The sequence below is a fragment of the Ruegeria sp. AP7 genome (assembly GCF_056539905.1).
In genome coordinates this window covers 1-56746 of the sequence record NZ_JBQFVT010000003.1, presented here as the reverse complement: position 1 = coordinate 56746, position 56746 = coordinate 1, and the positions used below count along the sequence as shown (strand labels likewise).

58 protein-coding genes and 2 tRNA genes (1 of these 60 cut by a window edge) are annotated in these 56746 nt (G+C 52.2%); 39 read left to right on the top strand and 21 right to left on the bottom strand.

Features of this window, described 5'->3' with window-relative positions:
* The 8 genes from ACR0KN_RS07435 to ACR0KN_RS07400 form a co-directional block, all read left to right on the top strand.
* On the top strand, positions 1-13 hold the 3' portion of the coding sequence (locus ACR0KN_RS07435) for a hypothetical protein (RefSeq protein WP_480652521.1). The gene continues 503 nt to the left of window position 1, outside the view; only the last 13 of its 516 coding nucleotides appear in the window; its start codon lies beyond the left edge, outside the window; it ends in the stop codon at positions 11-13.
* A 391-nt stretch (positions 14-404) separates the two neighbouring features.
* Positions 405-499, top strand: a tRNA-OTHER gene (locus ACR0KN_RS07430).
* Between the two features lie 17 nt (positions 500-516).
* Positions 517-939, top strand: coding sequence for a hypothetical protein (locus ACR0KN_RS07425; protein ID WP_480652519.1), 423 nt, complete (start codon positions 517-519; stop codon positions 937-939).
* Positions 932-1429 carry a hypothetical protein gene (locus tag ACR0KN_RS07420; RefSeq protein WP_480652517.1) on the top strand — a complete coding sequence of 166 codons (498 nt, stop codon included), beginning with the start codon at positions 932-934 and terminating at the stop codon, positions 1427-1429. Before ACR0KN_RS07425 ends, ACR0KN_RS07420 begins: the two co-directional genes overlap by 8 nt.
* A gap of 4 nt (positions 1430-1433) precedes the next feature.
* Positions 1434-2723 carry an AAA family ATPase gene (locus ACR0KN_RS07415; RefSeq protein ID WP_480652515.1) on the top strand — a complete coding sequence of 430 codons (1290 nt, stop codon included), beginning with the start codon at positions 1434-1436 and terminating at the stop codon, positions 2721-2723.
* Positions 2724-2776: 53 nt separating this feature from the next.
* Complete coding sequence (locus ACR0KN_RS07410; RefSeq protein WP_480652513.1) at positions 2777-3070, top strand: hypothetical protein; 294 nt, start codon at positions 2777-2779, stop codon at positions 3068-3070.
* Between the two features lie 187 nt (positions 3071-3257).
* Positions 3258-3440 carry a hypothetical protein gene (locus tag ACR0KN_RS07405; protein ID WP_480652511.1) on the top strand — a complete coding sequence of 61 codons (183 nt, stop codon included), beginning with the start codon at positions 3258-3260 and terminating at the stop codon, positions 3438-3440.
* Between the two features lie 420 nt (positions 3441-3860).
* Positions 3861-5171, top strand: coding sequence for an MFS transporter (locus ACR0KN_RS07400; RefSeq protein WP_480652510.1), 1311 nt, complete (start codon positions 3861-3863; stop codon positions 5169-5171).
* Positions 5172-5376: 205 nt separating this feature from the next.
* Here the strand turns inward: ACR0KN_RS07400 and ACR0KN_RS07395 are convergent, their stop codons facing one another.
* The 3 genes from ACR0KN_RS07395 to ACR0KN_RS07385 all read right to left on the bottom strand — a co-directional run bounded on the left by ACR0KN_RS07395 (position 5377) and on the right by ACR0KN_RS07385 (position 8840).
* A complete protein-coding gene (locus ACR0KN_RS07395) occupies positions 5377-5928 on the bottom strand; it encodes a 2OG-Fe(II) oxygenase (RefSeq protein WP_480652508.1) in 552 nt (183 codons plus the stop codon).
* 924 nt (positions 5929-6852) lie between these two features.
* Complete coding sequence (locus tag ACR0KN_RS07390) at positions 6853-7716, bottom strand: LysR family transcriptional regulator (RefSeq protein ID WP_480652506.1); 864 nt, start codon at positions 7714-7716, stop codon at positions 6853-6855.
* Between the two features lie 278 nt (positions 7717-7994).
* Positions 7995-8840 (bottom strand): alpha/beta fold hydrolase, encoded by an 846-nt coding sequence (locus ACR0KN_RS07385; protein ID WP_480652504.1) that lies wholly within the window; start codon positions 8838-8840, stop codon positions 7995-7997.
* Positions 8841-8973: 133 nt separating this feature from the next.
* Here ACR0KN_RS07385 and ACR0KN_RS07380 point away from each other — a divergent pair, with 133 nt between their 5' ends.
* Positions 8974-10008 (top strand): alpha/beta fold hydrolase, encoded by a 1035-nt coding sequence (locus ACR0KN_RS07380; RefSeq protein WP_480652502.1) that lies wholly within the window; start codon positions 8974-8976, stop codon positions 10006-10008.
* A 228-nt stretch (positions 10009-10236) separates the two neighbouring features.
* Here the strand turns inward: ACR0KN_RS07380 and ACR0KN_RS07375 are convergent, their stop codons facing one another.
* Complete coding sequence (locus ACR0KN_RS07375; RefSeq protein WP_480652500.1) at positions 10237-11961, bottom strand: adenylate/guanylate cyclase domain-containing protein; 1725 nt, start codon at positions 11959-11961, stop codon at positions 10237-10239.
* A gap of 230 nt (positions 11962-12191) precedes the next feature.
* Between ACR0KN_RS07375 and ACR0KN_RS07370 the strand changes: the two genes are divergently transcribed.
* From ACR0KN_RS07370 to ACR0KN_RS07355, 4 genes are all read left to right on the top strand, one after another.
* On the top strand, positions 12192-13247 hold the full coding sequence (locus tag ACR0KN_RS07370; protein WP_480652498.1) for a sulfotransferase domain-containing protein: 1056 nt from the start codon (positions 12192-12194) through the stop codon (positions 13245-13247).
* A 103-nt stretch (positions 13248-13350) separates the two neighbouring features.
* Positions 13351-14400 (top strand): patatin-like phospholipase family protein, encoded by a 1050-nt coding sequence (locus tag ACR0KN_RS07365; RefSeq protein ID WP_480652496.1) that lies wholly within the window; start codon positions 13351-13353, stop codon positions 14398-14400.
* Between the two features lie 542 nt (positions 14401-14942).
* Positions 14943-16418 (top strand): tetratricopeptide repeat protein, encoded by a 1476-nt coding sequence (locus tag ACR0KN_RS07360; protein WP_480652494.1) that lies wholly within the window; start codon positions 14943-14945, stop codon positions 16416-16418.
* 376 nt (positions 16419-16794) lie between these two features.
* On the top strand, positions 16795-17199 hold the full coding sequence (locus ACR0KN_RS07355; RefSeq protein ID WP_480652492.1) for a PaaI family thioesterase: 405 nt from the start codon (positions 16795-16797) through the stop codon (positions 17197-17199).
* Positions 17200-17247: 48 nt separating this feature from the next.
* Here the strand turns inward: ACR0KN_RS07355 and ACR0KN_RS07350 are convergent, their stop codons facing one another.
* The gene (locus ACR0KN_RS07350) at positions 17248-18642 is read right to left on the bottom strand and encodes a pyridoxal phosphate-dependent decarboxylase family protein (RefSeq protein ID WP_480652490.1); all 1395 of its coding nucleotides are present in this window, start codon (positions 18640-18642) and stop codon (positions 17248-17250) included.
* Between the two features lie 386 nt (positions 18643-19028).
* Positions 19029-19727 (bottom strand): hypothetical protein, encoded by a 699-nt coding sequence (locus tag ACR0KN_RS07345; RefSeq protein ID WP_480652488.1) that lies wholly within the window; start codon positions 19725-19727, stop codon positions 19029-19031.
* A gap of 233 nt (positions 19728-19960) precedes the next feature.
* Here ACR0KN_RS07345 and ACR0KN_RS07340 point away from each other — a divergent pair, with 233 nt between their 5' ends.
* Both ACR0KN_RS07340 and ACR0KN_RS07335 read left to right on the top strand, forming a co-directional pair.
* Positions 19961-20842 carry a cation diffusion facilitator family transporter gene (locus tag ACR0KN_RS07340; protein WP_480652486.1) on the top strand — a complete coding sequence of 294 codons (882 nt, stop codon included), beginning with the start codon at positions 19961-19963 and terminating at the stop codon, positions 20840-20842.
* Between the two features lie 158 nt (positions 20843-21000).
* On the top strand, positions 21001-21843 hold the full coding sequence (locus tag ACR0KN_RS07335; protein WP_480652484.1) for a hypothetical protein: 843 nt from the start codon (positions 21001-21003) through the stop codon (positions 21841-21843).
* Positions 21844-21918: 75 nt separating this feature from the next.
* Here the strand turns inward: ACR0KN_RS07335 and ACR0KN_RS07330 are convergent, their stop codons facing one another.
* The 3 genes from ACR0KN_RS07330 to ACR0KN_RS07320 form a co-directional block, all read right to left on the bottom strand.
* Entirely contained in the window at positions 21919-22566 is a 648-nt protein-coding gene (locus ACR0KN_RS07330; RefSeq protein WP_480652482.1) for a response regulator, read from the bottom strand.
* A complete protein-coding gene (locus tag ACR0KN_RS07325) occupies positions 22563-23966 on the bottom strand; it encodes a sensor histidine kinase (RefSeq protein WP_480652480.1) in 1404 nt (467 codons plus the stop codon). The genes ACR0KN_RS07330 and ACR0KN_RS07325 overlap by 4 nt, the downstream gene beginning before the upstream one ends.
* A 103-nt stretch (positions 23967-24069) precedes the next feature.
* Positions 24070-24468, bottom strand: a complete 399-nt coding sequence (locus ACR0KN_RS07320; RefSeq protein WP_480652478.1) for a MerR family transcriptional regulator — start codon at positions 24466-24468, stop codon at positions 24070-24072.
* A gap of 99 nt (positions 24469-24567) precedes the next feature.
* Here ACR0KN_RS07320 and ACR0KN_RS07315 point away from each other — a divergent pair, with 99 nt between their 5' ends.
* A complete protein-coding gene (locus tag ACR0KN_RS07315) occupies positions 24568-24891 on the top strand; it encodes a hypothetical protein (protein WP_170724270.1) in 324 nt (107 codons plus the stop codon).
* 4 nt (positions 24892-24895) lie between these two features.
* Positions 24896-25114 (top strand): GDCCVxC domain-containing (seleno)protein, encoded by a 219-nt coding sequence (locus ACR0KN_RS07310; protein WP_260023730.1) that lies wholly within the window; start codon positions 24896-24898, stop codon positions 25112-25114.
* 464 nt (positions 25115-25578) lie between these two features.
* On the opposite strand, the gene ACR0KN_RS07305 is transcribed toward ACR0KN_RS07310, so the two are convergent.
* From ACR0KN_RS07305 to ACR0KN_RS07295, 3 genes are all read right to left on the bottom strand, one after another.
* A complete protein-coding gene (locus ACR0KN_RS07305; RefSeq protein ID WP_480652476.1) occupies positions 25579-26061 on the bottom strand; it encodes a hypothetical protein in 483 nt (160 codons plus the stop codon).
* Between the two features lie 37 nt (positions 26062-26098).
* Positions 26099-26869 carry a hypothetical protein gene (locus ACR0KN_RS07300; RefSeq protein WP_480652474.1) on the bottom strand — a complete coding sequence of 257 codons (771 nt, stop codon included), beginning with the start codon at positions 26867-26869 and terminating at the stop codon, positions 26099-26101.
* Positions 26870-26943: 74 nt separating this feature from the next.
* Positions 26944-27459, bottom strand: a complete 516-nt coding sequence (locus tag ACR0KN_RS07295; RefSeq protein ID WP_480652472.1) for a DUF805 domain-containing protein — start codon at positions 27457-27459, stop codon at positions 26944-26946.
* Positions 27460-28030: 571 nt separating this feature from the next.
* Between ACR0KN_RS07295 and ACR0KN_RS07290 the strand changes: the two genes are divergently transcribed.
* The 6 genes from ACR0KN_RS07290 to ACR0KN_RS07265 all read left to right on the top strand — a co-directional run bounded on the left by ACR0KN_RS07290 (position 28031) and on the right by ACR0KN_RS07265 (position 33386).
* Positions 28031-28330 (top strand): hypothetical protein, encoded by a 300-nt coding sequence (locus tag ACR0KN_RS07290; protein WP_108862067.1) that lies wholly within the window; start codon positions 28031-28033, stop codon positions 28328-28330.
* Between the two features lie 363 nt (positions 28331-28693).
* Positions 28694-28993, top strand: coding sequence for a hypothetical protein (locus tag ACR0KN_RS07285; RefSeq protein ID WP_170547635.1), 300 nt, complete (start codon positions 28694-28696; stop codon positions 28991-28993).
* Between the two features lie 55 nt (positions 28994-29048).
* Entirely contained in the window at positions 29049-29663 is a 615-nt protein-coding gene (locus ACR0KN_RS07280; protein WP_480652469.1) for a hypothetical protein, read from the top strand.
* A gap of 400 nt (positions 29664-30063) precedes the next feature.
* On the top strand, positions 30064-30237 hold the full coding sequence (locus ACR0KN_RS07275) for a hypothetical protein (protein ID WP_157054209.1): 174 nt from the start codon (positions 30064-30066) through the stop codon (positions 30235-30237).
* Between the two features lie 784 nt (positions 30238-31021).
* Entirely contained in the window at positions 31022-32455 is a 1434-nt protein-coding gene (locus tag ACR0KN_RS07270) for a hypothetical protein (protein WP_170547639.1), read from the top strand.
* Positions 32445-33386 (top strand): metallophosphoesterase family protein, encoded by a 942-nt coding sequence (locus ACR0KN_RS07265; protein ID WP_480652467.1) that lies wholly within the window; start codon positions 32445-32447, stop codon positions 33384-33386. Before ACR0KN_RS07270 ends, ACR0KN_RS07265 begins: the two co-directional genes overlap by 11 nt.
* Here the strand turns inward: ACR0KN_RS07265 and ACR0KN_RS07260 are convergent, their stop codons facing one another.
* Positions 33387-34145 (bottom strand): DUF4956 domain-containing protein, encoded by a 759-nt coding sequence (locus tag ACR0KN_RS07260; RefSeq protein WP_480652465.1) that lies wholly within the window; start codon positions 34143-34145, stop codon positions 33387-33389.
* 182 nt (positions 34146-34327) lie between these two features.
* On the opposite strand from ACR0KN_RS07260, the gene ACR0KN_RS07255 reads away from it, so the two are divergent.
* Both ACR0KN_RS07255 and ACR0KN_RS07250 read left to right on the top strand, forming a co-directional pair.
* Entirely contained in the window at positions 34328-35260 is a 933-nt protein-coding gene (locus ACR0KN_RS07255; RefSeq protein WP_480652463.1) for an SdiA-regulated domain-containing protein, read from the top strand.
* 174 nt (positions 35261-35434) lie between these two features.
* Positions 35435-36055: a cysteine hydrolase family protein gene (locus ACR0KN_RS07250; protein WP_480652461.1), complete on the top strand. Its 621-nt coding sequence runs from the start codon at positions 35435-35437 to the stop codon at positions 36053-36055.
* A gap of 338 nt (positions 36056-36393) precedes the next feature.
* Here ACR0KN_RS07250 and ACR0KN_RS07245 read toward each other — a convergent pair whose 3' ends face one another.
* The 3 genes from ACR0KN_RS07245 to ACR0KN_RS07235 are packed head-to-tail and all read right to left on the bottom strand — an operon-like array spanning position 36394 to position 41210.
* Positions 36394-37518, bottom strand: a complete 1125-nt coding sequence (locus ACR0KN_RS07245) for an ABC transporter permease (protein ID WP_480652459.1) — start codon at positions 37516-37518, stop codon at positions 36394-36396.
* The gene (gene rbbA, locus ACR0KN_RS07240; protein WP_480652458.1) at positions 37519-40218 is read right to left on the bottom strand and encodes a ribosome-associated ATPase/putative transporter RbbA; all 2700 of its coding nucleotides are present in this window, start codon (positions 40216-40218) and stop codon (positions 37519-37521) included.
* A complete protein-coding gene (locus tag ACR0KN_RS07235) occupies positions 40215-41210 on the bottom strand; it encodes an HlyD family secretion protein (RefSeq protein ID WP_480652456.1) in 996 nt (331 codons plus the stop codon). Before ACR0KN_RS07235 ends, rbbA begins: the two co-directional genes overlap by 4 nt.
* A gap of 270 nt (positions 41211-41480) precedes the next feature.
* On the opposite strand from ACR0KN_RS07235, the gene ACR0KN_RS07230 reads away from it, so the two are divergent.
* The gene (locus ACR0KN_RS07230) at positions 41481-43184 is read left to right on the top strand and encodes an alkaline phosphatase family protein (protein ID WP_480652454.1); all 1704 of its coding nucleotides are present in this window, start codon (positions 41481-41483) and stop codon (positions 43182-43184) included.
* Between the two features lie 154 nt (positions 43185-43338).
* On the opposite strand, the gene ACR0KN_RS07225 is transcribed toward ACR0KN_RS07230, so the two are convergent.
* Positions 43339-43755, bottom strand: a complete 417-nt coding sequence (locus tag ACR0KN_RS07225; RefSeq protein ID WP_170547476.1) for a c-type cytochrome — start codon at positions 43753-43755, stop codon at positions 43339-43341.
* Between the two features lie 419 nt (positions 43756-44174).
* Complete coding sequence (locus ACR0KN_RS07220; protein WP_480652961.1) at positions 44175-44513, bottom strand: c-type cytochrome; 339 nt, start codon at positions 44511-44513, stop codon at positions 44175-44177.
* 317 nt (positions 44514-44830) lie between these two features.
* On the opposite strand from ACR0KN_RS07220, the gene ACR0KN_RS07215 reads away from it, so the two are divergent.
* The 3 genes from ACR0KN_RS07215 (at position 44831) to ACR0KN_RS07205 (ending at position 47024) form a co-directional block, all read left to right on the top strand.
* The gene (locus tag ACR0KN_RS07215; protein WP_480652452.1) at positions 44831-45193 is read left to right on the top strand and encodes a DUF6512 family protein; all 363 of its coding nucleotides are present in this window, start codon (positions 44831-44833) and stop codon (positions 45191-45193) included.
* Positions 45194-45483: 290 nt separating this feature from the next.
* Entirely contained in the window at positions 45484-46524 is a 1041-nt protein-coding gene (locus ACR0KN_RS07210; protein WP_480652450.1) for a PLP-dependent cysteine synthase family protein, read from the top strand.
* 20 nt (positions 46525-46544) lie between these two features.
* Positions 46545-47024, top strand: a complete 480-nt coding sequence (locus ACR0KN_RS07205) for a hypothetical protein (RefSeq protein ID WP_170547470.1) — start codon at positions 46545-46547, stop codon at positions 47022-47024.
* 392 nt (positions 47025-47416) lie between these two features.
* Here ACR0KN_RS07205 and ACR0KN_RS07200 read toward each other — a convergent pair whose 3' ends face one another.
* On the bottom strand, positions 47417-47614 hold the full coding sequence (locus ACR0KN_RS07200) for a DUF3955 domain-containing protein (protein ID WP_480652448.1): 198 nt from the start codon (positions 47612-47614) through the stop codon (positions 47417-47419).
* A gap of 123 nt (positions 47615-47737) precedes the next feature.
* Here ACR0KN_RS07200 and ACR0KN_RS07195 point away from each other — a divergent pair, with 123 nt between their 5' ends.
* Both ACR0KN_RS07195 and ACR0KN_RS07190 read left to right on the top strand, forming a co-directional pair.
* Positions 47738-48514, top strand: a complete 777-nt coding sequence (locus ACR0KN_RS07195; RefSeq protein WP_480652446.1) for a 2-keto-4-pentenoate hydratase — start codon at positions 47738-47740, stop codon at positions 48512-48514.
* Between the two features lie 60 nt (positions 48515-48574).
* On the top strand, positions 48575-50095 hold the full coding sequence (locus ACR0KN_RS07190; RefSeq protein ID WP_480652444.1) for a DUF2779 domain-containing protein: 1521 nt from the start codon (positions 48575-48577) through the stop codon (positions 50093-50095).
* Positions 50096-50313: 218 nt separating this feature from the next.
* Here ACR0KN_RS07190 and ACR0KN_RS07185 read toward each other — a convergent pair whose 3' ends face one another.
* Positions 50314-51444: a M24 family metallopeptidase gene (locus ACR0KN_RS07185; RefSeq protein ID WP_480652442.1), complete on the bottom strand. Its 1131-nt coding sequence runs from the start codon at positions 51442-51444 to the stop codon at positions 50314-50316.
* Positions 51445-51688: 244 nt separating this feature from the next.
* Positions 51689-52606, bottom strand: coding sequence for a homocysteine S-methyltransferase family protein (locus ACR0KN_RS07180; protein WP_480422615.1), 918 nt, complete (start codon positions 52604-52606; stop codon positions 51689-51691).
* Positions 52607-53039: 433 nt separating this feature from the next.
* Here ACR0KN_RS07180 and ACR0KN_RS07175 point away from each other — a divergent pair.
* The 8 genes from ACR0KN_RS07175 to ACR0KN_RS07140 all read left to right on the top strand — a co-directional run bounded on the left by ACR0KN_RS07175 (position 53040) and on the right by ACR0KN_RS07140 (position 56305).
* A tRNA-OTHER gene (locus ACR0KN_RS07175) sits at positions 53040-53133 on the top strand.
* A 19-nt stretch (positions 53134-53152) separates the two neighbouring features.
* Entirely contained in the window at positions 53153-53431 is a 279-nt protein-coding gene (locus tag ACR0KN_RS07170) for a hypothetical protein (protein ID WP_480652440.1), read from the top strand.
* Positions 53432-53658: 227 nt separating this feature from the next.
* Positions 53659-53838, top strand: a complete 180-nt coding sequence (locus tag ACR0KN_RS07165; RefSeq protein WP_480652438.1) for a hypothetical protein — start codon at positions 53659-53661, stop codon at positions 53836-53838.
* A 3-nt stretch (positions 53839-53841) separates the two neighbouring features.
* Positions 53842-54900, top strand: coding sequence for a hypothetical protein (locus ACR0KN_RS07160; RefSeq protein WP_480652436.1), 1059 nt, complete (start codon positions 53842-53844; stop codon positions 54898-54900).
* Positions 54893-55057 carry a hypothetical protein gene (locus ACR0KN_RS07155; protein ID WP_480652434.1) on the top strand — a complete coding sequence of 55 codons (165 nt, stop codon included), beginning with the start codon at positions 54893-54895 and terminating at the stop codon, positions 55055-55057. The genes ACR0KN_RS07160 and ACR0KN_RS07155 overlap by 8 nt, the downstream gene beginning before the upstream one ends.
* Positions 55050-55205 carry a hypothetical protein gene (locus tag ACR0KN_RS07150; protein ID WP_480652432.1) on the top strand — a complete coding sequence of 52 codons (156 nt, stop codon included), beginning with the start codon at positions 55050-55052 and terminating at the stop codon, positions 55203-55205. Before ACR0KN_RS07155 ends, ACR0KN_RS07150 begins: the two co-directional genes overlap by 8 nt.
* On the top strand, positions 55202-55513 hold the full coding sequence (locus ACR0KN_RS07145; protein WP_480652430.1) for a hypothetical protein: 312 nt from the start codon (positions 55202-55204) through the stop codon (positions 55511-55513). Before ACR0KN_RS07150 ends, ACR0KN_RS07145 begins: the two co-directional genes overlap by 4 nt.
* 195 nt (positions 55514-55708) lie before the next feature.
* The gene (locus tag ACR0KN_RS07140) at positions 55709-56305 is read left to right on the top strand and encodes a hypothetical protein (protein ID WP_480652428.1); all 597 of its coding nucleotides are present in this window, start codon (positions 55709-55711) and stop codon (positions 56303-56305) included.
* Positions 56306-56746 lie beyond the last annotated feature (441 nt).

The following is a 56746-nucleotide window of genomic DNA, read 5'->3' as shown; positions in this document are numbered from 1 at the left end:
AAAAGGCTGGTAAGATCCGGGCGGGTTCCACGCCGCTCACGAAACTCATCGCCTCATGTGGAGTGACTTAAGAGCTGGTCTCCCACTGCCTCAGAGAAGACACGGAAGCTTCAAACCAGTTCGAGCCGGCTAAGAATCCGGACGTTCTAGTGCTCTCTATGAAACCAGAATCACCTCCCGATTCTCACCTTGTACGGGGAAATATACGTGCCTGAGATGGTCGAGAGGCAGCAATTTACACAATCCTAGATAGAAAGTTCCCGGAACTACGCGGTGAATCACGACGTTTTGCGTGCTTCATATTGACACGATGCCTCGCGCTGGTTCAGCTTCGCCCCATGTCCAACACACGCATCCACTGCCAACGAATATCGACTTGAATCGATACCCCACGCGAAACACGTGGGAGGCAGCATTGGTGATGCGGGCGGGGCTTATACCCCTGTGATAGCTCCAGATAAGAGTGCACGAGTCGGTTCGATTCCGACGCCTCCTACCATCCTCTGGAGGCATTCAATGTCACAAGAATCCAAAACAAATGAAGACCTGAAAAGACGCCTGAAGCTCTACGCCAACGACGATCTTCTCTCGGAAGTCAAAACGCGCATCGAGAGCGGTGTGTTGAAAGAAACGCTTCTGTTCCATGGTGCTACAGGTCGCATGTACTCAGACGTTGGGAAAGAAGACAGGCGCCGTCTTCCTCCAGACGCAATTCTGCGGTTGGTATTCCCTTTTCACGAATTCGATCCTGACAGTATCAATCATCGAAACGTCGCTGAATGCCTGTTCGACTTACCGGACGAACACTTCTCCGCTCTGAAATTGACGGTGGCGGCAGAGACAGAAAAAGGCCTGCATCGTCTTATTGCTGCGCTGGAGGAAATCGCTTCAGAGCAAGAATCCGAACCCCCTAGAACCGGGGATCCGACGGATGACTGACGCCTTCGACTACGATGACATCCGCGGCTCCGTTGAACAGAATTTGGGAAAAGACAATCTGGGATGGGTTCGGATTGTCACCGAGTGTTTTGAAGCGATCAAAAGGCACTGCGACCGGCGTGAGGAAAGCTATCCCTCGGTCGGCCAGATCAAGCAAAAATTTGGCTCGCTTCGGATCTACATGGATGGGACGCAGGAAGACACGTTCATTCAACTGCGGTTGCAGCAAGCTATGCAGGAAGCAGAGATGTCCTGTGAGCGGTGCGGTAACGCATCCACAGTTCAGGTCATCGCTGCCTGGCATGTCAACCTGTGCTGTTGGCATGCGCATAAGGCGGCCACTGAGCGAATGGAGACCTTTCCCACAGTGCGTTTGAATACTCGCGCTAAGCGAGATGCGCTTCAATGCCGAAGCTGTGGCTATATCGGCCAAATTGCCTGGGGTGCTTCGGGTCACCGATGTCCTGCGTGTGTGGCGAAAGGTTGGTAGCCCGATGAGTGGAACAACCTGGGAAGAAGATGAGATCTTTGCGCTGGCTGGCTTCTGTCATGACGAGGCAGACATCCTCCGCCCTGTTTTGAGCGCAGCCAATTCCCATGCGTCCTGGGAAATTGTGAAGCAGTTAATTTTGGAAAGAGCCAGTTCTGAAGATCTTCTCAGGGTGATCAATAAACGATCTGAAGAAACCGCGAGATTTAGCGATGACCCTGACAACTGGCGGCAGACGGAAATTAACCGTCTGAGGGAACTCGATCCTGCTCTGGCGGTCTTTGCCCAGGACGCGGTGGAACAGATGGCGAGCCTGAAGCGTTGGAAAGAGGTCATGCGCCTCATCTCCGAACGTCATGCTGCCGATATGAGCATTGAATCTTCTCGCGCAGAGAGTGAGAAGACCGCTGCTGCACGATATCTTCTAGACAAGTTGGACTTTGAATACCTGCCGCGCGCACTCAGAAAAGAGATGCCGGAACATATCAAGCAACTCACAACCTGGAGCAATCAATTCGCCCGTCTGGCCTCACTTGATGCGTTGAACGAGCTTGGTGCAGTTTCCCAAAGATTCCCTCATTGCAATTTCGTCATCGAGGGGATGGTCCATGATTTCGAGTGCCGATGGAGCATCGGATCTGACATCCTTCATATCCAACCCACCCTACTGGTTGGCGAGCCCGGCGTCGGCAAAACAGCTTTTGCAAAGGCAGCCTGTAAAGCTCTCGGCCTTTATGTGCAGAGCGCAAATGTCGGCGGCAAGTCGGAGAACCATTTGTTTGGTCTTTCGGTAGGTTGGAGTAGCGCGCATGCAGGGATCGTGACGGAGGCTGTGGCAACTGCGCGGGTCCTTAACCCAGTGATCATCCTCGACGAAATTGACAAGACGCACTCGGGTCGCAACGGAGATATCACTGGCGAACTTCTTGCGTTGCTCGAGCCCTCTGAGGCCAGGAGATATCGAGAGAAATATCTGGCGGCTGACGTGGATGCCTCACATGTGAGCTGGATTTTGACCGCAAATGATTTGAGTGGCGTACCCGCCCCTCTTCTCAGCCGTTGCACAATCTATGAAATCCCGCCTCCGGCACCGGAGCAACTGCCTGCGATCATTCAAAGCCTGGTGAGCGAATTCGCGGCTGACTTCGGGTTGAGACCTGAGTTCTTTCGGCAGGATCTCGGCGACATCGAAGCTCTGGTAGGCACCTATGAGCAGCACAGATCAGTGCGAGTTCTGAGACGGCTGGTAAGGGGCCTCCTGCATCAGAAGACCAAAAACCACTCGTGGAACTAATGGAATCCGCGAAGACCCAAGCATGCAAACACCACAAAATAGGAAGGACGAAAATGCTAAGAGTTGTTGTCTATGTAAATCGTACGCCAATCGCAGAAGCCCGGGCTGGAAACATGTCCGGTCTTGCGGATATCTCCGACTACAAGGTCAGAGTATTCGAAGACGAGGCACCGCATCTCGATATCCCGGCCAAGGATGTGACCGGCTGGATCAAGGGGCACACACGCCGTAGCAGCGTTTGGTATTTGGTTCGAAAAATCGCCGAGTTGGCAGTTCGGGAGATTGAAGCAACGTCTGACAATAAGCCGGATGTGTCATCAGATGACACCCAACAAAACGAACAATGAGGAGTATCGGAGCCGGTCTCCCATCTTTCTACGCAGTCGCAAAGCACTTGGACTGGAGTGCTAGATCGTTCGCAGAATTGGAGCCCCTCCGAAACAGGCACTCGTACGCGCGACAACTGGCTTTTCCGGAGCAATGAAGTACCATGCAAAGTCAGCCAATTGCCCGAAAGTTTCAGATACAGAGGGAATGAGAATGTCAGAAGAAGGGCCCAATGAGACGACCGAAGAATTCGAGAAACGCTGCGAGCTAGACGCCATCACGGTGGCCTTTCTCCTCGTCAAAGCAGCTCAGTTCACCTCAGAGGATGGGCTAACGCGAAAAAGCATGAGCGCTGATGAGTGGAACAAACTCGCCCCAAAGCAGGTCTAAGAAGGTTAGTGTCGCCGGTTTTTGGAATTGTGCGATAGGCCGCAGTCAGCCCGAAGCGGACATTCACAACCAGACTTTGCAAATCCAGCTTCGCGGACAAAACCGACTTTTGTAGCCACGACTATTGCTCATACTGAAAGTGCTCGCATCCTCAGCGGTAGATTCTTCGGTTAAGCAGTGATTTTCCCGTTTGCGGCCATTCTACTGGACTAATCCAGCCCGAGTTCAAGCCATCCTTTCGCTGAAACCAGCATTGATAATCCAGCGCCAGCGTAGCGGGTTGCCAAAAAGAGAAAGCGAAATTCTTTTTCAAACTTTTCGTTGCTTACGCGACTGCCAAAAAACGACATCGGGTCGCTAGCAGGAGAGACAAAATAGGCGAACAGGCTTGACTAGTTCCCAGTCCATTGAGCATTTCTCATGCACGAACGTCGAATACCAGAATGGCTTCGCCATGCGCCAGCACCCAGTTTGCGGGGGTTCGCCATTTTGGCGGGTACAGAGGCGATTGCCAGGGGTATTTTGATCTCTGTCTTTCCGGTAGCGATATACAACGCGCTGAAGGATGCGCGATTTGTATCCGAAATTTATTTCGCCATCGGCGCAGTTTCACTCTTGATCGGCCTTCTGGTTCCCTACTTGATCCGTTTTGTCCCAAGGAGATGGGTCTATGTGTTCGGCACTCTTTCGTACGTCGCGGGTGCGGTTGTGACGACCGTTGCGACCCCTGCTGCCGTTATTGCGGGGCTCGCACTCACGACTTTCGCCGTTGTGACGACATTTGTATGCTTCAACGCCTATGTGCTCGACCATGTTGCCAGGATTGAGCTGGGACGTTTTGAGACATCTCGGCTTTTCTACTGTGCGCTGGGTTGGACGGCTGGCCCTGCACTTGGCGCGATATTGTACGAATGGTGGCAACCTGCGCCGTTCCTGATTGCGGCCAGTGCAGCGATTGTCATGCTGCTCATCTTTCTTGTTATGCGCCTCGGAAACGGCAAGCTCATCACCAAAAGCCAATGCGCTCCCGCAAATCCGTTCGCCTATTTCGGGAGGTTTTTTGCGCAGCCGCGATTGGTCGCCGGATGGGTATTCGCAGTCGTTCGTTCCTGCGGGTGGTGGATTTATGTCGTATACCTGCCCATCTATGCGGTTCAGAACGGGTTAGGCAGCCAGCTTGGAGGGATTGCATTGTCGATTTCCAATGCTGCCCTGTTTTGCACTCCGCTGATGCTTCGTTTCATGCAGCGCAGTTCGGTGCGCGCAGCAGTCAGAACCGGATTCCTCATGTCCGGGCTGCTGTTTCTGTTTGCTGGAGTTCCCTTCGGCATCCCTGAAGTCACAATCGCGTTCTTAATGATGGGCTCGATTTTCCTGATCTTGCTTGATGTTTCCGCAGGTTTGCCGTTCCTACTCGCAGTCAAACCTTCCGAACGAACTGAGATGTCAGCAATTTACGCGAGCTTTCGCGATGTTTCGGGGATTATTACACCTGGTGCCGCCTGGCTGGTTCTTCTCGCGGCACCGCTCTCTGGCGTGTTCGCCGCGGGTGGCGCAGGTTTGCTTTGGACGTGGGTTCTGGCTCGCAAGCTGCACCCCCGGTTGGGTCAGACACGCATATCTGTCGAAAGTACTTCAATGGAAGCTGGCAAAGTTGCTTCTGATATGGTGAGCCTGCCAAACTTAGTCCATGAGAAATCAGCCGCCAGTCACTTACCGACGGATACATAACAGAGGCCAGCCATTGAGTGACCAAAGCAACTCAGGCGTCAGTACCGTGCGGATTCCAGGAATTGGCAGAGACGTTGGACAACAAGAAATGCCAATTCAGCGAATATGTTAAAGGCAAGCCTAACTCATTCGACTCTGTTTCCTACACGAAAGGAATCGTTAGCCTTGTAGTCTCGGACACTTAATCAAACGAGTACGGTAATCATTACCGAAACGCCGGGCCATGCGCCCAGACCGTCAACGAATACCGATCACCATTCTCAACCGGTGTCACCTGATGCAACAAGAAGCTGGGAAACATGGTTGCGCTGCCCTGATGCCGGCTGGCCGTTACAGCATAAGCGCCCGGCATTATCTCCAAGTCTCCGCCGTCGTACATTCCGGGTTTGCTGAGTTGAACGACCAGCGACAGCTTTCTTTTTCGGGCGACTGGCCCGTCGCCGATATCGGAATGCCACGCAAAATGACCACCATCTGATGCTTTATAGCAGGCAATCTGCGGACTTTCGGCGAACTCGCTCAGATCGAAGCCAAACGTGTCGGTGTTGGAGCGACGGACCACATCGATCAGGCGTGACATCACCCAATCAGAGCCGTCGACGTCGTCCAACCAGGTCACATCCGCTCTGCGCAGATTATGATCCTTGTTCTGCCCAACAAGCAGAGCCTCGTTTGCCGGGACTTTTTGTGATTCAGCAACAATTTGCTCACATTCCCGCGCGGTAAATGCACCGGGAATCGAAAGAACTTCCAGCATTCTGTACACCGTTTTTGATTGGTACTGGATTTTGCCAAAACACACAGAAGGCGCTGCGCTGTTTTCGACCTAAGAGGCCGAAAGCGACGTAATTTTTTTCCATAATCTCAAATGTTTTCGGTCATTCTATCCGGAGTTGGAATTCATCTTCGGTGCGCTCGGATCCCAAACGGTATGCGATGCGGGATCAGGGGACGCGAGTATTGCGTCACCTGTGACTGTAATAGCCAATGTTCAGGCCTTGGATTTCCCTCAGCCTCCTTTGAATCGGTGATTGTGCCCGCGCCAAGGAAGTTCGCCGGTTGCTTCCCATTCGTAATCGTTCGGGCGCAAACGTCGTTCCCGGTTATCTTTTTCCGGGTCGAATTCGGACGGGTCCCATATCTCGGCGGCATCGTCCTAATCTTGTGGGCTTTGCAAATCCTGCTGTTTTGCTGCCGAGTGCTTCACGATCCCGAACCGTTGTGACGTAATGAAACGCCTTATGTGTTCGGTAACGCGATTAATCCAACGCCTATCCATCGATACCTCCTTTCCCTCTGCTTCGATATTTTAGGGGATCAATGTTCGTTTTCGGAGTGCCAAACCTTATGATTTTTTCTAAACCATGTTATCGATGATCTGAATAGATGCTTGTTTTCAGTATATTGCCTCTTTGAGGGTCAGTCCCCACGATTTGGCAGATTTCTATCCCTCCTTATACTGTTCTGGTCTCGATGGATGGCCGCGGAGAGAAAAATGCGTTTGCAAAGGTCTTTTGGTTGGAGGTACTGGGCGATCATGGGCGGCGTTTTGATGGTCGTGATTACCGCGGGTTTAATATTTGAGTCAGGCAAAAAGCAGCCCGCAGCAACCGAAGCCCTGGAGGCTTCCGAAAACTGACAATTCGCCTTCTACATGGTAAGCCGCGAGTAGTCCGCCATCTCAGGCCGTGACGGGAAACTGTTCTTTTGCAAAGGCACTCAATAGCTGGGCGGCCTTGCAAGGGAGGCTTTCAGGATCATCGTCTGCAAAAACAGCATAGGCGGCATAGGCAAACCGGGGAGCATCCTCAATCACCCTCAACCAACCGGCTTCGACTTCCTGCGCAACTACCCGCCAGGGGAAAAATCCGGCTCCCGGCTGGGCTTTCAAATAGTTCAGGCCGAGAGTTCCAATACCAAGCTGCAACATTGGCGTTGGAATTTCCGGAAAGTTCAGCAGGTGATCAGCACGGAATTCCGGCCCCCAGTCGATCAGAACATAGTTTTCTTCAAATGGGCTTCGCGAGGTATCGAAATCGCTGCTCACGAGTACAAAATCATCTTCGAACAACTGCATTGCGGTCAGCCCGACAGTGTTCCGCGGATCATACATCACAGCCAAATCCAGCGCGCCCGCAGTCGTTTGGCTCAGCAGTGTTTCAGTTGAAACCGTAGACCCGTGAACCGCCACATTCGGAAACGCTTGCATGAACTCTGGCATCGCGTCGATCAGAAACCCATCCCACAAGCTGGGTACGGCACCAATTTCCAGTGCAGCTTCCACAGCATCAGGCAGGGAGGCGTCGATCCGGGCTTGTGTCCAGCACCTGACAAGTGCCTGCGCGTGTTTATGAAAGCGGTGCCCGGCAGGAGTAAGTGTAGCACCCGATTTCCCGCGCTCGAACACTGGTCGTCCAAGCTGTTGTTCGAGTGACCGAATGCGCATGCTCACTGTTGATTGTGTAACGTAAACCTTGTTGGCAGCCTCCAGAAAACTGCCCGTTTCGACAATCGCCAGAAATGTTCGCGCGAGTTCAATATCCATGGGGTATCTATTCGAGTTTCAAATATAATGCATGAAGCAATTTCGCTATTCAACTAAAACAGTATGTGGCAGATTTGGCTCGTAGCATGAAACTGTTGCCGCTGTTCGGTTGCGACCCCTGGGTCTCAGAGTCCCCCATCTCGAAGTGAGTGTCGAAGAACGGCTCCCGGCAGCGCCAAGCATCTTTCATGCTACACGACCTGCCTCACCTGATCGGGAACGTATTGGCCTGCGTTTCCTAGATTTCCAGTGTCGCCGGCTCACGATCTTCTGATCGGCTAGATTTCCATTGAAGCCATGTAGCGACGGTCCACAGTTCCAATATGTGACAGCACCTCCATCTCGAAACTTTCCTTGAAGGTAAAGGGCCCCAAATGGCCGGCACCTTTCAGAACCTTTAGCTCAACAAGCTTACCTTGGGTTGCCAGAATTTCTGCGATGCGCTTCGTGTGCGCATGAGTCTCCGATCCGAGCATGATCGTAGAGGGAATTCCTTCATGAAAAATATTTTCTGGATCAGGTTCATTCAGAAGCGCATCGAAATCGCTTGGGGCTTTGTGAACCCAATTAATCATAGCGCACCTGCGTTCACGGCTCAGGGCTTGCCAAGAGCCAAGTCCTCCCCAAAAATCGGTAAAAACCTGTGCGCTAAACTCTTCGCATCCCTCTTCTATGCCAGTTCGTATTGCGTTTGTGAGGCTTACAATCTCGGAACACAATGAACCGTCAGCCGCGTTTCCGGCTTTCAGTAGGCTGAACAAAGTTGGTTCATAGAGACAAAGTGATCGAACAAGGTCGGGTCGAGCTCTGGCGATATGCAACGCCAGCGCTCCTCCATACGAGTGTCCAATCAAGTGAGCGGGTCTGCCAAGCTTCTCAATCTCAGTGATGATCGAAGCAGCTTCGTGTTCCAATGTGAACGGCCCGTCGGGGATTTTATGACCCCGAGACAGGGTTCCAATTAGGTCGGGCGCTATTGTTTTGGTTTCATCGCTCATCCGGGCAAACAGAGTGCGCCACTGGCTTCCGTCAGCACCGGAACAATGTAGCCCCACGCAGGGAGCGGGCGAAATTTGGGACCGGGACGGCGAAGCGTGTAGTGATGCGTCAAATTGTTTATTCATGTGATGACCTCCAATCTGAATTTCACAATGGTGTCACTCATCTGTCCTTCAACCTATCGGACACATGTCCCGGCTAGACTCAAAACGACGGGAAATTGTTGGGACATTTGCCCCAAATTGACTAAAAAAGGACATGCGAACCGTTAGATACACTTCCTCAAGCGATGGTACGTCGCTGGCGTGGAGCAAATCCGGAAACGGCCTGCCCATGGTAAAGGCGGCTAATTGGCTTACGCATCTCAGTTATGATCTCGACAGTCCAATTTGGTCTCACTGGATCGAAATGTTAGAAAGTCAATTCACCCTTGTTCGCTATGATGAGCGAGGCTGCGGATTATCTGACAAGCGAGTTGAGAATCTAGGTATTGATTACTGGGTTGATGATCTCGAAGCTGTAATCGACGCCGCTGAAATAAATGAACCATTCTATCTTCTGGGTGTTTCTCAGGGTGCGGCGACTTCTATCGCGTATTCGCTCATGTATCCCGACAGGGTCGCTGGGATGATACTTGTTGGCGGCTATGCAAGGGGCAGTAACCACCGTGGACCGGTTGCCGCCAAGAACTACAAGACTGTAATCGATATATTTCGCTTGGGTTGGGAGAATGACAACCCAGCATTCCAAGATGTATTCACATCAAGATTTCTTCCTGGCGCGGCAGTCGAACAGCGCTCATGGTTCACAGATCTTTGCCAAAAGACCGTTTTGCCTGAGACAGGGGCCGACCTGCTTATGGCGCGCGCTGACGTAAATGTTGAGAGCCTTCTGCCAAAGGTTTCAGTTCCAACACTGGTGATCCATTCAAGGAACGATCAGGTTATTCCGTTTGAAGAAGGACAACGTCTCGCTCAGAAAATTCCCGGAGCGACAATGTCTGCTTTAGAGGGAAAAAATCACATTATCCAACGCGATGAACCTGCCTGGCGCGCTTTTTCCAAGAGCTTGCTTGAATTTACATCTTCCGGTCAAACGACGGACTTTAACGAATTGACAAAGCGCGAGCAGGACGTGCTGAGACTCATCTGCCAAGCAATGAGTGGTAAAGAAATTGCTAGAAGTCTTCAAATGAGTGAAAAAACCGTTCGAAACCACACAAGTAAAATCTACGCCAAACTTGAACTGCAAAACAGACAGCATGCAATTCGCACGTATGGGCATCTGTTCTGATTAGAGCATGAAACTGCAAACCTATTAATCTGATCTAACGTGGCAATGGTAGCTTTGTCCGCAGAGCAATCGTTCACGCCGAGCGCCGCGAAGGTTCGATTGCCGTTCGCCGCTATTCACTTCTACGACTGTTCGCAGACAACATTGTGCATTCTTCCAGCGGCAAAAAAAACGTTTCCACATGCTGCATGCTTGCTATGACTGGCCGCTGGTCTACAGCTGGTGTCGTCAATCAGGAATGCCTGCGGCTGCTAGCATTTTATAGTAGGCGTCATAGATTTCTGGTTTTGCGATAGAGATACGAGCGCGCATATGCCGGAACATTGAAACGCTAAAATCGGGTTCCCGCGACATGTGAATACCTGCGAGCTCTCTAGCTCGGCTCCCATTGCCGAGAGCCATTTCCGCCACAAGTTCGTTCAGGCGAAAGACAGTCACAGTATTATGAAATGCACGCATTTTTTGGGCGGTTTCTCTTAGATCGCTCCAGTTCCCTTCCGCGATTTGCGACAGGCTGATACCCATGTGGACACGGTAGTTTAGTGGGTCATTCGGGTTAAGTCGGAGCGCCTCCCTGGCGTGTGCCTGTGCCGTTTGTGCTTGGCCCATCAGGCCATGCAGTACGCAACTGGATCCCCAGGCTGAAACGCAATTTGGGCTTCTCTCGACGACTTGATCCACAAGTGACAAACCGTACTCTGTATCCTCCGACAGAAACGCGAGTACGTAACCGGCATATGCTTGCGCCTCTAGGTCAAGATGTGATGCCGCCAGAGCCTCGTGTGCCAGCCGAATTGCGCAATCAAATCGGGCCTCGTTTGGACGCGTATCCGGGTTCCATAGCAAAGTGCGGATCCAGCCTCGAAGAGCGCTTGCCAATGGGTACTCACTTGAGAGTGAAAGAGCTTTTGACAAATGGTCGTCTGCTTCAGTGAAATTGAACCTGTAGATCAAGGACTGCGCACGTAGGAAGTGATCATAGGCTCCAAGGGTGTCAGGGCGCTTGTGAGCAGCACGGTCTATTTCAGCTTGTCGGATACCTGGCGCAATCGAAGCAACGACAGCCTCGGTAATCTGGTCCTGAAGCTCAAAAACATCATCGAGCTTGCCATCGTATCGATCCGCCCAAACATGAGACCCGGTTTCCGCATCAATCAGCTGACCCGTGACACGCAACCGGTCACCAGCGCCGCGAACGGACCCTTCCAATATATAGCGGACACCAAGCTCACGGCCGATACGACGCACATCAACCGAAAGCCCTTTGTAAGAAAAAGAAGAGTTTCGGGCGACCACGAATATCCAGGGCACTCTGGATAAGCTGGTGATGATGTCTTCGGTAATACCTTCTGCAAAGTAATCCCGTTCAGCGTCAGGCGACAGATTGTCAAAAGCCAACACCGCCACTGAAGGCCTGTCAGGACGGGATTGAGTTAACGGGGATTCAGTAGCAAATGCTGTTTGTACTGAGTAAGCAGTTACTGGGCGTGTGATATTCTTCAGATATTGCGGCCCCAATTCGGTGAACGATACATCCACCTTACCCACAAGGTCTTCGTAAACCCGACCTGAAACGATGATCCCTCCGGGAGGAGCAAGACCTTCCAGCCGGGCCGCGATGTTGACGCCGTCACCAAGAACATCACCGTCGTCGTCAAAAACATCGCCCGCGTGAATTCCCATACGGAATTGCATTTCCGGACTTTGCCCGCGCGCCCCGTTCCGCTCAGCCATCTGTCGTTGCATCGTTTCCGCACATGCCAGCGCATCTACAACCGAGGAAAACTCTGCAAGAAAACCATCACCGGTTCTTTTGAATAGGCGTCCGCCATTCAAACCGACATGCGGCTCCAGCGCCCTAAAGTGGCCCCTATATGTGTGCAATGCGGCTTCCTCGTTAGCACTGACAAGCGCGCTATTGCCAACAACATCAGCCACGAGTATGGCAGCCAAGTACCGCTCCAAACCAAATCCTCCCGCGTATCCATTGTGAAGGAGAGTCAAAGGGATATTAGGGGTTTCGCGCATAAATCGCGATCATTAATCAATGAACATCAGTGACCTAATAACGACACACAAGCTTTTTGCTTTTGGGTAAATTAGGCGGAAGCGGACCTCGAAAAACCGAACTTTGTAATTTCGACTTTGCACCGCAGCACACACACTGGAGCAAGTTGCCGCGAATGACTGCCTTAAAGGCAAAACGAGCTTCTAGCCGCGAATGCAAGGTTTTGGCTTGGCACTTTGAAAAGCCTTCCTACTCGGGTGCCATTAAAATTCTAGGTTCGGCACCGCACGCTTGCTATCGTTTCATTAAGGGTCCATTGGCGGAAATCAGAATGACGATAAGGGCGTCTTCAAGAAAGGCATTCGAGTACAGAACACGTCTCACCGACAATCGGATTTGGGACATGTTCGCGCTGCGCCAAGGAGACGTGATTGTTGCAACACCGCCAAAGTGCGGAACAACATGGACGCAGGCCCTTGTGCTGTCGCTCTTGTTTGAAAAGCCTGGTATGGACAAGGTCATGGATGACCTGTCGGTTTGGCTCGACCCTGCGTTTCGAGATCAACTCCCCATAGCTCGAATGTTCGAAGCTCAAAGCCACAGAAGATGCATCAAGACCCATACGCCATTTGACGGCATCCCTTTCGATCCAAATTGTACCTACATCGCGGTGTACAGACACCCAATCGACGCACATTTTTCGATGCGCCGACATGTGGCAAACCTGAAGGAAGACCTGATCCAAGACAGGTTCCCGGATGAGCCGACAGCTTCATTCGCCCTTTTTCTTGGTGAGACCGTTCGAGAGGCGATGGCCGATGGAATCACCCTTGAAGCCATCGTTCATCACTTCAAGTCCTTCAAGTCAAACATCCAATATCCCAACATACACATTTTCCACTACGCCGATATGCGGCGCGATTTACTCTCTCATACCAGAAAGCTAGCTTCCGTACTCGACCTCAAAATTGACGATGAAATGTTGGCCGCAATTGCGGAAAGTATGCAGTTCGAGAACATGCAAGCTAATGCGCGCGCGAGTGCCAAAGAAAAAACACAACGGTCCACGACCTTCAAAGACCCGTCAGCCTTCTTCGATAGCGCATGTAGTCGCAAGTGGGAGGGCAAGCTGTCAGACGAAGACCTTCTTGCGTTTCACAAACGTCTTGCAGAGTTGCTTCCGGAAGCCGACGCGCGATGGCTTCAGTCTGGCGGAGAGCTTCCTGTTTAGGACCTCGCTTTCTTAGTAAAGATTGCCGCTTCGGGACCGTCTCGGCCATCTGAGACTTTTTGCCGGATGACCCGTAACCACGATGAGCGGTCAGCCCCCCGGCATGGGGCAAGTTCGCTATTGGGGTGATGAGCCCCCAGAGAACATAGACACATTGGTCGAGGAAATCTTCGCCCAACGACGTGCATCAGGGCTGATAAGCAATGCCAATGTGTTAATCCTTTCAGGCGGAGGGGAAAACGGAGCCTTTTCAGCAGGAATCCTAAACGCATGGTCGCAGTCAGGGACCCGTCCTGAATTTGTAACGGTGACCGGTGTGAGCACTGGAGCGTTGGCGGCACCTTTTGCTTTCCTTGGGTCAGATTACGATGACGAACTTCGTGTCGTCTATGGAGGGCTTCCTCCTGAAAGCATATTCGATTTACGTGGAGTATTTGGCATTTTCTCGAATGCTTCCGCAGCCAGCTCTGAACCGCTTGCCGAGATAATCGACAAGGTGGTCGATGATAAGTTTTTGGCAGAAATTGCCAAGGAACACCGAAAGGGGCGAAGACTATACGTACAGAGCAGCAGCCTTGACGCCCAAAGACCCGTAATCTGGGACATGGGCAAGATCGCCGCTAGCGGGTCACCTGACGCTCAGAGGCTCTTCAGAGATGCTCTTCTAGCCTCCGCTGCGATCCCCGGAGTATTTCCTCCTATGTTGCTTCGCGTGCAAACACCAAATGGCCCGAAGGACGAAATGCACGTTGACGGAGGGGTCATCTCCCAGTCTGCGTTCTTACCTGCCTGGCAATTGAAATTCCAAAAGTACGCGCCCGAAGGTTTGCGATCCACAACCATCTATTCAATTCGCAACGGGAAAGTGGATCCAGAGCCGGAAATACTCGATCCAAAGCTGACAACGATTGCTGGTAGGTCTCTTTCTTCAATGATTAAGTCTCAAGGCAACGCCGACTTAATAATTGGATATGATCTTGCACAACGAATGGGAGCCCGTTTCCGTGTCACATGGATTGGTCCAGACTTTGTGGGCGAACCCACTGAGCCATTTGATCCGAAGTATATGCAGTCACTCTACCGGTATGGCTATGAGAAGTCTCAATCCGGCAACTTATGGAAGAACGCGCCACCCGAACTGCTGAGCAATTAGACACCCGAGTGATAGCTTTAGATATCCAATCGCGAAGTCCCTTTGAAGAATAAGAGGAACGTGCGAATTGGAACTAATCCGATTGCCTAAAAAGAAAGAGAGCATCCGCACGATACTCGGCAGGAACGCCCGCTTTGAGCTGTCTGCTGCACTTTGCAAAGTCTGCTTTCTGCGCATTGTTGTCATTCGGGCATCGCGCAGCATCGGTCAGAGTGGGCTCATTCTTGCCGTTCTCTGCGGCTTGCATGATTGGCTTGTCGCAACCCTTTGCTGACATACGAAGGGAGGGCGATGCTACGGGTGTTACATATGCGAGATCCGCCAACCATGTCACCGATGGCGCCGTTTATTTAGGCACGAGCACTTTTTCTGATGCCGTATATTTTTCCCGTTTCGTATGAGAGGGCTTTCATCCCGCTGTAAGCAGTGGCCCCTAGAGGAGTCCAGACAGCGTTCAGGACACGCTGGCCGTATTCGTGTAGAATACAGGCAAGCCAGGCTCTCATTCAAATTCGTTTCAGGCACAATATTGGAGAAAAGGAATGCAACATTTGCACCGCAAAACCCGCGCCACTCTTGTAGCCTTTCTCTGTACGGCGTGTTTGGTCGCACCCGCACCCACAGTTGCAATGGGACCGGGTTTTCAAACAAGCTGTACTCAAGAAGCCAATCAGGCTTTCAACGACGGGCTGAGCCTCTTACATAACATGATGTATGTTCAAGCAGAGGCGGCCTTCAACCAGGCGGCTGAAGCCGATCCCTCCTGCATCATGGCACAATGGGGCATCGCCATGGCGAACTTCCATCCGTTGTGGCCCGGCACGCCGAGCGAGACTGAAACAAAAAGGGGGACGGCAGCAGTCGAAAAGCTTGCCTCCATGACAACCGACAACGCGCTTGAGGAAGCTCTTGTCGCAGCTGCCGCAGCATTCTATGCACCCGGCCAAGATGGTTATCGCGCTCAGATCAGCGCCTGGGCCGACGCGCAGATTGCGGCGGCCGAAGGAAACCCCGAAAATATTGATGCCGCCGCGTTTGCTGCGCTGGCGCGTCTGGCTACAGCGCCGCGCGGGCCAGCCCGGATCGAGGTCAATGCCCAAGTGGGAGACACGCTGGATGCACTGCATCAATTACAGCCGGAACATCCCGGCATCATTCACTACGCAATCCATGCCTACGACAATCCCCCTCTCAAAGAGCGTGGACGGCCTTACGCCGAGATATATGACAAAACGGCCCCGAACGCGCCGCATGCGTTACACATGCCGGCGCATATCTTTACGCGCACGGGTGACTGGGAAAAGTCGATTGATCTCAACCGCCGCTCGGCCAGGGCGGCGCTCGAACAGTCCGGTGATACCATCCAGATCCATTATGCCCATGCCATAGACTACATGGTCTACGGTCATTTGCAGCTTGGCGAGTATGACGAGGCGGCCCGGCTTGTTGATGAGATCAATGCGATAGACAATCATCAGGTCAGTTTTGTCACCGCCTATGCGTTGGCAGCCGCGCCGGTAAGGCTATTGCTTGAACGAGACATGTGGGCAGAGGCCGCAGCGTTGTCACCCGACTTGCACCCCACCATTCCCTGGGAGGAATTTCCGCAAACCTTTGTCATGCTCTGGTTTGCAAAAGGACTGGGGGCCGCGCGAAGTGGCGACGTTGCCGCCGCTCAGACTGCTGTTGCGGAGCTCAAGGCCCTTCATGACGCGATGAAGGAGCGTGGACAGGATTATTGGGCAAAGCTGACTGAAGGACAGATTCTAACCGTTAAAGCTTGGATTGCACTGGCGGAAGGCGATAAGGAACTAGCCCTTACCCAACAAAGTGCGGCTGCCGACCTTGAAGACGAGATTGGTAAAAGCCCGGTGACGCCCGGTCACGTGTTACCGGCTCGCGAACTCCTGGGTGACATGCTCGCGCAAATGGATCGAAAAGATGAGGCGGCTGACGCGTATCGCGCTACTTTGCTTCTTTCTCCGAACCGTGCACGAAGCGCAGCCGCACTCGAATAGAGCGTGGTCAATATGTGGTAAGTGACCAATGTGAAATAGCCGACGCTAGCCGAACGTCGCGCCGGAAGGCATGCGTGGTGCAATCGCTTTGCTGCGAGGCAGCGCATGGATTGTCATTCTGGGGCATCACATCCTCTTGGGGGTCATGGGGCGAGGATCGCGTCGATGGCGGCAGCAGCCCCAAACCGGACTTTTATCGTCGGGCTTTGCAAACTCCGAAATGCGGACCTTGCGGGCTTTCACGGCGAATGCCCCAGTGTCCGGTTGTGGCACTTTCCGTTACTTGCATCAAAAATCCGATTGCGCAAGTTCTGGGTCGAGTTCAGTTGTTCCAGATGCAAGCTTGCTCTCGTCACCAAAAATCGAGGGCATGGAGATGAACATCAGACAAAAGCTGGCCGAGAATGAATGGAAAGGCGAAATCTGCTTTAACATTGAAAGCCGCGAGCCCGAACGCGTGGTTGCCAGAATGCCGGTGACTGAAGCTGCAAAGAACCCGTTTGGAACGATGCACGCTGGTGCCCTGATCTGGTTTGCAGACATCGCAGCGACCCTTTGCGCAATCGGCGATCCGGACAGCATTGGTGACGACGGGTCAGATTTTCCGCTCGCCGTTGATCTTCACACGGTCTTATCGGGTAATGAAAAGGCGGGCGACTTGATTGCAACCTCCACTACGGTCAAGCGGGGTGGCAAACTCATTGTCATTCGCACCGAGGTTCGCGGAGCGACTGGGTGTTTGTTGATCGACATGACAACCACCCACCTGCGCGCAGGTTGAAGACCTTCGAGAACACCCGCCATTCGTATGACGGGTGCCTTTTTTATCTTAAGCCGACGTCAGGAATTCAGTGAGTTGGTCAATGGTCGCTTCGTCCGTGCGTCCATTGGTAACACAGGCCCGCAGAACCGGTTTGCCCTCGAATATCGCCTTGGAAATCCAGAACCGGCCATCTGCGTGAACCGCATCAACATAGCGTTGTACAGCATCGTGTCCTTCCGGTGGCACCATGCAACTCACTCCCATGAGAGACCCGTTTGCCTGCGACCATCCCGCCTTCTTCAGATTTTCCGTGAAACGGTTGGTCAGCCGAATAGTGCGTTCTACGTGGTCGCCGTACCCATCCCATCCGGCGGCCCCAAGAGCGAGGAACAGGCGCAATCCAACGAAGCGGCGCGACCATTGGTTGGAATTCACATAGAAATCCTTGGCGGCTTCGCTTTCAGGCATGTAACTGGCCGAGATACGGAAAACCTGTGCAGGTATGTCAGGGCGTGAGGTCAGGAACATTCCAGCCCCCATCGTGGTGGCGAACCATTTATGTGCGTCAATCGTGATCGAATCCGCCCGTTCAATGCCATCCAACACAGATTGCCCTGCCGTGCTGGCCATCATCGCGCCACCCCAGGCCGCGTCAACGTGAAACCACATGCCATGTTTCTGCGCCAATGCACTGCAAGGTTTGAGCGGGTCAACCATCCCGGCATTCGTGGTGCCAGCCGTGGCCACAATGAGGACCGGGACGCAGCCACATTCCAAGTCCTCATCAATGGCGGTCGCAAGACAACCCACATCCATCTGGCCTTGACCATCGGTTGCGATCAATCGAACGGCGTTGCGCCCGATGCCCGCCGAATGCGCCATCTTCAACCATGCAAGGTGGCTTTCCTTCGAGACGTAGATCGTCGGCTGACCACTGAATTCATAGATGCCCTTGTCGCTGTAATCCGGACATTTCGCCTGCAAGGCACATATAACAGCCGTCGAATTGGCCTCGGCACCGCCACTGGTAAAATGCCCTCCGGACCCCTTGGGAAGTCCTGCGCGTCGGGCCATTTCATTGATGACATGCTGTTCGATTTCGACGGCAGCAGGCGCATGAGAATACACACAGATTTGCGGATTGAACATCGACGCGATCCGATCCGCACATTCTGCGGCAAAGGTAGGTGCCGGATTGAACAGGCCAAGATATCCCGGATGAGTCATCTGCACACTGCCAGTATCGAGCGCATCAATCACCCAGTCCATCAGCGGTTCAAGATCTTCCGCCTGCTCAAACCGCTTGGATTTCAACTCCTCCAACCAATCAGGCGTTAACTCCGCCGAGGTCGCATTGCGACTGGCGTAGTCACGGCGAGCTTGGTTGAGGCGCTCGGTCAACGCGTTTTCAGCGTCCATCAGTTGGTCAAAGTTTGGGAAGAGTGCATCGCGTCCGTGCATAGGGAAATCCTGTGATTACTTTCGAGGGAAAATACCGACATTGAATACTTCCATCGACCCGAAACATGCGGTTTTCGCTTGGCTACTATTGCAAAGCTCACGATCCTTATCCGGATCAACGGCGGCTTTTCACACATCGCTTCAATATGTGCACAGCGCAGCATTGGTCAAAATGGGCTCGGAGCAGACCTTCAGTACGGTGTGTCAAAGCAGTCGCTCACAGCCCAAAGCGGACCTTTTCAACCAAGTTTTGCAGTTTAGTAAACTCGCAACGAAGCGGCATTTAGGCTATTTCCGCCCAAAAACCGCTTCCAAAGCGCGATAACCAAAACTGACTTGGAAATATCAGGTTCAATACGGGCGATACGCGTGCCAATGCTGCCCGATCAGTCAGTTGCGAAGCAATAAAACAGACCCGCCCCGCCAGAACGTGGCAGATGTTCCTCTCCGCAACCGCGCGAGCCGTGCGATGAGTTCCAGGATATCATGTTTCGAGCATCGTTGAGACCTACACGATCATGGTGCCCGACAATCGCAGATCCATCTTCACTATTCGAAGTCCAGTTGCTGCATGTCGTGTCGCCTCCTGCCGTCGAGAAGTATCCCGCGGAATCGGAGCCGGTCAGAATGTCGTGTTTGTTTGGCTGACTGCCACGCCCATTGACAGGGTTACCATTTTCATCGAGCGCGGACTGTAGATTAATGTTCACGCTGTTGCTGTGCAGGTCCTCAACGTTGTTGGCGATGAGCTCTCCGTTGGCATTGTACCACGGACCCGATCCGATCCGGTCGCGTGCAGAAACGCCATTGGTGATTGTCATCGGGTCGGTGCTGCGATCAATGGACATTGAGGTGCTCAGATAGGCCGCAAAGGTCTTGGTAGAACCGGTCGCGGAAGCAAGCGCATTGCAATGAGCATCGGCGCCTTCGAGGCCGCCTAGATTTGCACCGTCCCCCTTGCCCACACTAGTGATGAAAAACGACATCTCCTCGCCTGCCGATTGCGCGTGTGCAGTCGCCGCGATACAGCAGATTACGAGTGCAACAACCCCATGAGCAGTTTTTCTGTTGGTGAACTTCGACATGTGTGTCTCCCTTCGTGCTGTTTGATCACAGATGCTAGCTATATGTAACCATCAGGTCCATCCAAGTAACGGATGTATGACGCTATGGTGCTGGAGCCATTTACTACAGCCGGCCGTGCATGACCGACCTGTGGCCCTATTCATTATTACCCAACTCCTGTCTTACGTGTTAAGTACGGTCGCTCACCTGTTCCCAGGATCATTTGTAACGATTGACTAAGGGTCGTGACGGAATGACACAAAAAATCGCTCTTTGGTCCATTCCGATATCCATTGCGGTACTGGCCCTAAAACTGTTGGCTTGGTGGCTGACAGGCTCGGTGGCGTTGTTGTCGGACGCAATGGAATCTACCGTGAATGTCGTTGCGGCGTTGCTGGCATACTTCGCAGTTCGGGTTGCCAATAAACCCCCTGATGAAAACCACCCCTTTGGTCACAAAAAAGCCGAGTATCTTTCTGCCGTCGTCGAGGGCGTACTGATTGTGCTGGCGGCGTTCTTGATCATCAGAGAAGCTGTGCTGGCACTCCCAAACCCGCATCTTGAGGATGCACCGCTGCTTGGAATCGTCGTCAATGTTATTGCAACGGGTGTGAATGGCGCATGGGCTTACCTATTGCTCAAAATTGGCAGGCGCGAGGGTTCGCCTGCATTGGAGGCAAGCTCCCGGCACATTTTCACAGATGTCATGACCTCAGTTGGTGTCATCGCAGGTCTGATACTCGCACTTGTCACCGGCTGGCTGATCCTCGATCCGATCCTGGCAATTCTTGTTGCACTGAACATCTTGTGGGAGGGCTGGAAAGTTATTCGGTCGTCCGTCGATGGCCTGATGGATGTGACACTTTCGGACCATGACTTGCAGACTGTTTCCAACGCAATCGAAGCAAATTTCGGCGCAGCCTTAGAGTACCACGACCTCAAAGGGCGCAGATCCGCAAATGTCATCTTCGTGGAGTTTCATCTTGTTGTGGACGGCGCAATGCCAGTCAGAGCGGCGCATGATATATGCAATGACATCGAGGAAGAATTGGATCGTTTGTATCCGGGTTCCGTCTTTGTCATTCACCTCGAACCTGATGACGAGTTGAAGGGTGACGGGGTTAGTTCCCACTAAACTGGTCAAATGGCTCAGCAAAACTCTATTAGTATGACTGATCTGACTAAGACGTTCGGCTTGAAATTCGTCAGACCTAAGCCCGATGTGGGAAAGCCGAACCAGAAGTAACCTGTCTTCAATGTCACGAAGCGTGATGATCAGAATTGGAGGCGAAAATGAAAATTCAAAGAAAGCTGGGTCAACTTCTTAGTACAGCGGCGTTGGCTTCGTTTATTGCGGCGACGCCTTATGTGCCAGCGTTTGATGCCGATGGTCGCCTACATTTTGAACCGTCATATGCCTTTGCCAAGAGCGGCAAGGGGAAAGACGGGGATGGTCGCGACGATGATCGTGACGACGACAGAGATGATGACCGCGACGACAACTCGGGGTCGGGTAATAGCGGCCGTGGTGGTGACCGGGACGATGATCGTGATGACGATAGAGACGATGATCGCGACGACGACCGAGATGATGATCGTGAAGACAATTCAGGATCGGGCAAAAGTGGTCGCGACGACGATGATGACGATGACGATGACGATGACTCGAAACGCTCCAATATAGGCAGCGGAAAGAAGGATCGGTCTCAAGCAGGGGGCAAGCCGTCGGGTTCGGCTGGGATAACAAAGGTTGAAACAAACGCTAACGGGATTGAAGTGCGTTACGCCGACGGAACCAAGGAGGAGATCGAAAACGGGCGGTATGAGAGAAAGAACGCGCAAAACCGAACTGTTGAGGAGCGCCCTGCGACCGGTGCGGACGTCTCAAGGCTCCGGTCTTTGGCGAATGGTATCTCAATCGACAGCGTGCGTTCTGCTGGGCAAGGCGGCACTGCTGGAAGTCGGCCCACGAAAATCGAACGCCAAGGCAACAATATCGAAGTGAACTATGCCAATGGTTGGAAAGAGGAGATCGAGTTTGGGCGCTACGAGTTGAAAGACCCGTACAACCGGACTGTTGTCGAGAGAAACGCAACGGCCTCTGATCGCCGGAGGTTACAGTCGGTTACCAACTGAACAGCAACACCAGTCGATAATCCGTTGGCGGCTTCTCATTGAGAGGGGCCGCCATCGTCGTTAATGAGACCGCTGTTAGTCTCCCTTGTTCCAAACATCATGTGCAATAAGCGCGGCCTCTACCCGATTTCGCGCATGAAGCTTGGACAAGATTGCCGTCATGTAGTGTTTCACGGTCTTTTCCTGAAGGTCTAACTCGTCGGCGATTTCACGATTACTCAGTCCTTTGGCCACACGTCTCAGTATCTCTTCCTCACGATGCGTTAGGTCATCGAGAATGCTGCTGTTAATAGACATGCCGGTGTCGGCGTTGACTTGAAGCAATACTCGCGAGGCCAAGCCCGGAGAAACGAATCCTTCACCTGCGGCAATGCTGTGTAAGGAAGCGGTTAGTTCGCTCGCCGTTACTCCCTTCACAATGTACCCATTCGCGCCCGCCTCCAATGCGTCCGCGACATCGCTGCTGTTCTCTGAGACCGTCAAAATTGCAATGACGGGTGGATTTTCCATTGCAGCAATTTTACGTGTCGCGCTAATCCCGCCACCGGGCATAGAGAGGTCAAGAATAGCTATGTCCGGCTGATGCGTGCCGACCAGCGACACTGCCTCTTCAGCGTTCGACCCAGCGGCCAAAACTTCAAAACCATCAGCTTCATCCAACGTTCGTTGCAAACCATCCCTGAATATCGGGTGATCATCAGCTATTACGACAGACGTAGTCATGATGTGCCTAACTTTCTGGGAAATAGTGTCATAGCAATGGTGGTGCCTTCGCCCGGTCTCGATGCGACTTCGAACCGCCCACCAATACTCTCGACCCGATCTCGCAAGCCCATTAACCCCTGGCCACCATCGTCTCGCAACGCGGTTTCTTCTGACTTGTCAAATCCAGGTCCGTCGTCTGTGACCTTCACAATTATGCAGTCGCTCTGCGCCTCAGAGATAACAGTGCACTTGGAAGCTGGAGCATATCTCGCGGCATTAGAAAGCGTCTCCTGAAGGAACCGAAAAACGCACAGCTTGTCGGACAATGACAACTCTGGGACCTGGCTACCCAGAAGTGAAATATCCGGTCGCAACGGGCTGTGTTCGACGTGATCCTCTACGGCTCTCTTTACAACATCGACGAGTGTCAAGCTGTCGATATCTGGCGCGGACAGCCCTCGCGATATTGCACGAATCTCAGCAAGAGATTTTTGCAAAGACTGTTGAATTTCCTCTGCCTCTTTAGGTCTTTCGGACTCTTTGGAAAACGCCGCCTCCAGTCTAAGGGCCGCGAGCGACAGGTATTGCGCAGGACCGTCATGTAGCTCGGCACCAAGCTTCTTGAGAAATCGATCTGTTTGCGTGGCATATCTTTCTGACGCCTCGACCACACGCGAGCGCAGCCGGGCATTCTGCTCGGCCATCCTCTCACTTTCTGTCAGGCGCTGTTTAAGAAGAGCTCCCTGTCGTCGAATTGTTTTGTCACCAATTGCGACGATGGAATACAGAACAATAGTACTTGCCAGAAATGCGGAACCGACGACCAACCAACTTGTTCGCCTGGCCTTGGCCAAATCTAACTCCAGCTGATCGGCTCTTTCGTAGAACTCCGCAACCGCGATGATTTCGCCGGACCAGAGTTCGCGGATGGGGCTGTAAACTTCAAGTAGTGGTATCCCCAATGCCGCCTCGGCGGCGCTCTCGGCATGATCAAGCTCTTCGAAAGAGCCGGAGATATCACCGCTCCACGCCCGCCTCAAGTCATCCGTTGGATTGAAACGGTTTCCAATGATGTCTGTATCAGAGGCATGTGCAATCACACCGCCTTGCTTCCAGAATTTGTAGGAGACAATGCGGTCACGCATTGGCTGGGTCATGAAAATCTCGTCCAGCGCCAGGCTCGCCTGCTCAGAAAGATGGTCGCCATGTGCCAATTCCTGGCTGAGCGGGGATACCACGCTTTCCATATACAGCGCTGCGGAGTTGGCGGAGTTTTGGACGACTGCGTTCTGGATTCGATTCGACACCCAAACCCCGACTATTGCGGTAGCAGTACCCATCACGAAAATGCTGGCCGCAAGAAACACTCGCGACAACGACCAATTGCCAATCGTCAGGTCAGTTACTTTCGCTTTCATCGTGAAATCGACTATGAACTACAATCTGTTATCGCACCACAGACCTTGGTCTGACGTGATCTGGCTAAATCTCAGATCCTGAGCTTCCACCGAGTGGCCAGAGTCAGATATAATCCATCGTTCTCAGTCTTTGCAGCATCGGGCATTGAACGTTTCCGCTATCACAATTGGCCGTAAGCTCACTCAAGGCGTGCTCCAGGCGTCTGAGCTCATCAATTTTGCTTCGAACGCTGGCAATGTGTGCCTCGGCCAGTTCTTTCACAGATCGACATTCTTCGGCACTTCCTTCTGACAGCTCCAAAAGCGCTTTTGCGTCTGAGAGAGGAAACCCCAGGTCGCGGCATTTCTTCAAAAATCGAAGTCTTCCAACATCGCTTGCTGAATAGAGGCGGCGATTATTCTGAGCTCGTGCGGGCCTTGGCACTATACCTTCGCGTTCATAGTAGCGGATGGTTTCTATTCCAACCCCGCTTTGCCGGGAAGCCTCACCTATCGCAATCAAGTGAAGTACCTCCGCTTGATCCTGTAGTTACTACAGGAGTTATACGCTCTGAATGCCGGTGCCTCAACACATTCAAATTGAGTACCCAGGGAGCGAAAGATGAAGAAGTATTTGACCCTCAGCTACCTGGGATCGGTTTCCGCTCTGGGGGTTGCGACATGCTGTGTTCTTCCAATGGCCATGATGTTGCTCGGCTTGGGTGGCAGTTGGCTGGCGATATTCGGAAAAATAGCGGCAGCAAGCTACTATGTTCTCGCCATCTCAACAGCGCTGATCGCGGTTTCGTGGTTCGTAGCGCATCGAAACGGGACGTTGGCAAATCTGAAATGGTGGCTTGTCGGAAGCACGGCGATCACCGCTCTGGCATGGGTCATCGTGTTCAATGAGGCTCAAATCAACGATTATCTAATCATGCAGATGTGAGACAATGACAAAACAAACTGTGGTGCTGGATAGCACTTTGACCTGCCCTCGGTGTGGGCACGTTGAAATCGAGAAAATGCCAACTGACTCGTGCCAGTGGTTTTATGAATGCAAATCATGCAAGTCAGTTTTGAAGCCTTTAGAAGGCGATTGCTGTGTTTTTTGTTCCTACGCAACTGTCCCGTGCCCGCCAATTCAGTTAGGTGACTGCTGTTGCGGATAAGCGGGCCGCATGGGGTTGTCCTCCGTGAAGAAAACGCCGAACCAACTGGCTAAGTCCTGTGCCGCGCGGTTGGACGTTGACTGCGCGGCCATTTTGTCTGCCCGTTCGGATTTTGCACTTTGCTAGTCTAGTGAACGACAGCTTCGACTAACCGCAGCGACTACGCCATAAACTTATCAGATTTATCCGTACGGCAGACAATCGTGCCGCGCAATACTATGGGCAAACTACGCAAACTTATGGGGTGCGCGAAGTGTTATGCGCGAACCTACACTAGATGTAGGTGCGTTCATACCGCTGCATTCCCAACATTGATTTCATTGAAGAAAATCTTGGAAGCTTGCCCATAACTCTGCGCGGTATTTGCGCATAACTTTGCACGATTTGCCCATAAGTTTGCGTGCCACAGAGCACCTATCGAACAGACCAGCTCCTATGGCTTATCTGCAATTCTCAAATGCAACTTATTCCCAATCGCCAGCAGACGAGCGCCACGTCTTAGCGTCCGCATCCCAAACACTGGCGCTGACGCATGGCGTTGGGTTTATTCCGTCGCAATTGGATCCATGAATACCTGCTACGACAACGCGTCGACGCCCAAAATCAACGACCGTCCAGCCTTGGTTGAGCAAGGAGTGCACCTCTTCGCTAACCCAAAAGTGCGACATGCATCCGCCAGTTCCGCAATAAAGAGATGCGGCGCTTGAACACGCGAAACCAGACTCATTCAGAACCCAGTCGCGTCGTAGATCTCCGTCGAGATCGACCCTCTCAACCGCACCCCAGTCTAAGTCAAACTGACCGTCGTTGAACTCCGCGCAGGCCTGTGCCGCCAGATCAACCTTCGCCTGCAAACCGGGCGGAAGTTGCGATACATCAGCCGCGACAGCTGGTGTGGTCCAAACAAGGCCCGAAGCAAGCACAACCCCGGCGACCAAACATTTCATCTGACGCGCTATTTGGGAAGCTGGTTGGAAGGAGGTATCAATTGCACTGATCATACCTGTAGTCCCCATATTCCAGCCAGTTTGCCGAGCCTTCGCTAAAAATCAGAAACTCGGACCTGTCCTCCCCAAGCAGGGCGACGACAAATCCGGCGGGCGGTACAGAGTTTCCGAAGTAACTGTAGGCCGTCATGGCTCTGATCGACTCGCCGTTGACCGTTACTCGCGCGTCCCACTCCCCCGCTGGATTGTCCAAAATTACGGGTTCGATGACACGCTCTATCGCTCCGCCACCACAATAGACGATGCCTTCGGGCGCTTCGTAGGAGGCCCCCTGATTAATATCTGACTCGCAGGCGGAACGAAGGGACCGAATTGCCGCGCTGGAACCCTTTAAGTCAAAGAATCCATAGCTGATATTTTGATCAATCATAGACAGGTTAACCGATGCATTGGCTGCAAGCTGGTCCAGTACAAAACCATAGTCCTCTTGACTATTGAAACTGACCTCGACGGGATAGTTATCGACGATCTGCAAGGCAGCGTTTTCTGCGCCAACCTGAAATGCCCCGACTTCGGTGGTGCCGTTCTTCAAAAATCGAATGGAGAGCCCCTGCTTTTCCACGATGTCCTGGCTATCCTCATACCCAGCCGGAGCAAAGCGGATACGATTACACTGAAGTTCCAGCGTCATGTTTCCGGTCTGAAAAAAAGCATTGGGGTTAGGCCCGGAGTTGAACGACCACTCCGCTGATGCCGTAGTCGACATAGCCATCAGTAGCATTCCAATGGAAATCGATTTGAAACTCATTTTCTCTCTCCATGGTGTTGTGGTTCGTACCGTCATTCAGCCAGAGTTTCCGGCCCGTTACTCCGGCAACCAGGTTAGGAAACAGGTGCGCCGTATTCGTTTGCGCCTTCTTGGGAAGGTCGCGTCAGCCACCAGATCATCAGGATGGACAGAACCAATTGAAGAATTGAGACAACAACAATGCCGGTCACGCCCAGGACGGCCGCAGGTCCTCGCAATGCATCGGGGTTTTCGGTCCCTTGCTCCAATACCGAGAAGAACGCCACCCCACCCAGCATAACAAAAAGAGTTACAATGCTGAGCGCCATCGGCAATAGCAAGTACCAGCCAGGTCGTCCTGTATCGTGCAGCCTCCGCCAACCGGCGGCCAGCATAGGTATGAGAACGGCCAGTTGGAAAACAGAGGACAGAACCCGTGATCCCTGCGCCGTTTCAGGGTTGGTCCCGAATAGGATCGTATCCAGCACAGCTAAAGCCGTACTCACGAGAACCACAAACAAGAAGAACCACCAGTATTCTGAGCGTATAGCCCGACCGGAAAACTGGAAGTATTTCGAGAAACACGTTTTAACGGCTTCACCAAATCCCATTTTTCAATCCTTTCTTAGTTTCTGTGCGGCCTCAGAACGCCTCGCGGACCCAAAAGCACGCCTTCGCCCTTCTGGGTTTTCCCGCCTTCTATTTTTGTTTGAACGCCAAAAACCTATCTTTCAAAAAGGTAGCAAAATTTACGCGCGGAAAAAATGTTGATTTATCAAAAATTAGATTCAAACATGCGAATTTGACACAACTTTTTTTACCTCCGTTGTTGTCGCTGTCGCCCGATTTGTCGGGCCCTTCCGGCCGCTGGAGTGAGTGCTGGCGGTCGGAAAGCACTTTACAATGATTGAGCGCTGGGAGGACGCGATGCTCAGACTTAACGTACTCGCCCTCTTTCCAGAGTTTGCTCTAGCATTTGACAGTGACTTCATTCGGCCTTCACACGTTAATGTCGGCCCCGATAGTCAACGAAATATCGTCCCGCCGACCAAGCCCACCGCGGTAAGTTTTGGGAAAGGTAGTCACAGGATCAAGGTATGTTCAATTGGCTGCACAGACGCGAGAGCTTCAAACAAGCGCATCCAATTTCACTAATTTCAAGGGAACCAGAGGGAGAAAAAAATGTCTAACAAGATGGTGATGATTGTAGGCGCGACATGTTTCGCACTGCTTGCGGCCTGCGACGATACGAGTACATCAAGCGCGTCCGCCGAGCTCACGCCAGCTCAGCAGGCGTGTTTGCGAGATGTAGCCAACACGACGAACAATTCGCAAGTCGTGGTGCTCTCATCCGCGTTTAGCGAGGCGGGAACACAGGTCACAGTCGGCGTTGGCGAGGATCGTGCTCCTTGGAATTGCATTGCTTACAGTGATGGCGCGACAGCTGGTATCGAGTTCCTGGGCGACGAAGGCGCATTGTGACCTGTCTGCTGCGTAGCTGAAATCGGCTGCGCAGCACAGGCTTGGTCTTCTGAGGCTCGACTTGGTTTGTAGAACCACCATCATCGTATTCTCGGTCCTCTACCTGTTGGCGTTGGTTGCATTCTTGACGGGCACATTTGGCTGGTTGGGACAGGAACGAGACCCTTTGTCCGGAGCGTTCCTACTGCCGTTGGGACTACCTTGGATACTTGTAGCGGACTTAGTTTCGGAGTCCGCCATGCCATGGTTCGCGGCGATTGCACCGGTGCTCAACATTTTGGCGCTGGTTTTCATTTGCAGGTGGGCTCGCAGTTTACACCAGAAATGAAGGCGGAACTCTGTCTCACCAAAAGGGAGGAAAACATGGGAAAAGTGATCTTGGGAATTGTGATCGGGCTCATCCTTGGCGTGGTTGGGGCTATGACCTTGGGTGGCGGGGCCGCGGTGGGTGTCGGTGTTGCGACAGGCTTGTCCGCCGGTGTCTGCACCACATTGAAAGGAGCACAAGCCGAGAACCTTATCACCGCCGAGCAAGCGGATCAGATCCTCAATCGCGTAAATTCCGAGATGGCATCTCTGCAAGGAATTGAAACGACAGGCGAGATCGTCGGCAGCGCACAGGCATGCGATGAGTTTCTGTCAAAGTTACGAGAAGCTAAATGAGGTTCCGCTTTGTACGGAACAAAACAGTAAGGACAAGCCAACAGGGAACCATCTGATGAAACTCGTTTTACTCAAGCTCCTCACACCCATGTTCGCAATCGCGAGCACAGCTGCTTTTGCAATGTCAGAAGCCGACGACGCTTGTATCGACCATTTGCGGCAGGTTGGTGGACCAGACGGTCAATCCGGAACGATTGAAAGCTCTCAGTTCTCGGAAGCTGGTACGCTCGTCATGCTGCGTGATGCAGGTGGAACACTTTGGCGCTGCATTGCGTACAAGGATGGAAGCATTGGAGAGATGTCGGTTGTCGAGGCGATGGATGATGGCGGTGGAGCCATGGCAGGTGCCGCAGGTTCTACTGGTAGCCAGCGTGTCAAATTTGATCCTGGTTCCACTGGCGCAGAACTCGTTGGTGAACTCACGCCCGGAGCGTCGCAGCAATATGTTCTTGGTGCGAAAAACGAACAATTTCTTTACGTCCGCGTTGCTCCGCGAAATGGCTCCTTGGACTACGTTATTCGCAACCCCGATGGTTCTGAACTGTTGGCATTGATGTCGGCGGACAAGGAGTATCGAGGGCAGCTTTGGCAATCTGGTGATCATGTTGTGGAGGTTATCAATCGCAGCAACTCTTCCGTCGACTACAACGTAATTTTCGGAATTGAATAGGTGTTCAACCAGAAACCCGGAAATGTATTCCCAAAGAAGCTAGGAAAAACAGATGAAACCCAAGTTCCTATTTGTGATCGGCACGGCGTGTACTGCTGCGCTTGCAGCATGCGACGAGAGTGACGGATCGGTTGATGCAAGTGCACCAACTGTGGGTAGTTCTAGCGATCTTTCGTCATTTGAAGGGGCAAGAGCGGGCCAAGCTGAAATGGGCATCCAAAGTCTCGGATTTGAACTCATCCGAAGCGAAGGGCTGACCTCGTACTGGTTTAACAAAGATACTGGTGCATGTGCTCGGATCACGACGTCTGAGGGAAGGTACTCAGATGTAGCTATGCTGCCATCAGGTGACTGCTGACAAATTTTCATCAATCCCAAATCCAAAAGAAGGAGCTCACACTTGCAATTCGACCTGGCACACGCGGCGGTCATCGTTGTCGCCTTAATCATCACTAACCTGGCATTGAAATCCGCTGGCGTGATCAATGAAGAAAACAAGCACCAATGGAACTGGAAAGTTGTTCTAGCTTACTTCGTAGTCGTCGTTATCATCAATCTGGTGTGGCCCATTTAAAGTTTCACAGCGGAAAGCTAATCGCCCACTTGAAATGGTTATCGTGAACCAGTCCTTCCGAGAGATTATCAGGTCGGAAGAGTGTGACCATCAAGGGTTCAAGAATAGGAAGGAGCTGGTATGCGGTTTTTGGCGACCCTCATATTTATTGGTGTTCTGGCAACCGCTGCGAATTCTGACGTGACCAGTCGAAATGGCGGTCCAAGCAACAGTCAAATGCTTTCAAAGGGTGGTGACGGAGGCATTGATGGTGTCGCTTTCTTTCGCCCAGTCTTAAGCGGAGTGTTGTATCGATCCGGTTTCAAGGGCGGCGACAAGGATCGAACTGGCCTAAGTGAAGGTCAACGCGAAACTCTGTGCGGCGAAGGGTTTTCAACCGGGTTTTATGCCGACTTCGGCAAAAACACTGAATACGGTCGCACCAGCTGCGGAAACGGATCCTTTGACTATCAGAGCGCCAGATCCTCTCGACCCGATGCTGTCATGGCGTCCATACACGAGGTGATTAAAAACCCTGGAAAGGGCCCTGTTCTGGTGCACTGCATGTGGGGCGTTCATTCCTCAGGTGCATTGTCGGCGATGGCGCTCGTTCAGTTTTGCGGTTGGACAGAAGAAAGGGCCAAGGAATATTGGAATGATGCCCGAAACGGAGCCCCTTGTTCAGGCGGGTGCGACCAGTGGATTGACTCAAAATTTTCCAACTTCAGTGTCGACCCAAAATTGAAGATCTCCAACGAGCAACAGGCAGCGATTTGCCCCAAATGATATTGGGAGGACTATCCAAATGAAGTTCAATCTTCTGGGGTCATTTGCTTTAATTGCACCCACTGTCTTGTGGGCGAACGACGATGTTCTCGGTGAAGCCACGACATTTGATAGTCCCAACGGCGTTACTGAACGCTGTATTCGGATCGAAAAAGTTCCAGCGGGCGAGTATAAGAAAAGCGATCTTGAGGAAGAAACGGCCTATTGCGAGATCGATTTCTATGCCTCCGAAATTGCTATTTGCCCAAAAACCTGGAGCACCAGCCCAGGAATGGCAGTCTACGATATTTCGGAAGGACCCTACACGGGGAACCGTTCTGAATTCGAGAGAAACGCTTGCAAGGAGGGGAAGGCGGCGAAAGATCTGGCCAAGGACAGGGTCGCTAAATTCAAGTCCACCATGAACCAAAAGGGCACCAGTGGAACGTTTTCCACTTCGTCGCTGCTTTACTATCATTTCTCCAGATATTTCGACGCGACTGTAAAAGTTCCAGTCGCCGTTTGGCGTAGCATGGACGCCCAGGCGCATTTTTCCGAGGTTGCAGAGCCTGGCCTTGCGATTTCTGGTGGCTCTCATGGCGGGCGCATGAACCATGAAGGTTGGCGGGTCTTTGCAGCTGCGGACGCCGATCCGAACTCATACCAACCGACCGATGATCTATTCACCGCAGATCGAACGCAAATATACGGTGTATTGCTTGATAGTCCTGGGCATCGATACGGTTCGGAAATCAACGGCACCCGCAAATCTGGTTGGGGGAAAGGCCAAAACCTCGATTTTCAGGAAACGCCAGCTTTTTTGGCTTTGCGGTCTTCAAAACCAATCTCAGAGGCCATTGCAGAGGGCGTCAAAGAAGGCCGAAAAGACCGGATCATCAACAAGGATCTCGGCCCCGATGTCAGTGACCAACAGATGGCATTTTGGATGCAAGAACTTACCGAAATTGTTCTACTCGACTTCATCTTCAGCCAGCAGGACCGTGTAGGAAACATAGACTTCACACCCTATTGGTATTGGGTCGAAGACGGAAAGCTGAAGCATAAGAAAGCCAAGCACCATGAGCCAAACGATGGAGACGTTCCCGACGACGCATTATTGATCCGTCGCAGCAATCTAAACGACAACGATGCTGGCGGGCGTGTCCAATACGCCAACTTCGCGAAATCTACTCAAATGCTGGAGAAAATTCGCCACTTCTCTCCAAGCACGTATCGGCGCTTGATTGCATTGAATAGTGACCTCCAATCCCAAGGCCCAGTCTATGACTGGCTATCGCAAAGCTTTGGGTTGTCAGACAGTCAGATTGCACAAGTTGTCAAAAATACTGCGCTGGCAACGTCCATTCTCCAGAGCAATTGTTCAAATGGCGATTTGATGTTCGACTTGGATCCTGTCGCATTCTTTTTGAGAAACGGCACCGAGGTAGAGGCTGTGGACTGTAATGACCCATAGGTGTTCCGTCATTGTTACGGTGTTCATTTGGACCGTTCTGCTCGCCTGCAAAGCGGCGGCATTGGATGTGATCGTCACATCGGATCTGAACGGCAGCTACGGCTCGGTAAAGTACGATGCCCGCGTCGACAAAGCGATTGAGCGGATAATCGAGATTGATCCAGATCTGGTTATTTCGACCGGAGATATGGTTGCGGGACAGCGCATTCCCAACTTGTCCGACAAACAGGTCAGGGAGATGTGGAAGGCGTTTCACGAGGCGGTATCAGATCCCTTAGAGGCTGCCGGCATTCCATTTGCGGTCACGCCTGGAAACCATGATGCCTCCGCCTACCGTGGGTTCGAGCGTGAAAGAAAAATATACGCAGAGGAATGGACACCGAGAAAACCAGACGTCGACTTCCTGGTTTCGGATGACTACCCGTTCTTCTACGCGTTTGAGATGCAGGGCATCACGTTTGCGTCTTTGGATGCTACGACACTAGGGCCGCTTTCCGGTGACCAGCAGGACCGACTTGAGGAACTGGGTGCAAATGGAGAGCCGATTGTCACTTTCAGTCACCTCCCGCTTTGGCCCTTCGCGATCCAGCGAGAGCGCGAAATCATTGGTGATCCAGCACTTGAAAAAATCTATCTGGAAAGCGGGGTCGTTCTCCATCTGTCAGGCCACCATCATGCCTTTTACCCCGGTTGGAAAGACGGTGTGGCTTACGTCTCCCAAGCTTGTTTGGGAGGTGGTCCACGACGGCTTATCGGCGCAAAAGCCAGATCACCTCACAGCTTCACTCATGTTACGTTCCAGCCGAACGGAGAGTTTGGGATAGCAGTATATCGAGGGCCCGATTTCGAAAGGTCGGTAAACTTCAAGTCGCTCCCAAATGAGATCAGATCCCCGAATGCTGTGTTGAAACGTTTAGACCTTGTGAAATGACTAGAGGTTGAGTTTCAGCTCAACTTTATCAGGAACCAGATCGTTTATCATCTCTTCTATCCGGGCTTCTGAAAGTCCACCCGAGGTGATGAAAAGCAATGAAACCCGAGATTTTCCGGGGACGTGGTGTTTTCTGACCAGCTTCCAGCCAGCTTCTGTGGCCATGGCTTCAATGGCACCGCTGACTTTCAATGAGTGCTCTTCATCTGAAGCTTTGAGCGAAACTTCCACGCCCTTGTTTCGCCCTCCCAGCCAAATGAAGCACCAACACACAATCGCCACCAAAGTGGCCATCAACGGCAAGCCCAAACCGACCGCAAGACCAAGAACCGTTACGATTATCATTTCGACTGTATCGACAGGATCATCCAGATTGGAGCGGAACCTGAGCAACGCGCCGATACCAAAGATAACAAAACCGATCATTGACCCGTGCTGGACTACCAGGAACCCAACCGCCATGCCGATAAGCGCATAAAGGAAGAAAAGCCTTGGCATAACTATGTCGCGGACGCTTCTACGGGCTTTACGTCTCACCGGATGATAGACGATCAAGCCAGCCAGAATGATCGTGACGATCACATCGAGAGTAAAGAAATACAGTTCCTGTTTGCCACGAAACTGCGTCCACCGGCGTTCGATAACTATTTCCGACCCCGAAGCCCCGGCCAGCATCGTCGCAGGGTCGACTTGTGACACCGCAGCACCTGGCAACAGCAGCATCAACAACACGGTCACAAATGTGAGGGTTGTATTCAACTTGTCTTCCTTCCTGCTCACGCCAAAGGCTTACGCTTAACCAAAGGCACATCGTGCCCTATTCAATTCAATCGCAACAGGCGGGATCAGGTAAAGAGATTACAGTGCATTCCTCGGACATCGTATCCGGACTGTGATACGAACGCTGATACAGGAATGTGGTCCAAGCGCGAGAGAATCCAATGACAGAAAACAGAGTGTTTTCGTCAAAAGCTGAAATTTCACGGTGTTTCTGCAAACTTAGACGACTCGCTTTTGCGGCCAGCTTGGTTGCGGCAGCCTTCTTGCCTTGGACCAATTTTGCCTACGCTGAAAGTGCTGGTTTGGTTCTGGTCGATAAATTCAAGGTGGCAGACAAATCAGAGGGATTTTCAGAGCCTTCCGGTTTGGCAATGTCTAACGCTGAAGGCTTTTTGTGGTCTGTAAGTGATGCCGAACCTAAACTGCACCTACTGGGAGTCGACGGGGTATTAGGAAACTCTTTCAAGTTACCAGCATTGGCAGGATCAGATTTGGAGGGTGTTGCACCTCGAAAAGATGGGTCTGTTTTGGTGCTTCAAGAAACTGACCGATCAATCCTAGTCGTTCACCCAACTGACCCCATTCAACTGACGACAATACCTCTCGCATCTCTTAAAGGTTACCCGACCGCCGCTGCATTACTCGTCGGCAACCCTTTGAACAAGGGACCCGAAGGCATCGCCGTTGACCCGGAATCCGGGCGGGTCTTCGTTGGCATTGAGGGACAACCAAGGTTGTTAATGGTGTTATCGCCAGAGCTAGACGAAATTATTGAGATCATTCCTTTAGCCCGCGATGCAGGTTTTATCTCCGAGCGTGTAGATGATGATGAACTGGATTTGAGCGGCCTGGCATGGTCCGGGTCCTCGCGTTCTCTTTGGATTGTGAGTGACAAAAGCCGTCAGATCTTCGTCTACAATCCAGAGTCCAAGTCCGTAAAGTCTATCAGTTTGACGTTCACAGAAGCTGGAAAACAAAAAGAAGTTAAACATCCCGAAGGGATCGCGCTCGATGAGACCAGAGGGCTTCTCTATATCCTGACAGACGATGCCAAGAAATCGCGGCTTTATGTTTTTGAGCAACCGGAATTGTGAGGACTGTCCTACTAGTTCTCTACGGCGCGAACACATGCTTTTCATTCCACAACAACGCAGCGCGCTCTTGACCGTACTCACTAGCACATCTAGTAAAACTGATCTGCCCGCTGGGACGACCCGGCCAAGCAAGGGCGTTTTTTTCAGGACGACCTGGCAAATTAGAGGTCGAACATGACAACTAAAACCAAACAAGCCAGGAAACTGATCGAGGGTAGACCTGCCCTAATCGTAATCGACATTCAAAAGAGCACTTTTATTGATGACAGCGAAGTACGCTCCATCGACAACATGCCGGGTTACAAAGAGCGCATGATCGCTGCGCGTGATTTGGTTGATGCCGCACATGATTACAATGTGCCAGTCATTTTCATCCAAGAAGTCCATCGTCCCGATAGGATAGACTTCGGCCGTGAACTGGATGGTGACGAAGACATACACTGTCTCGAAGGTGATCCAAGAACGGAAGTTGCAAAAGATGAGATGGGATATCGCAAAGGTGACTACATCGTACCGAAGCGACGGTACTCTGCGTTTTTTGGCACCGATTTCGAAATCCTGCTGCGCGGTTTAAAGGTAGACACACTTTTGTTATGCGGCGGGCTGACAGATGTTTGTGTGCACTACACATTCGTCGATGGCCACCAATCAGACTACTTCTGCCGCGTTGTAGAAGATTGCGTTGGCGGGTCATCTTTCCAAGCCCATGAAGCTGCTCTCAAAGCTATGGAGTATCTACAAACCGGCGCTGTTCAGAGCAGAGAAGCAGTGATCAATGCCATCTCGTCGCTCTAAATTGCAATCGAAACGTTAGTGCCAGTTGGGATGCATAGTTTGTTGGGTGCAGAAACGGGCGGAGATTTTTGTCGCTTGAAGGCCTTGGACTTGCCCATTTGATGCAGAAGGTATCCACACATTCATTACAAACCTTTGAGTTTGCGACTATAGCCTTTGAAAACCTCGATTGCATCGCAATCCAGCCGTCGGCGCGTATAGTACGAACATGACTAGAGATATTTTGCTAACGCTCATACAGTCGCTGATGCCCTGACTTCTGCCCAGCAGATATCCAAACTTTCTTCAGAGGCAGATCAGCTAGCGCTCCAATCTGTCAAAGCCAACAGATTGGAGCGTTAGCTGATCTGCGCAAGAGAACGCCGAAAAAGCCGTAGGCTCATTAGTAACAAAGCAATTCCCAACAAAGTCATCCAAACGAATTCCGGCCAGACAGTCTCAATACCAGCGCCTTTGAAAACAATAGCCTGACTTGCTGACATGTAATGGCGTGACGGCAAAACCAAAGTACCTGCCTGCAACCACGCCGGCTGACCTTCAATTGGGGTCTCTCCACCTGACAGCATTAGCATTGGCAGCACAATCAACATGACCAGAAGCGCGAACTGCGCCATAGAGCGTGCAATGGTTGCCAGAAACACCCCAAGCGCCGTCGCAGTAAAAAGAAACAACGCCGTGCCAACCAAAAACAACATCTTGGTTCCAGCGATACTGATGCCCAAAGAACCCTTCATCACAAAGGTTAGTGAAAGACCAGCGGCAACCAAAACCACTGCTGCATTCGCCCAAATTTTGGCAATGGCAATGTCAAAAGGAGCAAGCGGCATGGCAAGGAGATGTTCAATAGTCCCGTGCTCTCGTTCTCTGATCATCGCAGCTCCGGTCAAAATAGTTGTGAGCCACATGATCTGGCCAATCAAGGCAACGATACCAGCAAAACGTACAGTATCTCTATTTGGGTTGAAGGCGCTTCTTAGAATGACACTGATTGAGGGAGCATCAACTAGATCGATACCAATTGCATAGCGATGTATTTCAGCGCTCAAAATACTGGTGATGTAGTTTGCACCAATACCGGCCTGTTCCATGGCGGTTGCGTCAATAAGAACTTGAATCTCCGGACGGCGCCCTGCGCGCAGATCCTTTTCGAATCCGGGGGGCACAGCCACAACGAAAATAAAGCGCCCAGCATCCATGTACGCAGGTCCTTTTCCGGGTTCGATTTGGACGACCGGTTGGAACTCTGGTGGGAAAAACGCTGTGGCAAGTGCTCGAGAAAGTGGCGAGTCGTCTTCATCCGCAAACGCTATCGAGGCGTTGTTTACAGAACTTGCCACTCCCGTTGCTTCCATGATCGGGGCCAGCGTGAACGACCAGACCAACAATGCCATCATCACCCAATCACGGCGCAGGCTCATCACTTCCTTCAAACCTAGCCAGAATATGCAGTAGAAGCGCTGCATTCACTTCTCCTGCGCCCGAAGACATACGGCTGCGATCAGTGTCAGAACTGGTCCGAAGCAGGCGAGGGCCAGAATGTCCGGCGCAAGGGCCTCCCAACCCAAACCTTTAGTGAAGGCACCAACGTTTAGGTGTAGGAAATATGAGGAAGGCCAAAGTGAGCCCACCACTTGTGCGCCTCCTTCAAGCGTTGAAACAGGTTGCAACAGACCTGAGAACTGGATTGTTGGGACAACTGAGGCGATGGCAGTTGCAAATGTCGCGGCCACCTGACTGGATGTCATTGTAGCGATCAACAGCCCGTAGGATGTCGTTGCCCAAACGTAGAGAAGGGCACCAACAGCCAAAGGGAAAGGATTTCCTTTTAGCGGCACCCCGAAAAGAAAAACGGTCATTCCGGCCAAAAGCAGAAAATTTGCGTAGGCGATCAAAATGTACGGAATTTGTTTGCCGGCTAGAAATTCAAGCCGCGTGGTTGGTGTCACGTAGAAATTGACAACTGACCCCAGTTCTCGTTCCCTTGCTACGCTTACGGCAGTCAAAACAGCTGGCAACATAATCAGTAAGATAGCAGGCATTGCCGGAGCCATCGCGGCGATACTTTCAAAGCTCTGATTGTAGCGAAACCGAGGTTCGATCCTGGCGATATCTATCTGGCTTTTGCCATTGTTAAGGGCATATTCCGCGAGAAATGATTGGTGCAATCCGGAAACATAACCTTCAACCGTCTCACCCTTAAATGGGATAGCACCGTCTACAGTTGCAAGTATCTGGGTTGGTTCACCCGTACTCATCTTTCGGTCAAAGTCAGGTGGTAACTCAACAACCAGAGAGACCTCACCTGACACTAGACGGTCGCGCCCTTCGCTGGCGCTTTGCAGCGGCGATGTGGCTTTAAAGTAGGACGATCCGGCGAATTCAGCCGCATAAGCACGACTCTCCGGCCCCTGAGAAAGGTCAAGTACCGCGAATTCAAGCTCATCGATATCCAGCGTAATTCCAAAGCAAAAAACCAACATTAGAATAGCAGAACCCAGAAACGCGAAAGCCAGACGCACCGGGTCACGAGCTACTTCAACGGTCTCGCGCCGCGCATAAGCCAATACACGAGAAAACGCTCCTCCCCCGGCGTGGGATCTGGCCCTAAAACCGACCTCTGGCGCGACAACAGAGACTGGTTTTTCTGCTGCTTCCAATATCGAAATGAAGGCGTCTTCAAGGTTTTCCGCCCCTTCAACGGCGATCAGTTCAGCCGGAGTACCTTCCGCTAGAACTCTACCAGCATGCATAAACGAAACGCGATCACAGCGTTCCGCCTCACCCATGAAATGAGTGGACACAAAGATCGTTACCGACTCATTTCGCGACAGCTCAATCAACAAGTCCCAGAAGGAATCGCGTGCCTCTGGATCCACACCGGATGTTGGTTCGTCGAGTATTAGCACCCGCGGACGGTGGATCACTGCTACGGCTAGCGACAGTCGCTGTTTGATCCCTAGAGGCAGTGCCGTCGCCAACGTATGCCGGTGCTCTTCGAGCCCAAAGCGCTCAGTGAGTTCCGAAACACGCTGTTCTCGGTCGGCAATTGCAAATATCCGCGCATGCAATTGTAGGTTCTGATGGACCGACAACTCGCCATACAAGGAAAAGGCCTGGCTCATGTAGCCTATTTCACGCCTCATTTTGCGATCATACGCATCGACAGGATTGCCAAATAACAGTGCTTCACCTGAGCTTGAAGGTAACAAGCCAGTCAGCATCTTCATTGTCGTGGACTTGCCACAACCGTTTGATCCGAGAAACCCGAATATCTCTCCGCGATTGATTGTGAAGTCGACCTTGTCCACAGCAGTGAAATCACCAAAGCGTCGTGTAAGTCCACGTGCAACTATCACTGGGCTTGCTTCGATTTGCCCATTCGTTTTGTTCTTCCCCGCTGGTTCGACAGGCAACTCCCGTGCTCTCAGACGCCGATATGCAATTTCGAGGTCGACATCACTGCCTTTCAATTCGGCGGGATTCCCATGAAAGATGACTTGACCCGCGTCCATCGCGACAATCCGGTCAAAACCGTCGGCTTCTTCCATGTACGCCGTCGACACTAACACCGACAGTTCAGGGTTTTTTTCTCGGATTGCATCAATCAAAGCCCAGAACTGCCGACGCGACAACGGGTCGACCCCGGTCGTTGGCTCATCCAAAACTAAAAGCTTGGGGTCATGGATCAACGCACAGCAAAGACCTAGTTTTTGCTTCATCCCACCCGAGAGCTTGCCCATCAAGCGGTCTTCAAACTGCGCAAGCCCTGTCGCAGCCAATAGCGCTGCGATACGTTCGTCCCGCTCTGAATGCCCTTGAGCAAAGAGACCTGAGAAGAACTCGAGGTTCTCGCGTACAGACAGCTCCGGATACAGGTTTCGACCCAGCCCTTGCGGCATGAAAGCGATGGCTGGGCAAACGCTGTGTCGATGGCCAGAATCGCCAATCGGGCCGCCTAAAACGTCGATATTGCCGGATTGCAGTTTCTTTGCGCCGGTGATCAAACCAAGCAGTGTAGACTTTCCCACCCCATCCGGCCCGATAAAGCCAACAAGCTGGCCGCCTGGCAGTTCCAACGAAACAGAATCCAATGCAACATGCTTGCGATAACGGTGCGTAACACCTGAAATGTGAATATCGCAGGCGTCATCCTCTACTCTCATTCGAACAGCTCTTCTGGGATGCGTTGTTCAAGCGCCTCAGGCCAAGCAACGGTTGGGTCAAGCCGGATCACCGCGACACCGCGCAGACCGGTTTTGACGTGCTCAATCCGACTTTCAACCAAGTCTATTGGGATGCGGACGCGAACGCGAAAAACCAGTTGCTCTCGCTCATCCAGGGTCTCGACCTGTTTGGGGGTGAATTGTGCCTCGGGAGAAACAAAGCTCACGTACGCAGGTATCGCATATTCCGGCAATGCGTCGAGCACGATGCGAGCCTCAGCTCCAATGGGCAAAAGTCCGGCTTCACGCGCCGGAAGAAAAACTTCCATGTAAACATTCTCAAGGCCAAGAATAGTTAGGATTGGTTCGCCCGCGCCAACGACCTCTCCGGGTTCTGCAAGCCGGTAAAGCACGCGTCCGGGCAAAGGTGCCACTAGAGCGCTGTCTTCAATCTTTGCCTTGATCCTGCGCACTTCTGCCTCAGCGGCAGCAATACGGCTTTCTGCGGTTGCAACTCGGGCTTTCGCTGCGCCCAATACTGCTGTAGCGACCTTATGAGTGGTATCGCGATCTTCAAAAATAGTTTCGGATATATTTTGTCCTGCCAGCAACGCCGTGGCACGATCAAGCTCTTGCTCAGCCCTGCGCTGCTCGCTTTGGCGTTGCACTACGAGCGCTTCTGCTTCGGCCTTTGTTTGATTTGCCAATGCTACTTCGGCTTTAGCCCGGTCCAGGGCGGCAGATAGCTCATCTATGTCCATTTCGGCCAGGATTTGACCGGCTGCAACCATACTGCCCTCTGTTGCCGTTACCTTCGCAACCCGACCTGCATTAGTTGGTGCTATTTCGACTTGTTCCGCTTCAACCCGCCCGTTTCCTTGCACAAATCCGACCGGCAATTCATCGCCATCCTCGGCAACAACGACATACAGCAACGCACCAGCAATTACTAAACCAGCCAAAAAAAGAAAAACCGATAGGTTTTTGGTCATAGCGTTTCACCTGAAACAGGGTTTCTGGCGCAGAGTTTAGTGTCTCAAAAGACTCAAAGCCTTGTTTTGGATCAAAACCGATCCGGGCACCTCAGTTCCAAGCAATTGTTTGTTTGAACACCATTTTGGGTGTTGCAGGCTCTTTCGCGATAGGTCTGAAGAAGTAGACTTGAAGCGTTTTTGTTATCAGTTTGGTATTGAAACGGGTTGTTCTAGCGCGCAATTGCGGTCGCCGCTAACCTGCTGCGCAATACAGCGAAAGGAAACACTATGACCAAAACACTGAGAGCTTGTTTGTCTTTGTGGTTGGTTGCAATCGCTCCTGCGTATGCGCAAGAACCTCCTCGTCTTGTTTTGCAGCTGACCGTTGACGCGTTGCGGGGCGATCTGCCGACACGTTACTTTGAGAATCTTGGGGAGGGTGGCCTTAAGAATTTACTTGAAAACGGTGTACACTATGTGGACGCCCATCATTGCCATGCCAATACAGAGACTGTTGTCGGGCACGCCACATTGGCGACCGGGGCAACACCGGCAGTGCACGGGATGATCGGAAACATATGGTTCGACAGAACCTTGGACCGCGTTGTTTACAACGTTGAAGACAGCACCGCTCCGCTTCTTGGAGATGGCGCTGGCGTCAATGACGATATTGAAATTGACCCAACACAGGCGGCAGCTGGCACAGATGGGCGGTCACCACGCGCTATGCTTGTTACGACGCTTTCGGACGAATTAAACGCTTCCACTGCTGGAGCGGCCAAGGTCTTTGGAGTTTCAATCAAAGACCGTGGGGCTATTACAATGGCGGGACAAAGCGGCAAAGCCTTCTGGTTCTCGAAAGCCGCAAATCGTTTCGTCACAAGCTCGTACTATTACGACAAATACCCTGATTGGGTTTCTGTCTGGAATGACGCATCGCCGAGTGCCTCCTTTGAAGGAACCTCTTGGGAATTGATGCACCCAAAGGAAGCCTATCTCTTTGGCGACCGTGACAACCAGCCATGGGAGACGGATGTCGCCGGGTTCGGCATAACCTTTCCTCATCGCTATTCTTCGATGCAAAATGGGTTTGACCCGCTAGAAAATCCCTACTTTACGACCTTTTTAACGCTTAGTCCCGCTGGCGACGATCTGACGGCGCAATTTGCCAAACGATTGATTGATGCCGAGGATATCGGGCAAGACGCGGTAACGGATTATCTGGCGATTAGCTTCTCGTCCGTGGATTACGTCAACCATGTGTTTGGCCCCTCCAGTCTTGAAGCCGAGGACACGATATACCGCCTCGATCAGACTCTCATGAATCTCTTCGCGTTTATCGACGAACGGATTGGGCTGGAAAACGTTTTGATCGTTCTATCGGCGGACCACGGCACCACCGATGCGCCGGGCTATTTGGAGAGTGTTGGCATCCAAACTGGCCTTGTTGCTCCGGACACATGGGACCCGACGGAACAGATAGCCAGGCTTAAGGAGCGGTTTGGGATCACCGGGAAATTGCTTGAGGGTTATAATCACCCCTATCTCAATATCGCCCCCGAAGTATTGGCTCGCCGTGATATTGATTTACTCACGCTGGAGTCAGCTATTGCAGAAGAGCTTCTATCCTTTCCCGATGTGGCATTCGCCGTCCCCAGTACGGCTATCGAAGCAAACCTCCTGCCCGATACCGACATCATGCGCCTGATCCGCAACAACTATCATCCGACCCGATCCGGGAACATATACGTAGTCTTCAAACCCGGCTGGTTCATCGCAGACTTCGATGGTCTGTCCGTCACATCCACCCACGGGTCACCGTGGCGCGGTGACACACATGTGCCGATTATCTTTGCTGGACCGAACTTAAAACCGCAACGGGTCGCACGCCGTGTTTGCACGACTGCTCTCGCATCCACACTGTCTGCATTATTGAGCACGGCGCGTCCCAATGGTGCGAGCGGTGAAGTGTTACAAGAAGTCTTGGATTAGACCGCTGTGAAGCGCGAGTCCTGATATTGAAGCAAGCTAGGCCAGACCGCGACGGCATCGTCGACAACGCGATCCTCATATTCGTTGCTTCTTGGCGACTACGGAAACCGCCCAACGCAGCACTCTTTAGCGCACACAAATGCGGAGCAGAACTTCACGGAACATATCGTTCCGGCTTCGGAGACTGAATACTCTCCAAATACTCAGCAATTTCGATAAGTCTGGAAGGAATTTGCGTAACCAAACCGTTGCCCGTATCGAATTCGACAGCAGGGCCGTCATTCAATTCGGTGATTATCGGCATGTCATCGCGAGGTTCTTGTACTTTCAAGTAACCGTCTAAGATCGACATGACCTCCAACATGGGCCACACACCCCCTCTGCGTTCGGAAATCCTTGTTAAATCAGCAGGCACTGTTTTCAAGTCAGCTGCGTCAGGTCCTTTCCCGGATGCATCGTTTCCGTGACATCTGGCGCAATGCTCAACAAAGAGGTCTTTACCAAGGTCCGAAAACTCCTCGGCCGCAGATATCGTTGCAACCGAAGAAATGCCCATGCTTGCAACGATCATGAAGTACCTCATAAGCCGGAGGTCCTTTGCTAAACGAGAGTTCACTACAACAAAAATGGACCGACATCTTCCCCCCGGTCAACGTCGGTCCTTTACCATATAACATTTGCTATCCTGTGGCCCAAAACCGATTGATGGGGACAGGCAGCAACGAGCTCAGAACAGCTTTACCATTTAACATTCGAAATTTAGCATGTGAAAGCGCTCAGCTCTTTGACATAAATCATATGTCAACTCGCATTTAGCCAGAACTGGGCTCGACTTTCCAATTCGGCCAAAAGATTTTGAGAGACTGCTTACGCCTAGCTGACCACAGCGCTTCACAATGCTAGGCCTGCAATAGTCACCGGGTCAAAAAAGGTGCAAGTCCAGAACACCGGCAAACGATCAATTGCTGACCTAGCGCCAAAAACACTAATCTACTGTTGGATGCTTTCTAAGAAAAACAATAACCCTGCCAACTCGCGCGGTGTGGGCGTCAAGATACCCTCGATTTCAACCGGAACCAGGTCTTCCGCCATTTCCCCGCCAAATTCCGGCATAACCCGAGCAAGATGGCTGTTTCCCGGGTCGCCATAGATGTAGCTTAGGGCCCGTGCTTGAGGGAAAGTGCCTCCGTTCTTCGCGCTCAGTGTTGTCAAATCTGTTGGCGCAACGGAAAGACCGCCGCTTGCCGGGCCACCGCCTCTGCCGTCCACACCATGACAAGAACTACAGTTTTCTGAGAAAAAGGCTGCCCCATCAGCGCGTGTGGGCATGACGTCGGCGTCAGGATACAGATCTGTACACGACGCTGTGGCCAGAGTAAAAAATCCAGCCGATAATGTAACCCACCTTGTAGCGTGCATGCTCTACCCCGTTTTTTGTTCAGCCTACGGTCCAATGTAGAACATGGCAATGACAGCAACTGTGTTTAAGAATCAGGAAGGGTCAACTTTACAGACTCTTACACGAACTTGGACATTGCCGCTCACCAAGGGGGGGTGAAAGCTATTTCTAGACCTTCTGTCTGCGGGCATTTCACTTTTGAGAATCTAAGCAGAGTATTCAACAATCAGGATTGGGAGATCCAAACATGCTGGAAGCTTCGTCCCGAATAGTTTGGCTCGAAGCGATAGGGGCTGTCCTAATGATCGTACTTGGGTCCGGGCTGCACTTTGCATTTGTTTTGCTTGGAAGTTGGACACCAATGGCGCTTGTGGCAGCTGTCAACGAGTCAATTTGGGAACACTTAAAACTGGCTTTTTGGCCAGGCTTGTTTTGGGCCTGCCTAATGCCGCTTCCACCCCGACTTACAAGAAGGGACGTATTTAGTGCTAAAGGAGTTAGCCTCGCAATTACTGCTATTTTGATTGTAATAGTATTCACAGCATACACAGCGATACTTGAGCGCAACTTTTTGTTGATTGATATTGGAATATTTGTTGCAGCAATTTGAATCGGCCAGATCGTGTCAATTCTGCTGCTTGCTTACGAAGATCAAATACCTACACTCATTCATGTATTCGGCTTGTTTCTCCTTGGGGTTCAAGTCGTCGCCTATAGTACCCTAACATTTTTCCCTCTTAATCACTGGCTGTTCATTGAAGCACAATCTGGCACGATAGGTATTCCTGCCCGTTAGATGGACAGTCGGTCCTATTGGTGACGCATGCTTGCATCCCCATGAATTTCAAAGACGATTTTCCCAAGCTTGACGGGTGCTAAACAGGGCGTTTGAGTAGAGGTATGGACCGTTGGATTTCGGAGTCGATTGCCAAGATCAATGCAGATGCTCACCGCTCTGCCGATACGCACCTTTTCAAGCTACCCGTTCGGGGGCTGAAGGGCGTAGACATCTATCTCAAGGATGAAAGTACACATCCCACTGGCAGCCTCAAGCACAGGCTGGCACGCTCGCTTTTCCTTTATGCGCTTGTAAACGGGAAAATAAGGGAAGGGACACGTGTAATCGAAGCCTCGTCTGGCAGCACTGCCGTTTCAGAAGCTTACTTCGCCCGTATGATCGGAGTGCCTTTTACCGCGGTTCTCCCAAAATCTACCGCCAAGAGCAAAATCGACCTAATCCGGTTCCAAGGTGGGGAAATCCACTTCGTCGATGCGGCGCCGGACATGCACCAGGCCTCGGTTGAACTGGCAGCTGAAGTCGGTGGCTACTTCATGGATCAGTTTACGTACGCCGAGCGGGCGACGGATTGGAGAGGAAACAACAACATTGCAGAAAGCCTTTTTCGCCAGATGGAACGAGAGCCACATCCAATTCCATCGGTAATTGTGATGAGCGCGGGAACTGGCGGAACTTCAGCAACGCTGGGGCGGTACATTCGCTACAAAGGCTTTAATAGTGAATTGGTTGTTGTGGACCCCGAAAACTCAGTGTTTTTTGATAGCTTTCGAACTGGAGACAGGACCCTGACCCGCCCCTGTTCAAGTCGTATTGAAGGTATCGGACGTCCCAAGGTAGAAAAGTCATTTTTGGCAGATGTAATCGACCGTATGATCCAAGTGCCCGATGCGGCAAGCATTGCGACAATGCTCTGGCTTGAAGATCGGATCAGGCGGCGGGCAGGCCCATCAACAGGCACAAACCTTTGGGGCGCTTTGCAAGTTGCGCAAGAGATGGAGGCTGCCGGACGATCTGGCTCCATTGTCACTATTCTGTGTGACGACGGAAACCGTTATCTCGACACCTACTACGATCCGGAATGGGTGATGGAAAACTTCGGCGAAACCGCCTCTTACGAAGCTACTTTGGCAGGATATCACTGAATTCAAACGATGAGGAAAGCATGAAAAGAGTGAAATCTTTGTTTGCAGCGCTTCTGGCATCGATGGTCGCCGCAATGTTTTGCGCCACAACAGTTTTCGCCGCCTCCCAGGAAGCACAACAGATCATCGAAAGAGCTGCCGCTGATTGCAAAGACTTCGAGAATGGAGAGTTCGATCAGGGTGACGCTGTGACCGAGATCGAGCTGCGCTCCCAGTTTGGCACGGTTAAGGCTGAACTCGTAGATGAAAGCCAGTATTCCTGTTCTTCTGCTGCCTCTATGTACTGCGGAACAGGGGGGTGCATGCTCAATCTTATCGTCGACGGTGAGATCATGTCGTGGCAGGCAACGGGTTGGCGTTTTATTGACTGGGGGCCTGACCGTATACTGCTTATTGGACGAGACGGTGGTTGGTGCGGAGGCGCAGGAGCCGAGGTTTGTTACGAGGCGCTAGTTTGGAGCAATGGGAAGATTTTAACCGTTGGTTCGGCGCCAGAGTAAGCCCGCGCAGCGCTAGCGGGTGTTTTACGCGCCTGGCCTAATCGGCCAGAACTTCTGGACCGAGATTGATCTGATCGAGGGCGCGTCCCTTATTTAGAAACTCGACGAAACCAATTTGAAGTTTGAGTTTCAGAGTTTGCCAATTTTCGACAAGATCTGAAAGCTGGTTGACTGACACCAAGAGAATGAAACAATAAACTGAGCAATGACACGGAGAACGAAGATACTGTTGGCGTTCACCGTATTGACGGTGGGGTTATGCATGTTCCTAGCGGGACGTGCGGTCGAACGTTACCAATATGAGGAGGCCTGCCTAGACTTGGGCGGAGGTCGCCATCCTGGAGATTACCCGATTTGCGTTTTGGAACAGCGTTCTAACTGACGGACGCGTCTCAGTCACGCCGCGATTGGAACAAAGAAGCTACGAGCACAACGACGCCAATTGCTGTGAGAATGAAAGTCAGCGGCAAAAAAAAGCTTTCTTGCAGAACGCCGTTTGGGTCGACACCGCCATAAAACAGGTGCTCTGAAAGCCCACTTAGTGCTGCAAGGAAAAGGATGACGATACCAAAAAGGCGAAGTTTGGTCATGTCAGGTCTCCTAGGGAATGGGCCAATAGTTAGCATCGTTTTTCATACCTGTGCATTGAGGAACCTAATTCTTCAATACCTTGATTGCATCGCAATCCAGCCTTCGGCAGGTATAATGCGAAGATGACAAGAGATATTGAAGCAAACGCTCAGAAAATCGCTGATGCCCTGAGCTCTGCCCAGCAGATATCTAAACTGTCTTCAGAGGCAGAACGGCTAACGCTGGATGACGCATATTCGATTGCAAGTCGCGTCCGAGAGCTTCAGGGCAAAAAGAGAGTCGGCCGAAAAGTCGGCTTCACGAACCGCACGATTTGGCCTGTTTATGGTGTGGATCAACCCATTTGGGGAGAGGTCCACGCAGATGGGCTGTTTTCGACTGATCAGCCGGTAAACTTGGCAAGGTATTCAGAACCGAGAATCGAACCAGAAATCGTACTAGGCCTTGGCTATGTCCCGACGGCTGAAATGAACAATGAGCAGTTGGCAGGTTGCGTGGAGTGGGTCGCTCCGGGATTTGAAATTGTTCAATCGATTTATCCCAAATGGAAATTCTCGGTCGAAGACTCAATCGCAGCACAAGGACTGCACGGCTGCCTTGTTCTTGGCGACAAAATCGCGGCGACGCATGATGTTTTGATCGGCTTGGCCGAAGTGCCACTAGCATTGTTCAAGGGCACCGAGGCTATCGAGTCCGGCAAGGGGGAAAACGCGCTTGGAGGCCCAATTGAAGTCCTGGCTCATCTTGTGTCTCTGCTCTCCGAAGCCGACCAGCTTCAGGGAGGCGAGCTGGTTACAACCGGTACTTTGACAGACGCATGGCCAGTGTCTCCGGGTGAAGAATGGTCAGCTGGTTTTGGTGGCGTGATGGACACCGAGCTATCAGTACGATTTACATGAGGCTTTGGTAGAGTGGTGACGCCGACTGCACCAAAGAAAAGTTACTCTCAATAGCTGACCATGATGGTCTTCCACTGGTTTCATCAATTCTGGGATGAAAGTTACACCATGCTATCCAAATCAGATTACATGATGTTTCTCAGGCACCCCGCCTGGCTATGGATCAAGAAACACGCCAGGCATCTGTTGCCGCCGATTGACCCTTCATTGCAAGCGCGTTTTGACGAGGGGCACGCGTTTGAGCCTTATGCTGAGGAGCTATTTAGTGATCTCGTTCGCCTCGGTTTTTCAGATTTTTCAGAATACCAAGCTCTGCCCGCGCGCACTCTGGATGCTTGGAGAGATGGTGCGAACGCCGTGGCACAGGGACGCTATGAAGATGGAACCATAACTTGCATCTCCGACATCGTGAGCCGCAATGGCGATGGGTACGTTCTGACAGAGATCAAGAGCGGGACATCTGCAAAGCCCGAACATACTTTTGATCTCGCATTCCAGCGTGTCGTGCTTGAGGCAGCCGGGTTCCCCATTGTGCGCTGCGAAGTGGCACATGTGAACCGTGATTACGTCAGAAACGGCGAAATCAATCCGCGAGAGCTTGTCAGCATCACCGACATCACTGGTGCGGTGACTGAGCAGCTCGAAAAAACACGCACGCGTATCGATCAGGCATTGAGCGTCGTTGCCAGTGGTACGATGCCTGATCCGTCCCCCGAACGTGCGCGATTAAAATCCTACGCTGAATGGTTGGACATTCGCGAAAAACTTGACCCTCCAATCGTGCAAGACAGCATCCACCGCCTTCCGTTCATGAACGCGGAAAAAGCCTCCGAACTAATCGCACACGGGATCACAAAGATTGACGAGATCAGTGATCCATCTGTGTTGGGCAAGTCGACGCAACGCTACTTGAGAGCAGTGGCAAACGGTGCACGCACTATCGATCATCAGGAGTTAAGCAGGTTTCTGAGCGAGATTGTCTATCCGGTTTATTATTTTGACTACGAGACGTCTCAGAGTTTGCTGCCACCCTGGGACGGAACGCGTCCCTATCAGCAAGTCGCTTTCCAGTACTCCTTGCATATCCAGCATGAGCCTGGCGGAGAAAACGAGCACAGGGAGTATCTCCACCGTGACTCCAGTAATCCGATGCCAGCCTTGCTTAAAAGACTTCGTGAGGACATGGGAGACGTCGGTTCTGTAATGGTTTGGTATGCGCCGTTCGAGAAATCGCGCAATACGGAGATGGCGGAGACTTATCCAGAGCACGCAGAGTTTCTGGAAGGCCTAAATGCACGGGTTGTAGATCTTATGAAGCCGTTTGCGGATGAAGTGATCAACGATCCCGCGTTCAGGGGAAGCGCCTCTATCAAGGCCGTTCTTCCTGCGTTTTTGCCAGAACTTTCATACGATGATCTGGATATCAAAGAGGGAGCAAGCGCGTCTCGCCTTTGGAAGGACGTAACACTGACCGAACCGGATGATCCAGCGCGCGAGAAGGTCTATTCTGGTCTTGTGGCGTATTGCACGCGCGACACCTGGGCGATGGTCGAAATACATCGGGAATTGCTGGCGATGTGAGGTGTGCCCCGAACCTCAAAACAACTGGCGGTGCTGCTCCCCTCCGAGACTAGGCGATTTGCCGGAGTTACGGCGCCCCCAAGACTTAATCTTGCCACTCCAACCGATACAAAACGTGGTGACCACGTAGACCTTTCAGGAGTCTGGGTTCTATTTCACAAAAAGAGAAATCGGTTCGTCCTCCGACCATGGCGCGAGTCGCATCTGAAACGAGTACTTCAAAGGATAACGGCATCCAAGGACTTTGGATGTTCCGTTATTGCCTCCCAACCATCTTCGGTGATTATGAAACTGTCGCCAATCTGCGCACGAAATGTATCGACTGACACTGAACCATCAACAGCGAAAACCATCCCTGGCTGCAACACTGTCGTGTCGCCGGTGATGAGCTGTGGTTTCTCCAAAAAGCTATAGCCGGTCGCGCGACCACACCGGAACGGGTATTCAAAACCCGCCCCCTGGATAACCTCGGCATAGGCGGTATGCACACTTTCGGCGGTCACACCTGGGCGCAGCTCTGCTAGTGCGGCGGCCTGACTTGCCACGGCAACCTCATAGATATTCTCTTGTTGTTTGTCCGCCACCTCACCAATCCAAAAGGTGCGGTCAAAACCCAGTTTGAAGCGGTGAAAATTAGTCATGCCGCAAAAGCACAAAAACACCGGCTCGCCTCGTTTCATGATCCGTGTTGAGGCGCGATGATGGGTTTTGGTGATGGTGTCGCCCGACGCCATTATTTGCAGAAAATGAGTGTTGGGCGACATGTCCGCGTCATCGTAATGCGCCACTAAAAGCTCGGCGGCCTTTCGTGTTCCAGCCTGGGACGTGGCAATCGCAACTTCGAACTCCGGCACTCCGTCTGCAATGGCGTCGCGTCCGGCGTCCATCATAGCGCTTGCAACTTGCCCGGCATGCCGGGCCAATTGAAGTTCCTGGGCGGATTTTATCATTCGCATTTCAGCCAATATCGGTGTGGCGCTGACCAGGTTTTCCACCGGGACCAACGTTTCCAGATATGTCCGCACAACAGGCGGCATGTGATCAGGCTCGATCCCGACGCGCTTTGCCATTTTGACCGCTTGAGGCAGTTCCGATCTCCACTCTTCGCCCATACCGTCATTCCAGGCCGCGATACGATCAACATGAGCGGCCGAACGTGCGGCATTCAGGTCTATTGTCGGCGTGATCAACAGGCTTTCACCTGACTTGTGCACAACCAGGATGGTTGGACGCCCGAACTCCATATGCAGGTAGTCATAGTAGCCCGTCAGATAATAAACGTTGTCGTCATCGGTGATGAGAGCAACGTCGATTCCGGCTTCTTGCATATGAGTGCGAAAGCTTTTCATCCTCGAGGCAAACATCGTCAGTCTCCATCCTGAAGGTATCAGTTGAACTTCTCGAATTGAGTTGCGTGATCGAGACCGTAGAGCACGTTTGGTCCACAGTCTATAAAAGCAAAATCAAGCACCTGTCTTGACGCTTCGCCTGCATTTCATCGGAATTACTTCTCTGATCACTGACTTTCCCGTTAAAGCCTATCATCAAGCTTCACGCATACGGTGATACGCCGCCGTAAGTAAAATAGCAGCGCTATCTGCGACCTACCTCCAAAGCCATTTCCCTCAGGTGTCGCATATCAGTACCGCAGCAACCGCCAAACACCCTGATAGACGGGTTTTCCCGCAGGACATCCGCAATTTCTTGGCCGAGCTGCGCGGGATCTCCTTCATCCAAGGTATCGGCCTCATCCAATTCTGCGTGCGAACAACTTGATGCATTGGCAACAACACCTTTGAGCCTTGGATGCGCGTTGAGCGCGTCGGCAAAGTGCGTCGGGTGTGCGCAGTTGACCATGTGGAACAGAGCTGCGCCGTCTGTTTCTGCTTCGATCTGGTCTATGGCATCAACAAGTTTTGTGCCGTCAGCCAAACAGCCATCGGTTTCGACGACCAATGACAAAATGATGGGTAAACCAATATCTCTTGCAGCCAGAACACAGCCAGCAGCCTCGCTTAGGCGGTTGAACGTGTACGCGGTCACCAGATCAACACTGGTTTCTTTCAGAACAGCGAGTTGCACACTGTGGTAGCTGCGCGCCTGTTCAACTGTCATGGGTGGGATGTCAGCGTAAGGATCGTATCTTGGGCCAACGCAGGCGGAAACCAAAACGTCTTCCCGCCCAGAAGCATTGCGCACCTCCTCCATCAGTGCGACACCATCCTTGTTTACCTCACGAAGACGTTCAGCATCGTAGCCCAAAGGTGCAGCACGGTCGGCATTGGCCATCCATGTCGGTGCGTCGAGAATGCACCCAACACCCATATCGCCGGCCAATTGCACGAGCGCTTGCATTTGTCCGGCCAGAACAGCCCGGGTGTCAGGCTTCTCCAGCAAGGGAAACGACGCAAAACCCGGAAGCTCGATACCGTGATTAAAAATCAGGTCCGTACCTGTACCTGCATAAACCAAAAATTTCTTGTCACCCTCGCCTGGAAGTCTCCGCGCCATTTTGCCCCCCTCGAACACCGGCATTACTCCGCATCCACAATAACAATGATCAGATCTTCTGCAAAACTGAGGTGTTTACTTGTCCGTTCGGACGCTTTCTGCATTTGCGGTATCGGCTAGGCATATCTAGGCGCGAACCACCGGAGATTCTGAACAAGCGTGGCTGTACCGTTCTAACCTTGAACATCGAGTGTCGAATCGTCTCACTATGTGAGACCTACAGCATGCTGACCAACCCTCCAAATAAGTTGCTTCAGTCATTTGGGCACACGTTAAGCTAGAAGGTTCCCAGAACTACGCGGTGAATCTCGGGCTGCCGCGCGCTCCGTCTTGACACGGTGGCCCTAACTGGTTCAGCTTCCGGTCATGACGTATACACGCATCCACTGCCATCGAATATCGGCCTGAGGTCGATAACCCACGCGAAATCCGTGGGAGGCAGCATTGGTATGCGGGCGAGGCTTATATCCTTGTAATTGCTCCAGATTAGAGTGCACGAGTCGGTTCGATTCCGACGCCTCCTACCATCCTCAGGAGGTGTCCTACATGGCGGACGACGTTACGAACGCAATTGATTTCAACGACATCAAGCAATCGGTCGAGGAGAGCCTCGGACGCACACCCGAAGGCTGGTCCGGCTTGGTCACAAAGCTTTTCACGGAGGTTAAGGAATACTGCGATCTGAAGGGTGCCACCTACCCCTTTGTCCTCCAGATCAAGGAGAAGCTGGGAGAGCTCCGCATCTACCACAGGTGTGATGATCGACACATCCAGTCGATGATCGCTGAGACGATTGCGCGTGCAAATCAGAGCTGTGAACGATGAGGGAATAGTGCCGGGACCCAACTTCTGGACGGCTGGTACAAGACACTTTGTTGTTGGTGCGGGCATGATGTCGCGAGCAAGCGCCATCCGGAACGGCACCGGCTGTTTGGCGTTCAAAAGAAGCCCATTCGAGATCAAATGACGTGCTCGGTCTGTGGCTTTTTCGCTCAGATCGACCGAACGGATGACCGTAATCGGTGCCCCGCGTGCGTGAAGAAGGAATGGTGATGACCGCCGAACAACAAGTGACCTTCGAAAAGATCATGGAAGCCTACGATGACGAGGACTACGCCCGGAAGCTCATGAATACGGGCTCGCTGGCCACCGGTCATGTCCCGCCGATTGCCCTTTGCCATATCCCGGGAGGGGTCTTCCATCTCAACAAGACCAAGTTCTGGAGAATGTGACTGATGGATGATGTCGAAAAGAGCTGGAAGGAATTCCGGGAAAAGGTCCGAGGTGTGATCGAGGACCATGGAGCGCCAGATGATCTCCGCTCATTTGACGCCTGGTACGCCGAAGAGATGCGTTTGGTGATGGCGCACAACTACCCAGCCCCGCACGTCTCTGACGTAACATGGTCGACCGAGGGTCTGCATGTCGAGTGTGATGACCTCGAAGTGGTCGACCGTATGATGACTGCTATGGCGGAGGTTTCACACGATCTCAAAGAGGCGCGCGCCCGGAGGTCAGTGATGAGCAGTGTTGTCAACTGGAACGATATTCATGGAAGCGTCTTAAAGCAGCTTGGTGAGCATCGTGCCGGGTGGGCGAAGCAGCTTACGCTTGCACTTGAGAAAGTGAAGAGGTTGATCGACGAGCAGCCCGACCTGTTTGGTGATGAACACCCGTCCATCGTTCAGATCAAACAGAAATGGGGAGGCTTGCGCGTCTATGAGGGCCCGGGCTGCAACCAGGCTACGAGTGAAGAGATTCAATGGCGTGTCGATCAGATTGAGCAGACCTGTGAAGGTTGTTCTAATTCTGCCCAACGCCAGAACATCATTGGGTTTGTGACGACGCTTTGCAGCTGGTGCTACAATGACGCTCTGCGGCGGCGATTTGAGGGCGCCGAAGAAACCTGGCCCGACAGCCTGAGGCTAGACATTGTGGAAAACTATCCAGACCTCGTTTCTCCGGATTGCGCATCTCTTGTTCCTGCTGTCGGAAAGGGCTGGCTCGTCGTGATTTCGCAAGCACTCCACAAGCTTTCCTTCAGTCAGGATTTCAGGGCACTGGACCCTGGAGCTATTCAGATCTCGGATATTAAGAAAGGCCAAGATGGCAAGATTTGCATCGGTTTCAGTCGACACCACGATCTCATTCAGGAGTACGCTGACTGGATGGAATTTCGATGCGGTGTGACGTGTGAAGAGTGTGGCCACGTTGGTGACGTCGTTCGGACAACCGACGGGTCTCAAGCGCTTTGTTCTCACTGTTACTGTACTCGGGAGAAGTCTGATGGGTGATGACGACGACGTTGAGGTGGACGAAGAGACGATGCGTTTGCTGAAGTTATTGGAAGCTGAAATCGCGGCCGGTCGAGCAAAACCAACCAAGCCGATCAGCGCAGATGAGATCCGGGCACGCAAGATTGCTGAGCCGAAGGGTAAGGCAGATGAGTAACGAGACTACAGGAGAGGAAATCCCAATTTTCGTGATCTGCGAGACTTCGGTGAACGGCAAGCTTCGAAAGATCGAAGGAAAACAGAGCACCGTAAAACCGAACAAGATCTTAGTCTTGACGATCAGTGTCGAGGATGTTGAGCGATGACAGATGATTTTTCAGAAGAAGAGATCTTCGGGCGCCCGTTACAGGATGTTCCTCTGGATGACTTGATTGCGGAACTTCAAGCCCGTCGTAAAGAGGGGCCGGAAGTCTGGCTAGCATTGCGCAAAATGATTTTCGAGCAAATCGCCGATTTTGCAAAACGTCCGCCCGATGCGCCAAAGTGGCGGGACGAGTGGGTCAAAGAGAACACCTGGAATTTAGTGACTGACGACGATGATGTCGAAATCACTGAAGGCAGTGGCAACGTTTTTGACGACCTCGGGATCGAAGACCCCAGGAAGAAGACTTAGTGATGGAGCTAGAGCATTTCAGCTTGATCTTATCCGCAGTGATCATTGTCGCGTTGGCGGTCTACGTCAGACACATCGTCCGCACCGCTGGAAAAGATCGCGAAGTCGATCCAGAGCAAGTGCAAAGGATCATACGAGATCTGGACTACAGCCACCTGGACCGAGTGATGAACTGGCGAAGGAAGAGGTAGCGGGATGTTGAAGGTGGTTGTCTATGTTGGTGATCAAGAGGTCGCCCGAGCTGTGGCTGAGAACGATTCAGAACTAGCGGACGTGTCCGATTACAATATCCAAATGAACGAACGGGCCGCTAAACAGCTGGGCATTCAAGAAAGAGGTCTCGGCGGCCGGATTAAAGGCCACCCTCGAAATCTGACGGTTTGGGCGCTCGTCCGCAAGATCGCAGACCTTTGGCTTGCGGGGATCGGCGCGGGCGAAGAAGGTGTTGAGGCAGAGCTGCTGCCGATGATCCGCAAGTCAATCCGCGAACTAGATGAGAGGGTCGAAAAGGAAACGAACCAAAGCGAAGATTGGAATGCTGTGATCAAGCAGATTTCTGATGACGAGCCGTATTCCCTGGGCTTCTACGCTGACAAATTTGAGTCGTGGACAGCGGACGAGATTGAAACTCTTCGATGTGATTTGGTTGAGACAGCCACAGAGGAAGAACTAATGGCCGAGGTCGAACGCCGGCGAAGAGCCGGTCTACTGCCCAAGGAGGTCTCGAATGATGGCTTCTCAGATCTGGTTGATGATCTCTGGGGCAAACTCGATACAGACCCAGACCGCTAGTAAAGCTTACCTGCCGCCATTACCCAATATTTAACATACGAAGTATTATATGGCGACTGTCGTTGTAGTAGTGCGCGCTTCTTCTAAGCGCCTCTCCTGCTAGGAACCAAAGCGCCCCGGATAAGCACATCCCCAACACTGCTCTGCGGAACCATGTACTATCAGTCTCTGTGATGAGCATGGTTGACCGCAACCAGACCAAACCGGACATTCGCAACAAGACTGTGCAACTGCCGAGATGCGGACGAAGCGGACCCTGATGGTAACAGACTGAACGTCAGCTTCTGGCATTGCTGCGTGTGCTCTTCATACAGAGCAATTTAAAACTGGCGGTTGTTTCGAGCAAACTTACAATGCCGGGTAACTTTTTTGTTCTATCTTGTTCTTTGCGACAAGAATTGCATGTTCCCGCTCTATGACCTTTTCCCAATCGCCTTGCGC

Coding starts and splice junctions, on each gene's coding strand:
- ACR0KN_RS07425 (WP_480652519.1), top strand. CDS start 517: ATGTCACAAGAATCCAAAACAAATGAAGACCTGAAAAGACGCCTGAAG.
- ACR0KN_RS07420 (WP_480652517.1), top strand. CDS start 932: ATGACTGACGCCTTCGACTACGATGACATCCGCGGCTCCGTTGAACAG.
- ACR0KN_RS07415 (WP_480652515.1), top strand. CDS start 1,434: ATGAGTGGAACAACCTGGGAAGAAGATGAGATCTTTGCGCTGGCTGGC.
- ACR0KN_RS07410 (WP_480652513.1), top strand. CDS start 2,777: ATGCTAAGAGTTGTTGTCTATGTAAATCGTACGCCAATCGCAGAAGCC.
- ACR0KN_RS07405 (WP_480652511.1), top strand. CDS start 3,258: ATGAGAATGTCAGAAGAAGGGCCCAATGAGACGACCGAAGAATTCGAG.
- ACR0KN_RS07400 (WP_480652510.1), top strand. CDS start 3,861: ATGCACGAACGTCGAATACCAGAATGGCTTCGCCATGCGCCAGCACCC.
- ACR0KN_RS07395 (WP_480652508.1), bottom strand. CDS start 5,928: ATGCTGGAAGTTCTTTCGATTCCCGGTGCATTTACCGCGCGGGAATGT.
- ACR0KN_RS07390 (WP_480652506.1), bottom strand. CDS start 7,716: ATGGATATTGAACTCGCGCGAACATTTCTGGCGATTGTCGAAACGGGC.
- ACR0KN_RS07385 (WP_480652504.1), bottom strand. CDS start 8,840: ATGAATAAACAATTTGACGCATCACTACACGCTTCGCCGTCCCGGTCC.
- ACR0KN_RS07380 (WP_480652502.1), top strand. CDS start 8,974: ATGCGAACCGTTAGATACACTTCCTCAAGCGATGGTACGTCGCTGGCG.
- ACR0KN_RS07370 (WP_480652498.1), top strand. CDS start 12,192: ATGACTGCCTTAAAGGCAAAACGAGCTTCTAGCCGCGAATGCAAGGTT.
- ACR0KN_RS07365 (WP_480652496.1), top strand. CDS start 13,351: ATGGGGCAAGTTCGCTATTGGGGTGATGAGCCCCCAGAGAACATAGAC.
- ACR0KN_RS07360 (WP_480652494.1), top strand. CDS start 14,943: ATGCAACATTTGCACCGCAAAACCCGCGCCACTCTTGTAGCCTTTCTC.
- ACR0KN_RS07355 (WP_480652492.1), top strand. CDS start 16,795: ATGAACATCAGACAAAAGCTGGCCGAGAATGAATGGAAAGGCGAAATC.
- ACR0KN_RS07350 (WP_480652490.1), bottom strand. CDS start 18,642: ATGCACGGACGCGATGCACTCTTCCCAAACTTTGACCAACTGATGGAC.
- ACR0KN_RS07345 (WP_480652488.1), bottom strand. CDS start 19,727: ATGTCGAAGTTCACCAACAGAAAAACTGCTCATGGGGTTGTTGCACTC.
- ACR0KN_RS07340 (WP_480652486.1), top strand. CDS start 19,961: ATGACACAAAAAATCGCTCTTTGGTCCATTCCGATATCCATTGCGGTA.
- ACR0KN_RS07335 (WP_480652484.1), top strand. CDS start 21,001: ATGAAAATTCAAAGAAAGCTGGGTCAACTTCTTAGTACAGCGGCGTTG.
- ACR0KN_RS07330 (WP_480652482.1), bottom strand. CDS start 22,566: ATGACTACGTCTGTCGTAATAGCTGATGATCACCCGATATTCAGGGAT.
- ACR0KN_RS07325 (WP_480652480.1), bottom strand. CDS start 23,966: ATGAAAGCGAAAGTAACTGACCTGACGATTGGCAATTGGTCGTTGTCG.
- ACR0KN_RS07315 (WP_170724270.1), top strand. CDS start 24,568: ATGAAGAAGTATTTGACCCTCAGCTACCTGGGATCGGTTTCCGCTCTG.
- ACR0KN_RS07310 (WP_260023730.1), top strand. CDS start 24,896: ATGACAAAACAAACTGTGGTGCTGGATAGCACTTTGACCTGCCCTCGG.
- ACR0KN_RS07305 (WP_480652476.1), bottom strand. CDS start 26,061: ATGAAATGTTTGGTCGCCGGGGTTGTGCTTGCTTCGGGCCTTGTTTGG.
- ACR0KN_RS07300 (WP_480652474.1), bottom strand. CDS start 26,869: ATGAGTTTCAAATCGATTTCCATTGGAATGCTACTGATGGCTATGTCG.
- ACR0KN_RS07295 (WP_480652472.1), bottom strand. CDS start 27,459: ATGGGATTTGGTGAAGCCGTTAAAACGTGTTTCTCGAAATACTTCCAG.
- ACR0KN_RS07290 (WP_108862067.1), top strand. CDS start 28,031: ATGTCTAACAAGATGGTGATGATTGTAGGCGCGACATGTTTCGCACTG.
- ACR0KN_RS07285 (WP_170547635.1), top strand. CDS start 28,694: ATGGGAAAAGTGATCTTGGGAATTGTGATCGGGCTCATCCTTGGCGTG.
- ACR0KN_RS07280 (WP_480652469.1), top strand. CDS start 29,049: ATGAAACTCGTTTTACTCAAGCTCCTCACACCCATGTTCGCAATCGCG.
- ACR0KN_RS07270 (WP_170547639.1), top strand. CDS start 31,022: ATGAAGTTCAATCTTCTGGGGTCATTTGCTTTAATTGCACCCACTGTC.
- ACR0KN_RS07265 (WP_480652467.1), top strand. CDS start 32,445: ATGACCCATAGGTGTTCCGTCATTGTTACGGTGTTCATTTGGACCGTT.
- ACR0KN_RS07255 (WP_480652463.1), top strand. CDS start 34,328: ATGACAGAAAACAGAGTGTTTTCGTCAAAAGCTGAAATTTCACGGTGT.
- ACR0KN_RS07250 (WP_480652461.1), top strand. CDS start 35,435: ATGACAACTAAAACCAAACAAGCCAGGAAACTGATCGAGGGTAGACCT.
- ACR0KN_RS07245 (WP_480652459.1), bottom strand. CDS start 37,518: ATGCAGCGCTTCTACTGCATATTCTGGCTAGGTTTGAAGGAAGTGATG.
- rbbA (WP_480652458.1), bottom strand. CDS start 40,218: ATGAGAGTAGAGGATGACGCCTGCGATATTCACATTTCAGGTGTTACG.
- ACR0KN_RS07235 (WP_480652456.1), bottom strand. CDS start 41,210: ATGACCAAAAACCTATCGGTTTTTCTTTTTTTGGCTGGTTTAGTAATT.
- ACR0KN_RS07230 (WP_480652454.1), top strand. CDS start 41,481: ATGACCAAAACACTGAGAGCTTGTTTGTCTTTGTGGTTGGTTGCAATC.
- ACR0KN_RS07225 (WP_170547476.1), bottom strand. CDS start 43,755: ATGATCGTTGCAAGCATGGGCATTTCTTCGGTTGCAACGATATCTGCG.
- ACR0KN_RS07220 (WP_480652961.1), bottom strand. CDS start 44,513: ATGCCCACACGCGCTGATGGGGCAGCCTTTTTCTCAGAAAACTGTAGT.
- ACR0KN_RS07215 (WP_480652452.1), top strand. CDS start 44,831: ATGCTGGAAGCTTCGTCCCGAATAGTTTGGCTCGAAGCGATAGGGGCT.
- ACR0KN_RS07210 (WP_480652450.1), top strand. CDS start 45,484: ATGGACCGTTGGATTTCGGAGTCGATTGCCAAGATCAATGCAGATGCT.
- ACR0KN_RS07205 (WP_170547470.1), top strand. CDS start 46,545: ATGAAAAGAGTGAAATCTTTGTTTGCAGCGCTTCTGGCATCGATGGTC.
- ACR0KN_RS07200 (WP_480652448.1), bottom strand. CDS start 47,614: ATGACCAAACTTCGCCTTTTTGGTATCGTCATCCTTTTCCTTGCAGCA.
- ACR0KN_RS07195 (WP_480652446.1), top strand. CDS start 47,738: ATGACAAGAGATATTGAAGCAAACGCTCAGAAAATCGCTGATGCCCTG.
- ACR0KN_RS07190 (WP_480652444.1), top strand. CDS start 48,575: ATGATGGTCTTCCACTGGTTTCATCAATTCTGGGATGAAAGTTACACC.
- ACR0KN_RS07185 (WP_480652442.1), bottom strand. CDS start 51,444: ATGAAAAGCTTTCGCACTCATATGCAAGAAGCCGGAATCGACGTTGCT.
- ACR0KN_RS07180 (WP_480422615.1), bottom strand. CDS start 52,606: ATGGCGCGGAGACTTCCAGGCGAGGGTGACAAGAAATTTTTGGTTTAT.
- ACR0KN_RS07170 (WP_480652440.1), top strand. CDS start 53,153: ATGGCGGACGACGTTACGAACGCAATTGATTTCAACGACATCAAGCAA.
- ACR0KN_RS07165 (WP_480652438.1), top strand. CDS start 53,659: ATGACCGCCGAACAACAAGTGACCTTCGAAAAGATCATGGAAGCCTAC.
- ACR0KN_RS07160 (WP_480652436.1), top strand. CDS start 53,842: ATGGATGATGTCGAAAAGAGCTGGAAGGAATTCCGGGAAAAGGTCCGA.
- ACR0KN_RS07155 (WP_480652434.1), top strand. CDS start 54,893: ATGGGTGATGACGACGACGTTGAGGTGGACGAAGAGACGATGCGTTTG.
- ACR0KN_RS07150 (WP_480652432.1), top strand. CDS start 55,050: ATGAGTAACGAGACTACAGGAGAGGAAATCCCAATTTTCGTGATCTGC.
- ACR0KN_RS07145 (WP_480652430.1), top strand. CDS start 55,202: ATGACAGATGATTTTTCAGAAGAAGAGATCTTCGGGCGCCCGTTACAG.
- ACR0KN_RS07140 (WP_480652428.1), top strand. CDS start 55,709: ATGTTGAAGGTGGTTGTCTATGTTGGTGATCAAGAGGTCGCCCGAGCT.